This window comes from Streptomyces sp. NPDC001568, assembly GCF_042893755.1.
Classification (GTDB): domain Bacteria; phylum Actinomycetota; class Actinomycetes; order Streptomycetales; family Streptomycetaceae; genus Streptomyces.
The window spans coordinates 1-43,381 of record NZ_JBIAVF010000035.1; the positions used below are offsets into that span (position 1 = coordinate 1).

Here is a 43,381-nt window from a genome sequence, read left to right on the forward strand (position 1 = left end):
CCCTCGTCCTGCAACTGCTTGACGGTCTCGGCGACGGCATCGGCACTGCGCGCACCGATGAACACCCGGTGCCCCTGACCCGCAAGGAGCCGGGCGGATGCCAGGCCGATCCCGCTGGTGGCACCCGTGATGACGGCGACCCTCTTGTCCTGATCCGACATGTGTCTCTTCTCCAAAAGCAGGGGGAACGGGGGGAAATGGTGGCCGCCGCCTCGGAGTCGGCGGCGGCCACCACGGTGCATCGGGCCGGCCCGGCCCGGGGAGCGCCCTCACGGTGGTGCCGGCCGCCCCGAGGGCGGCCGTCCGCAGGCCGGAGGGGAGGGCGACACCACGACCTAGGCGTCTACGAGTGCCTTGAGGCTCTCGTTGATGGCGGCGACGAGCGCACGCGGCGTGTTGTTGTCGCTGAAGACGTCGTCGTCGAGCGTGATGCCGAACTCCCGCTCGATGCGGCCGCCGGTCTCCAGCAGGGCCAGCGACTCGTAGCCCAAGGAGTCGAAGTCCCGGTCGAGGACATCGCCGTCGAGGTCGACCTCCTCGTCCGCGCCGGCGCCTTCCAGGAGGATGCGCTTGAGGTCGTCGAAGGTGAATTCGTTCTTGGACACGGTGATCCCTTCATCGGTTTCCGCAGCCGGGAATTTCGGCTGCGGGGCATGGGGGTGTCCGCCGCCCGTGGGTGACGCTCGTGGGCGACGGCCGAGGGCCGTCAGTCGACGGCGCGCAGGACGACCGCGGAGTTGAATCCGCCGCGGCCGCGGGCGAGGACGAGGGCGGTACGGACCGACGCGGTCCGGGGGCGTGCGGCCACCAGGTCGAGGTCGTACGCGGGTGACAGCTCCACGTTCGTGGTCGGTGGGATCAGGCCCTCGCGCATGGCGAGCACCGCCGAGACGACGTCCACCGGCGCGGCGCCCGCGCCCAGCCGGCCGGTCATCGTCTTGGGCGCGGTGACCGGGACCCCGCGCGGGCCGAAGACGGCCGTGATGGCGTCCGCCTCCTCGCGGTCCAGCCGCTTGGTGCCCGCCGCGTCGGCGAACACGACGTCGACCTCGGCCGGGTGGCAGTCCGCGTCCGTGAGCGCGGCGTCGACGGCACGGCGCAGGCCGGGCTCGCGTCCGCTGCCGGGGCGGGGATCGAGCGTCGCTCCGTAGCCCGCGAACTCCGCGTAGACGGTGCGCGCGCCGCGGGCGCGCGCTCCCTGCTCGTCCTCCAGGACGAGCAGGGCACCGCCCTCTCCGGGCACTTGGCCGGCGGCGTCCTCGTCGAAGGGCAGGTAGGCGCGCTCCGGCAGGTCGGACTCGGACAGCAGGCCGTCGGCGAGCCGCGCGGCCCATCCCCAGGAGCAGATGGAGGCGTCGAAACCGCCGGTGGCCATCAGCCGGCTGCCCTTGCGGATCTGGCGCCGGGCCTGGGCGAGGGCGTCGAGGCCGCCCGCCTGATCGCTGACGAGGACTCCGGCGGGGCCGCGCAGTTCGTTGCGGATGGAGATCTGTCCGCTGTTGACCGCGTGGAACCAGGCGAAGGACTGGTAGGCGCTGACGTGTCGGGCGCCCCGGCTCCACAGGTTGCGGAGCTCGTTCTGCCCGAACTCGATTCCTCCGGAGGAGGAGGCGGTGACCACGCCCATGTCGTACGTGTCCATGTCGCCCGGTCGCAGGCCGGCATCGGCGAACGCGCAGTCGGCGGCGACGAGGGCGAGCTGCGTGACCCGGTCGGTCTGCGGCACGAGCCGCCCCGGCAGGTGCTCCTTGGCGTCGAAGCCCCGGATCTCGCCGGCCAGCCGCGACGGGTAGGAGGCGACGTCGAAGCGGGTGACGGGCCCGATGGCGTTCTTGCCCACGCGGGTCGCGGCCCAGAAGTCCTCCACCCCGAGCCCGTTGGGGGCTGCCACACCGATGCCGGTGACCAGGGTCCTGGCGCTCATGCGGTCCTCCTGTCGGGCCTGGCCAGCACCATCGCGCTCTGGAACCCGCCGAATCCGCTGCTGACCGTGAGGACGGTGTCGGTCCGGTGCTCGCGCGCGGTGAGCGGGACGTAGTCGAGGTCGCACTCCGGATCGGCGGTGTGCAGGTTCGCCGTGGGCGGCACGACGTGGTGCTCCATGGCCAGCACCGAGGCGGCGATCTCGATGGAGCCGACCGACCCCAGCGAGTGCCCGATCATCGATTTGACGGAGCTCACCGGGGTCGCGTAGGCGTGTCGGCCCAGGGCCAGCCGGTAGGCGGCCGTCTCGTGCCGGTCGTTCTGCTTGGTTCCGGAGCCGTGCGCGTTGACGTAGTCGACGTCCTCGGGGTTCAGCCGCGCCTCGTCCAGCGCCACCGTGATGGCTTCGGCCATCTCTCGGCCGTCGGGACGCAGGCCGGTCATGTGGAAGGCGCTGGACCGCGAGGCGTAGCCGGCGATCTCGGCGTACACGTGCGCACCGCGGCGGCGGGCGCTCTCCAGTTCCTCCAGGACGAAGACGGCGGAACCCTCGCCCAGGACGAAGCCCTTGCGGGAGACGTCGAAGGGCCGGGAAGCCGTCTCCGGTTCGTCGTTGAGCGAGGTCGTCGCCTTGATCGCGTCGAAGCAGGCGAGGGTGATCGGGGAGATCGGGGCGTCCGTCGCACCGGTGATCATGATGTCGGCGCTGCCCTCGCGGATCAGGTCGACCGCGTGGGCGACGGAGTCGATCCCGGAGGTACAGCCGGTGGAGACGACCGTGGCCGGTCCCTCCGCACCGACCGCCCAGGCCACTTCGGTCGCGAAGGAGCTCGGTACGAAGTGGTCGTACAGGGCTGCCGGCACGGCCGTGTGGTCGACCACGGCGAGCCGTCCGCCGTCACTGGCCGTGCGGTAGGCCCTGTCGAGGCTGCCCACGGCCCCGACGCCGGTGCCGATGCCGACACCCGTGCGGTACGGGTCGAATCCGGCGAGGTCGAGGCCGCTGTCGGCGAGCGCCTCGCGCGCCGAGACGACGGCGAACTGGGCGGCACGGTCCATGCGGCCGGCCTCGTCGGCGGTCAGCCCGTGGAGTCCGGGCTCGAAGTCGACCTCGGCCGCCACCTGGGAGCGGAACGAGGAGGGGTCGAAAAGGGTGATCCCGCGCGTCGCGGTACGCCCCGAGCTGAGCAGGTTCCAGAAGTTCCCCGTCCCGATGCCGCCCGGTGCCAGCACCCCGAGCCCTGTGATCACTACCCGTCGAGCCACCTGCACGGCCCTCCCCTCGTGTCCGCGTCGACGTACGTCATTCCGACGCCGTCCAGTCGTAGAAGCGGGTGGCCATGGCGTCGGCGGGGCTGCGCCAGGTCGCCGGGTCGTAGGGCTGGATGAACGGGAGCAGGTCGTGGCTGATCTTCATGAAGCGCGGGTCGGTGCGGGATTCCTGGATGCGCTCGCCGCCGTCGTCCTGGGCGAAGTCCTGGAGGTGGAAGTAGAGGCCCTTGTACATGAACAGTCGGCGCCGCAGGGTCCCCATGCGCTCCGGCATGTCGGTCTTGTCGAACTCGGTGAAGAGTTGCGCCACTTGGTCACTCGACATGTGGTCCATGCGGGCCACGATCAGATTGCTGTGCTGCATCGGGTGTCTCTCTTCCTCGAACGGGGCGTGGGATCAGGGCCGGTACAGGCGGATGAAGTCCGCCACACCGTCGGCGATGAGGGCGTCGGACTCGGCTTTCGCCAGGGGCAGCGCGCCGAGGAAGGAGCGCTGGACGACGCCGGAGGGGACCAGCAGGATGAAACGTTCCGCCGCCTGATCGGCGTCGGCGATGTCGAGCAGACCCCGGGCGGCGACCCGCCGCAGGCGCAGGGCCAGCTCCTGGCGGGCCTTGCGGGGCCCGGTGGCCTGCCACTTCTCGACGGCCTCGATCGGCAGCCGGGTGACCTCGGCGCTGACGTGTCGCACGATGGCGAAGTGCTCGCGGAACGCCTCCAGCGGCGCCAGCCACGCCCTGCCGAGTGCGGCGAGCCCCTGTTCCAGGTCGGTGATCTCTTCGAGGTGGCTCTCGGCGACGGCCGCGAGCGCGGTGGCGACGGAAGCGGAACTGTCCAGGAGGACGCTCAGCAGCAGTTCCTCCTGGTCGGGGAAGTGCCGTTCCACCGTGTCCGTCGGGAGTCCCGCCTCCTGGGCCGTCGCCTCACGGGTGCAACGTGTCCATCCTTCGGCGGCCAACACCGTCCGTGCGGCGCGGACGATGCCCCGGCGCTCTTCGGCCGACCCGGCCGGTGAGCGCTCCATCGTTGCCCGTGGCGTTGTCATGCGGGTGTTCCTCCTCGTGACGTGCTCGCACGGCGACGGCCGCGGGGGCGGCCTGCCGGTGATCGGGTCGGGCAGCGGATCAAGCGGCACCGAACCAACGTTCGAGTGCCATCGGCAGGTCGTGGTGGCTGCCCGGGGCCGCCCATGCCACGTAGCCGTCCGGCCGCACCAGGAGGGCGGCGGTGTCCGCGAGGTCCTCGGGTGCGGATCCCGGGGACGGTTCGACGGTGACGATGTCGACCCGGTCGGCCCAGGCCGCCGCACGTCGACGGACCTGCGGGTTGTCGTTCAGATCGAGCAGCACGCCGCGGGCGGGGTGCAGCAGTTCGGCACTGGAGGTCCGACCGCCCGCGCCGGTCGTCAGCTCCAGGCGCGGCAGGCGCCGACCGAGGAGCGGGTGGCTTCCCCTGCCCACGTCGTAGACGATCTCCAGCCCGCTCACCATGGCCGCGAGGTGGCGTGCCACGTCGTCGTACGCCATCAGCTCGCGCAGCGCGTCCCGCAGGGGTTGCACCTCGGCGCCGCTCAGGAAGAGCAGTCCCTGGGCCCGGGTGTTCATCAGCAGCCGCCTGCCGACCGCGTGCCGTTCGGCGTGGTAGGTGTCGAGCAGGCTCGACGGGGCCGTGCCCCGCACCACCGCGGCGAGCTTCCAGCCGAGGTTGACCGAGTCCTGGATGCCGGTGTTCATGCCCTGGCCCCCGGCGGGCAGGTGGATGTGGGCGGAGTCGCCGGCCAGGATCACCCGGCCGCGCCGGTACTCGGTGACCTGCCGGGTCGCGTCGCCGAAGGCGCTCACCCACACCGGCTCGGCGGCCGATATGTCCTCCCCGGTCAGCCGTTGCCAGGCGGCGGCGACCTCGTCGAAGGAGGGCGGGCTCTCGCGCCGGCGCGGCGGTGTGCCCCGCTCGCAGACCACGATGCGGGTGGTGCCGCCGGGGAGCGGACCCACCATCACCATGCCGCCCGGCAGGGTCTCGCCGATCATGCGGGGCTTGAGTTCGATGCCCTTGATGTCGGCGAGGTACATCTCCATGGTGGCCGCCGTGCCGGGGAAGTCGAAGCCGGCCGCCTTCCGGATGGTGCTGCGGCCGCCGTCGCAGCCCACCAGGTAGGCCGCGCGCAGGGTGTGCCGGCCGGCGGGACCGTCCACGACGACATCGACGCCGTCCCCGTCGTCGTGGACGGAGACGACCTCGTGGCCCCGACGGATGTCGGCGCCCAGGCCGGTGGCCCAGTCCTCCAGGTGGGTCTCGGTGACGGACTGCGGCACGCTCTTCGCCGCCTGACAGGCGCCGTCGAGCACCCCGAAGTCCAGAGGAAGGCCGCCGAAGTGCCCGAGCGTGCTCGTCTCGACGTCGCCGAAGCGCGCCAGGATGCCGCGCTGGTCGAAGGTCTCCAGCGTGCGCGCGGTGAAGCCGAGGCCGCGTGATTCGCCCGTACGCCGTTCCAGGCGTTCCAGGACGACGACGGCGACTCCCGCCAGCCGCAGTTCACCGGCGAGCATCATGCCCGCCGGGCCCGCGCCGACGACGATCACAGGGGCGTCCATCAGGTCTCCTCGAATTCGCCTCCGGGGACAGTGCACCGGATCTTGACTACAAGGTTCTTCGGAGACGAGAGGGCATTCAATGGCGGCGGATTCAGGACTCGGTCAGGTTCCACAAGCGGCGGTCCGCTGCGTCGGAGGGCGGCCAAGCGAAGGTCAAGCGCGCGTCAGACGACGCCGTCCGAACCCCGCACGATGCCGCGGCGGCGGTCGGGGCGGGGGCGGCGCGGGAGGCCGTTCGGGAGTGCGCGGTGGTCGGCGCGGAAGACCGTTCGGGAGTGCGCGCGACGGCGGCGAAGTCCGCGCGCGATGGTGGGTGGGAGGAGTCAGCGGCGTGCGGCCCGACGGCTGAAGCAGGCACGGACGTCGGTCTCGCTGTAGTACGTGCGCCCCGAGCGGTTGCGCCTGCGCCAGCCCTCCTCGCTCGCCAGCCGGTAGACGGTCCCCACGGGCGCGTGCCACAACCGCGCGATGTCCGCGGCGGCCAGCCAGCGTTCGGTGGGGACGGCCACCGGTGCGCCGGCGCCGGCCGCTGCCCCGTTCTCCATGGAGCGGCTCAGCTCGCTCCACCGTTCGCTCCCCCAGCGGTGGTCCGGTGCGGCGTCACACACGATCGACGGCCCCTCCGCCCGGCTCCCGTCGCGTACGGCGAGGGAGAGCCCGCCCGAGCAGCCGGCCTCGGGGCAGGTGCCGAGCCGGACGGTGCGCGTCGGGTCGGGGAAGGCCGCGCGGCGTCCCGCCCGGACCAGCCGGGCCATTTCCTCGCTGGCCTCGGCGGCGGCCGGATGGGCGGCGAGCCAGTCGGCGTTGCGGATGAGGAAGGCCGCGAGCGCCGCGACGGTGCGTGGTGGGGAGGCGAAGCCCCGCTCCTGCACGACGAGGCCGCTCCAGGAACCGAGTACGGACACCATCCGGGCGCGCACGTCGGCCGCGCCGGCGTTGAAGGGGAGTCCGGGGAAGTCACCGCCGGTGGTGCGTTCGCGCAGGCTGCCCGGGGCCGCGCCGCCGAGGATCCGCCCGCACTCCTCGTAGAGGTGCGCCAGTTCCGCGAGGCCCGCGCCGAAGTGCTCCCGACAGGCCCGGCACAGCCGGCTGCCCGGGGCCGTGCGCCGTCGGGCGCGCCCGTCGCCGCGGCAGCCCTCCCCGTGACACAGGGCCGTCACCGTCATGTCCGTCCCTCCCAGGGGCTCGCCTCGGTCGTTCGTCGCCTCCGCGGAGCGCGGGGTCATCGTGCTCGTGGTGACCGGCCCGTCCCGGTCGGCCGGGACCGGTGCCCGGCTCAGCCTTGGCCGAAGCGGAAGCCGACTCCGCGGATCGTGATGATCCAGCCGGCCCCGATCTTGTTGCGCAACGTGCTGACGTGCGTGTCGACGGTGCGGCGGGACCAGGAGTCACCCCAGACCTGCTGCATCAGCATCTTGCGGGGGATGACGGTTTCGGGATGGGAGGCCAGGAGGTAGAGCATGTCGAATTCCTTGCGGGTGGTCTCGACCGGCTCCCCGTTCAGGGTCACCTGCCGCGTCCCCGCGTCGATCCGCAGCGGCCCGCAGGTGATGGTGGCGGCGACGGGCCTGGCCGGCCGCGACCGGCGCATGACCGCCTCCATCCGGGCCATCAGTTCCCGGAATCCGTACGGCTTGGCCAGATAGTCGTCCGCGCCGGCCTGCAGGCCCAGGACCCGGTCCAGCTCGCTGCCCCTGGCGGTGACGGCGATCACGGGGATCTCGTGTGCGGAACGGATGCCCCGGCAGACCTCCAAACCGTCCAGGTCGGGCAGTTCGAGGTCGAGGAGCACCAGGTCGGCGTCGGCGTAGCTGCGCAGCGCCTCACTGCCGGTGGCGACGATGTCGACCTCGTGTCCGTGGCGGCGCAGACCGCGGGCCAATGTCTCGGCCTCGACGGCGTCGCTCTCGACGATGAGGATCCGCCACAGCGCCGACTGGACCTGAGTGCTCTGTGGCGCTCTCAAGCCCTCCGCAAGCGAGAACCCGCTGTTCACTCCCGCAGCGGCTGTGTGAGGTTCCAGCACAGCGTAGGAACGCTGGTTCATCTGCCCCCCTCCCTCAAGCTCGGTTGAGCCAACGTCAAGAAGATACAAACCGCTTCGTCGGTTTGTCAAAGGCCGTAAGCACCCGCCACCTGCCTGACATTCATTCCAAAACGGACCAATGACTGACCGAAATCCCTACTACCTCGACCGAATCGACCCTCCACCATGGTGTGTAATACCAACGGGGCGGTTTAATGTGGGTGGGAATCCGATACAGGAGCAATGCGTGATGAGACAAGAACGCGCTGTCCGAACCCGCCGGGCGCTGATCGAATCAGCGGCTACGGTGTTCGGGCAGCGCGGGTACGCGGACGCGACGCTGAGCATGATCAGTGCCGGAGCCGGAGTGAGCCCGGGTGCCCTGCATTTCCACTTCGAGAACAAGACGGCGGTGGGTGCGGCCGTCGAGACCGCGGCCGCCCGGATCCTGCGCACCACCGCTCACGAGGTGTACGCACAGCGGACCTCGGCCCTACAGGCTCTGGCCGACAGCACGCACGCCCTGGCCGGGGTGCTCCTGCGCGACGTGGTGGCGCGGACCGGCCTCCAGCTCGCCCGGGAACCCGCGTACGCCCCGGCCCTCACCCTGCTCGGCGATTGGCACGCGTACGTCCGCCGGTTGCTGGCCGAGGCCCAGGAGGAGGGCGAGCTGATCCCCGGCGTCTCGGACCTGAGCGCGGCGTCCACGGTGGTCGCCGCGACCTACGGATTCGCGGTGCTGGGCCGGGACGACCCGCGGTGGCTCGCCCACCGGACCGTGACCGGCTTCTGGCGGGTGGTCATGCCGTGCCTGGCGGCCCCCACCGACCTGACCGGCGCCCGTCCCGCCCGCGACGCCCCGGGCGCCGGCTGCCGGGCGTGCTGACGGACCCGTCCCGGTGACGCACGGGACCGGATCGGGAACGCGACGGCCCCGGCGGGAACACCGGGGCCGCGCGTACGTCAGACCGACCGCAGCGACCTGACCGATTCCCGGGCGTGCTGTTGGGCCGGGCCGAGCGTGGCCCTGCTCTCGGCGCCGAGCGCCTCGCGGACGTACCGGCGGGCCCGCGCGAGGTCCGCGTCCGGGCCGAGCACCCGCTCCACCGCCCGCTCGTCCAACAGGACGTCGTGCCGGGCGACCACGGTGACTCCGGTCGCGTCGGGCTCCACCGACCATTCGCCGGTGTGCGCGCTCAGCAGGGCGTGCGGGCGGAGCTGTTTGAAGAGGATCCGCCCGGCCGCCGGGAAGCACACCCGCACGGACTCGGTCGTGTAGGCGGCTCCGTCACCGGCCAGGTTGACCAGCGTGGTGCGCTGGACGCCGGGGCTGTCCTCGGTCACCTCGGCGCGTACGACGTGCGGCACCCGGCCGGGCCAGGAGGCCACCCCGTACAGGAACTCGTAGACCGGTTCCGCCGGTCCCTGGACGCGTACGGACTCCTCGAAGGAGAGGGCCGTCCCGTCCAGGCGCCGCCAGCCCTCCGCCGCGGTCCGCAGCCGGTTCAGGGCCGTACACCCGCCCGCCCGGGCGGACGCCAGCAGCCGCTCGGCGTCCGCCGGCCGCTCGGCGGTGACGATCACGTCCTGTTCCCATGTCAGCCGGGACCAGCCGGGGGCGAGTTCCTCCACGCTCCAGCTCCCGCCCGTCGTGGTGACGGGTCCCCCGGACCGCTCCTCGCGGAATTCGACGCGCCGCCTCCGCGCGTCCAGGGTGCGGCGCCACAGCGACGGCTGCGGGGTCCCGTCGACGAAGGCCCACTGGTAGTGGCGGTCCGTGGTCCCGTCGAAGTCGAGACGTTCCACGTGAATGCTGTCCGGTAGGAACAGCGGCCACTGGGTGGTGTCGGCCACCAGCGCGTACAGGACTGCGGCGGGCGCGGCCGCGTCGACCGCGTGTGACATCCGGTGTGCTCGCTCGACAGACATCAGACACCTCTCTCAACGCTTGACGCAGAGCATGTCCTCGTTCGCCGGATCCCGCGTCGAGCGCGGGTGGAGCCCCGCAGGAGCCGGGCGCAGCGCTCCTCGTGCCGCCGCGGGAGCGGGCCGACGCCGGTCAGACTCCCGCCCGGCTGCTCAGCACGGCGTTGACCAGGGCGAGGAACCGGCGAGGGGTGTCGGCCAGTTCGAGGAGTTCCCCGTCGAGGAGGACGTCGAAGCGCCGCTCCACCGAGCCGGTGGTCTGGAGGACACAGAGGCTGTCGTAGCCCAGCTCTTCCCAGTAGAGGTCCTGGACTTCCTCGTTCAGCTCGACGCACTCGTCCTCGCCTCCCCAAACCCGCAGGATGCGGGTCAGATCGGTGAGTTCCAGCCGGTCCATGGCTTGCCCTTCTCCTCGTCCGCCGGTGCGGGTGCGCATACCGGCGCGCCGCGAGCCTGGCGGGGCCCGGTGGAGGGTTCCTCAATCGCGGGCACAGCACCGCTGGAGCTTCGCGGCCCGCCCCCGCCCGTCCGGAACGACCGCTCAGGCCGCGTAGAGGTCGAAGGTCGAGCTGCGGCGCGGTCCGGCCGCCACGTCCAGCGCCGGGTCGACGCGCAGCATCGCCTGGTGCAGGCGCTGGAGTTGCTGCGAGGGCTCGACCCCGAGCTCGCCGATCAGCCGGGCCCGGAGCCGGCGGTACACGTCCAGCGCGGTGGCCTGGCGCCCCGAACGGTACAGGGCGACCATCGCCTGCGAGTGGAGGCCCTCGTGCTGCGGGTTGCGGGCCATCAACTCGGTCAGTTCGGCGAGGAGTTCGCTGTGCCGGCCGAGCCTGAGGTCGACGTCGATGCGCCGCTCGGTCGTGACGAGGCGACTCTCCGCGAGCCGCAACACCTCGATCTCCAGGATCGGCCCCACCCGTACGTCGACCAGGGCGGGACCCTGCCACAGGGCGAGCGCCTTGCGCAGCAGGTCCGCCGCGCGTTCGTCGTCACCGTCGTCGAAGGCCTGCTGGCCGCCGGCGACGAGGGTGTCGTACGCGTGGACGTCCACGGACTCCGGCGGGATCTGGAGCAGGTAGCCGCCGTGCCGGGTGGCGAGCACGTCCTTGGCCGTGCCCGGGGCGCCCGGCCCCATCGCGGTGCCCAGCCGGCGGCGGAGCTGGAGGATGTACGTCTGCAGGGTGGTGAGGGCGCTGTCGGGCAGCTTGGTCCCCCAGATCTCCTCCATGAGCGTCGGCACGGGCATCACCCGGCCCGGGTAGAGCGCGAGAAGCGCCAGGATCTGACGCGGCTTGCCCGCCGTGGGAACGATCGATGCCCCGTTGACCTCGGCACTCAACGGACCCAGAACCTGAATCTTCACGGTCTCCCGTCTCCCCTCCGTATTTCGTCGACGCACTCTCGGTTTTCAGCATTCGACCGGCATGACGGTATGTCGTCCCACCGCCGCATCATCGAAATCTCAAGCCGACATCGAGCAGGGCTCCGCAGCGGACGAACATCCGACGGATTTCGTGCACATGATTCCGGTTGACTCCACCCATCCCCACTGACGAGGCTGAACAACTGGTGGGACCGCTTCCGGAAAAAGTTGATAATTGCCCTGCCAAGCCTTTTCTCCGAGCCTTCCGGAGAGTTTCGAAAGGTATCTGCACAATCATGCGGGCCGCGCTCTTCTCCCGCTGATTCCCCTGGTGATTCTCCTGGTGAATCACCCCACCTGCGCCAGCCGCTTTCGGGCTGCCGCCGGGACCGCGGCCGGGTTTTCGGGACCGGTCATCAGGATCGACCGCTGGAGGCTTCGCAGGGCGGCGGACGGCTCGATGCCGAGCTCGCGCACGAGCGTGGCGCGCAGCCGCTGGTAGACGCTGAGGGCCTCGCCGCGACGGCCGGAGCGGTGCAGGGCGAGCATGAACTGACCGTGCAGGTTCTCGTGGATGCGGTAGCGGCTGGCCAGGACCGTCAACTCGGCGAGCAGTTCCCGGTGTCGGCCGAGCTTGAGGTCGGCCTCGATGCGCTGGTCGAGGGCGCACAGGCGGGTCTCCTCCAACCGGCGCGTCTCCATGTCGAGCTGCACGCCGCCGTGGACGTCGGCGAAGGCCGGCCCCGACCACAGGGAGAGGGCCTCGCGCAGCAACCGCGCCGCACCGGCCGCGTCGCCCGCGTCCATCGCCCGGTAGCCCAATCCGGCCAGCCGGTCGAATTCGCGGACATCGCTGGTGCCGCCGGCGCTGTTGAGCATGTAGCCGCCGGGCAGGGTGACGAGCACGTCCTTGGGGGTCCGGCTGCCGTCGGTGTCCTTGAGCGCCGTGGCGATGAGGGAGCGGAGCTGGAGGACGTACGTCTGCAGGGTGGTGCGGGCGCTGCGCGGCGGTTCGGCGCCCCACAGTTCCTCGATCAACGCCGAGACCGGCACGACCTGATCAGCATGGAGGGCCAGGAGGGCCAGCACCTGACGCGGCTTGGCGGCGGTCGGCGTGATGGAGGTCCCGTTCTCCCGCACGGCCAGTGCACCCAGTACATCGATGTCCACGTCGTACTCCCCTGCTTCGTCCATGGATGAGCCCTTGACTTTCGCTGGAATGAGCAAAAAACAGCTGAGCCGGTTTGTCAATACCAAACCGGCTATGCCGTTTCTCTCGCACAATCGACGGACACGACCCCCCACACTGCCTCTGACCTGCGAATTCCATGCTCGACAGGGGCCGCGAAGCGGTCTTCGAGGCCTCAGGAGCCACAGAAAAAAATCCCCTCGGAGGGTTCTCCGAGGGGATTCGGGCCGCCAGAACCAACCATCTGGTCCGGTCGATGGATCAACTTGATCTACGGGCCACGGGGCCACGGGGAGCGCCCGAACCACCCGGCTCCAGCTCGTCGAGCGAACCGGGTGCGGCGAGCCGCGGCAGCATCAGGGCCCAGTAGCGGGTGAGCGAGGAGGGACCGACGCGGGGGAACCCGCCGGCCCCGAGGACCCCGAAACCGACCATCGCCGCCACCACGGCGGCGGCCGCCGCCTGCGGGGACACCCCGTCCGCCAGCAGGCCCTCCCGGTCGGCGGCGCGGAACGTGGCCTCGACCCACCGCTGCCACTGGGTGCGCAAGTCCCACCCGGCCCCGCCGGCGCGGACGGCCGCAGGAGCCACCCCGCCGCCCGCGGACAGCCCGAACCCGGCGCTGACCACGGGATCCCGCTCCAGCAGCGCCATCAGATCATGGCTGGAATCGATCAGTACCTGGAGGACGTCGCCGCCGGAGCGTCGGGACACCGTGATGGCGCGCAGCTTCTCCGACGCCCGCTCGGCCACGGCTTCTGCCAGCGCGCCCTTGCTGCCGAAGTGGAAGTGCAGCCCGCCGGTACTGACGCCGGCGCGCTTGCTGATGGCCGAGATGGAGGCCGTGCCGAAGCCCTCCTCGGCGAACACCTCGGCGGCGGCACGGACCAGAGTGTCTCGCGTACGGGCTGCACGTTCCTGCTTGACCATGAGGGACTCCCACAAACCGCCCTAGCGGTTTGCCGGGGACCACGAATGTCCGCCCATGGTGTGTGGTGATCGTCGAAGGAAGTCTGAGCCGCGCTCGAGCGCGGCTCAGGTCCGGGCGGGCTCCGGCGCGGCGTCGGCCGCAGCCGCGTCGAGAACCCTGATCTCGGCCGCCACCTGCGACCCGCGGTCCGGCGACAGATCCAGCCGGGCGAGCACTGCGGGGACCGCGATGCTGGGGTAGAAGTGCTGATAGAAGACCGAGACCCGGTACTCGATGTCGGCGCGGTCGGTCATGGTCTGCGAGTAGATCTGCACCCCCGCCCAGCCGGCGGACAGGGCCCAGGCCGCTTCCGCGGTGTTCACGTGGGGAAGAAGCTCCCCTTGCGCCTTGGCCTGCAGGATCACTTCCTCGGTCACCTGGATCCAGCCGGGCACGGACCCTCCGCCGAAGATCTCACGCATGTCGGGCCCGAGGGAGAGCCTGGTACCGGCGCTGAGCATGGGGTTGTGGCGCACCCGGTAGGCCAGCACCATGCCCAGGTCGAAGAGCTCCTGGAGCTTGACCTCGCGCGGAGGAACGGTCCCCTCGGTGTACTGCTCGTCGAGGATGCCGCGGGCGAGCTCCTGCTTCGAGGCGAAATGAAAGTACAGCGCGCCCTTGGTGACCCCGGCCTTGGCGAGGATGTCAGCGATGGTGGCGGCCTCGTATCCCCGCTCGTCGAAGACGGCGGCTGCCGCTTCCAAGATCACACGACGCGTGCGCACTGCACGCTCCTGACGTGCCACGATGCCTCCGATACAAAGGGTGACTACGGACGGGCTCCTAGAGGCCCCCTCCCCCCATTGAAACCAACCAGAAGGTCCGTATTTTATCAACCCGCAAACCATAGCGCCTACGCGTGCGGGCCTTCATGCAAGTGCAGCCCGAACGGCACATGGCGGGCGCGTTTCCCACGGATGCGGGAAGCCCACATCAACCCCTCGGTAGATCATTACCCAGAGTGATCAAATGAAACAACCGCCCGGTCGGTTCTTTCTTGAGCGGGCTTGGCTCATTTCATCCCCCTCCTCCGGACCCCTCTGGTAGGCCTCCTACCCCGCAGTTGCGCCTGTGGCGCCTACAGTCGGGGCAGCGGTGCGCCTCGTCGAGCGACTCTTCCCGACGGTCCGGCGGGGGCGCGTTCGATAAGCGGAAGGCTCTCTTTCCTTGCAAATAAAACCGGAGAGTACGTATCTTACGTCTTCAGAGTGCTCGTTCAATCCGTCACCTCGACTCTGCGGAGAGGTCCATGACCCTGCTCACGTTCGAGAACAACATCGCCGCACCGTCCAACCCGCGTACGGGGGGCGGTCAGTGGACGACGCGCTGCAACGACATCCAGCCGCTCACGAGCACCGTCCCCCGGGAGTACGTCCACCGGAGCGCGATAGCCGAGGTGTTCCTGACGGGCTACGAACGCCTCGGGGACGAGGTCTTCCGCGTCACCGCCCAGTGGCCCCGCGCCCACAGCTTCTTCACGACCTCCGACGGTCTCAGCCATGACCCGGTGCAGGCGGCGGAGACCATCCGTCAGTCGGCACTCCTGCTGGCCCACGCGGAGTACGGCGTGCCGCTGACGCACAACGCCCTGGTCTGGAGCCTCGGGTTCAAGACCGAGCCGTCCGAGCTGCTCATCGGCGCCAACCCGAGCGACCTCGAGCTCATCGTGGTCTGCCGGGACTTCGCCTGGCAGGGCAACCGCTTCTCGGGGTTCATCGAGGTGACCGTCCGGCGCGGCAACCGTGTCGCCGCCACCGGTACGGGGCTCTTCAGCTGCGTCTCACCGGCGGTCTACCGAAGACTGCGGGGCACGTACGCGGCAGCCTCCTCGTCCTCGCTCTGGGACGTGCCGCGCCCGGCCCCGATTCCCGCCGCATCCGCCGGCCGGGTCTTCCCGACCGACGTGGTGCTCTCTCCCGGCGACCGGCCGGGGCGCTGGTTGCTCAACCCCCACTTCGGGCACCCGGTCCTCTTCGAGCACCCCAACGACCACCAGCCGGGCATGGTGCTGATCGAGGCGGCCCGTCAGGCGGCCTGCGGCGTCCTGGAGGGGGAACCGTTCCGACCCACCGGCATCGAGACCTTCTTCCACAACTACGCCGAGTTCGAGATCCCCTGCTGGATCGAGACCGAGATCGCCCATTCGTCGGACCCCGACGTCCGCGTGGTCCAGGTCACCGGGCGCCAAGGCGACGTGAAGACCTTCGAGGCCACCGTCACCGGTACCGTCGCGGACCACTGACGGAAGCCGCCTCCCGCACGGCTCACAGCCCCAACCGCTCCCGGTACCAGGAGGCGTACGCCCCGAACCCCTCCGTCAGTCGCGGACCCGGTTCGGCACCGACCAGCTTCCACAGCGCGCCGCTGTCGTACCAGTGGTCGGTGGTCAGCAGGGAAAGCCTGCGCCGGGTGGCCGGATCGCCGGCCGCCCCCGTTCGTTCCAGCGCCTCGTCGAAGGTGACGTCGCCTTCCGGCAGGGCGATTCCGAATGCCCGCCCCACGGTGGTGATCAGCTCGCGACAGGTGACCGGCTCCGGATGACTCGCGTGCAGCACCTGCCCGCGGGGCAGCTCGGGCAGCCGGGTCAGAGCCACGAGGGCCCCCGCGAGCGCATCCGCGGAGATCATCGAGATGCGCGCACGGCCGCCGTCCACCCAGTTCGGCAGCGCGTCCATCAGCTGCACCAGAGCGGGAACAAGCCAGATGTCGCCGCGCCCGTAGACCAGGTGCGGGCGCAGGACGGTTCCGCCCGCCGCGAGGACCAGCCGCTCGCCCTCCAGCCGCGTGACGCTGGTGGGGGAGGAAGGCCGTTCCTCCAACTGTCCCTCGGCCTCGCCCCGGTGCGGAACGTCCCGGTACACGGCGGCGGTGCCCAGTTGAACGAAGCGCCGTACCCCGGCCCGCGCGGCCTCCGCCAGCAGCGCGCGGGTCCCTTCCACGTTGACCGCCCGGCACTCCTCCTCGGTCCCCCCGATACGGGCCGCGAGGTGCAGGACGGTGGTGACGCCCTCGCAGATCCCGCGCAGGGAGGCGGGATCGGTGAGGTCGCCGGTCACGACCTCGGCGCCGGCCGCGCCGACGGGTGGGTTCCGGTGGTGGGTCAGGAGCCGGAGCGCGGGGCCGCCGTTCTCGGACAGCAGGGCCGTCACGTGCGAACCGACGAAGCCGGCGCTTCCCGTCACGAGGATCCGCTCCCGCGTCAACTGCTGCCTCCCGCCCGTTCCATGGTCGTCCGTGATCAGTTTATGCCCCGGTGAGCGGCCCGTACGCTTGGAACATGATCAGCTCATCACTGCGACTGGTGCCCGTCACGGAGGAGAACTTCGAGGCGGTGTGCGCGGTACGCGTCGCCCCGGCCCAGGAACACCTCGTCTCCCCCGTCGTGAAGTCGCTGGCGGAGGCGTACGTCCACGGACCGGTGGCCTGGCCGCGGGCCGTCGTCGACGGCGACGACATCGTCGGGTTCGTCATGGCCTTCGTCGACATCGTGTGGAATCCGGCGAAGGACCCGGACGAACGGCGTTCCGGCATCTGGCGGCTCAACATCGCCGCCGACCACCAGGGCAAGGGATACGGCCGCTTCGCGGTGGGCGCCGTCCTCAAGGAACTGCGCGAGCGCGGTGCGGCCGAGGCCCACGTCTGCTGGAGCCGCGCTCAGGGCAGCCCGGAGCCGTTCTACCTGGGCCTGGGCTTCCGACCTACGGGCGAGGTCAGCGGCGACCAGACGGTCGCCGTCCTCCCCCTCCCCTGAGGGCCCCGAAGGGCCCTACGGCAGCACGACGGTGCGTCCCACCCCCACCCCCGAGGAGGACGGCGCCGCCCCGGCCCGGTACTCCTGCGGGCTGACCCCCCGTACCCGCTTGAAGGCCGCCGACAGCGCGAACGGCGTGCCGTAGCCGACCCGGCGGGCCACCGTCGCGACCGTGGCGTCCGGCTCGCGCAGCAGGTCGGCGGCCAGCGCGATGCGCCAGCCCGTCAGATAGGCGACCGGCGGCTCACCGACGAGCCGCGTGAAGCGGCGGGCCATCGAGGCGCGCGACACCCCGGCCTTGCGGGCGAGTTCCTCGACCGTCCAGCCGTGCGCGGGGTTCTCGTGCAACAGCCGCAGCGCCGACCCCACCACGGGGTCGCCCTGCGCCCGGTACCAGGCGGGCGCCCCCGAGCCGGGCGCGGCGAGCCAGGCCCGCAGGACCCCGATCAGCAGCAGGTCGAGCAGCCGGTCGAGGACGATCTCCTGACCGGGCTCGTCCCGGGACACCTCCGCGGCCAGCAGCGTGATCAAGGTGGCGTCCGCGGTGCCCGCGGGGCGGACCAGCACCGTGGGCAGTGCTCCCAGCAGCCGCCGGCCGATCTCGCCGGGCGCCTGGTAGGTGCCGCTCAGCAGGACCACCGATCCGGCGTCGACGGGCCGCGCCCCCCAGGTGCGCACCCCCAACGCCATGGTGTCGGTGACGTCCTCGCCGTCCCCGGTGCTGCACCGCTGGTCCGGGCCCACGGTGACCTGCACCGGGGTGCCCGGGGCGTCCGCCACGGTGTACGGCACGGGGCCCCGTACGACGGCCACGTCACCGGGGCCGATGAGAACCGGCTCGCCCTCGTCGGGCACCAGCCAGGCCGTGCCGCGTACGGGTGTCATCACCGAGAGCGGCGCCCGGTCCTCGACCCGCAGCGACCAGGGCGGGTTGAAGACGGACTTCTGCAGGTAGGCACCGCGGGCCTTGGGCCCTTCGAGCAGTCCGGTCAGCGTGTCCATGACCCCATCCTCCTCGTACCGGGCGGCGCCCGGACCCCCTCAGACGTTCCAGACGCCGGTGGCGGCCGCCTCGCGGGCGTAGTCCGCGAAGTCCTTGGGCCGCCGACCGAGCACCTCCTCCACTCCGTGCACCAGGTGCGCGTTGCGTCCGTCCAGGATCAGCGCGAACAGGTCGGCGAAGTCCTCCGGCAGGCCCTGGTCGCGCAGCACCGCCCGGTAGTCCGCGTCCGACACCGGCACGTAGGCGATCTCCCGGCCGGTCACCTTCGACAGTTCGGCGGCGATGTCGGAGAAGGTGAGCAGGCGCGGCCCGGACAGTTCGTACGTCTTCCCGATGTGCCGGTCGTCGGTGAGCGCGGCCACCACCACGTCGGCGATGTCGTCTGCGTCGACGAAGGGTTCGACGGCGTCGGCGGTCGGCAGGGCGATCTCCCCGTGCCGCACGGGGTCGAGGAAGAAGCTCTCGTCGAAGTTCTGGTTGAACCAGCTGGCGCGGACGACGGTCCAGTCCCCGCCGGAGGCCTTCAGCAGGTGCTCGCTGTGCTCGGCGGCCTCCTCGCCCCGCCCGGACAGCAGCACCAGCCGGCCGGCTCCGGCCGCCACGGCCTGCTCGGCGAACGCGCCGATCTGCTCGGCGGCGCCGGGAAAGGCCAGGTCGGGGTAGTAGGTGACGTACACCCGGTCGACACCCTCCAGCGCCGGCCCCCAGGTGGCGGGCTCGTGCCAGTCGAAGGCGGGCTCAGCGGTGCGCGACCCGATCCGGACCGGCCGGCCCCGGTGCGCCAGTTTCTCCGCCACCCGCCGACCGGTCTTGCCGGTGCCGCCGATGACCAGGGTGAGCTTCTGCGTCGTCGCGTTCTCGTTCGCGTTCTCGTTCGCGTTCTCGTTCGCGTTCTCGTTCGCGTTCTTGTTCTCGTTCTTCGTCATGCCCTCAGTCAACCGCCGGGCCGTGCGACGCGACATCGTTGAAAAGCTCACCCGCATACGCGTGCGTCCATGCCCCCGTTCGACCCTCAACGTCAGCCGGAGGCAGGGAATGTGATCACATGACCGTATGAGGACCCTCTACCTGTTCTGTTCCGCCGCCCCGCCCGTCTTCGACGTGGCCCACGTGATCGAGGACGCCCAGTCGCGCGGCTGGGACGTGTGCCTCGGCCTGACCCCGACGGCGGCGCAGTGGGTGGCCGGCAGCCTCGACGGCCTCGCCGCGCTGACCGGCAACCCGGTCCGCTGGCAGTACAAGATGCCCGGTGAGCCGGACGTGTGGCCGGCCGCCGACGCGCTGCTGTTCGCGCCCGCGACCTTCAACTCGGTCAACGCCTGGGCACTCGGCCTCACCGACCGCTTCACCGTGGGAGTGGCCGCCGAAGCCCTCGGCAAGGGCGTTCCGGTGGTGGCCATGCCCTGCACGAACGCCGCTCTCGCCGCGCACCCGCAGTTCGAGCAGTCCCTGACGGTGCTGCGCGGTGCGGGCGCCGAAGTCCTGTACGGAGAGGGCGGGTTCGTGCCCGGTCCGGCCGGTCCCGACGCCACGCCGCACTTCCCGTGGCAGGTGGCTCTCGACGCCGTGGACCGGACGGGCGCCGCGCCGGCCTGACCGGCGTCGGGCCCGCCCCGTTCGTCGGGGGCTACTCGCCGGTGGTTCCGTCGATCGCCTCGCGCAGCAGGTCCGCGTGCCCGTTGTGCCGGGCGTACTCCTCGACCATGTGCGCCAGGACGTAGCGCAGGGAGTACCCCTCATCTCCGTACCGGCCCTGCACGTCGAGGGATTCGGCGCTCGCGACGATCGCCCGGGAGCGCTCGCAGGTGTCCTCCCAGATCCGGAAGGACTCCTGCGGATCCGCGTCCTCGACGTGGAACTCCGTCCGCTCCCCGGCCTCGTTCTTCGGGAAGTAGCCGCCCACGTCCTCGCCGCCCACCACGTTGCGGAACCAGCCGCGCTCGACCTCCGCGAGGTGGCGCACCAGCCCGAGCAGGCTGAGCCCGGACGGCGGCACGGCCCTGCGCCGCAGCTGCTCGGCGCTCAGTCCCGAGCACTTCATCATCAGGGTGTCGCGCTGCCACTGCAGGACGCTGGTGAGGGTCTCCCGCTCGTCACCGGTCAGTACGGGGCGGGTCCGCTGCTCGTCGTTCATCGGGTGATCATCACAGCCGTACGAGCCCACCCCCATCATATTTCACATGCCGGACGGCCTGCCGGCCGCGGCGAGCTCCCGGAAGAAACCGCGGACGTCACCGACCAGCAGCTCCGGCACCTCCATGGCGGGGAAGTGCCCGCCCCGGTCGTACGAGGTCCAGCGCACGAGGGAGTCGGTGCGCGCGGCCACGTGCCGCAGCGGGACGAAGTTGTCCCGCGGGAAGTCCGCGAGGGCGGTCGGGGTGGTCGACACCTCGGGCGGCAGCCCGAAGTAGTCCGCGTGCGCCCGCTCGTAGTAGATCCGGGCAGCCGAGCCGGCGGTCCCGGTGAGCCAGTACAGCATCACGTTGGTGAGCATCAGGTCCCGGTCCACGGGACACCGCGGGTCGCTCCATTCGGCGAACTTCTCGCCGATCCAGGCGAGCAGCCCCGTCGGGGAGTCGTTCAGCGCATAGGCGAGGGTCTGCGGCCGGGTCGCCTGGATGTCGGCGTAGCCCTGCCGCTCCTTCGCCCAGACGCGGTACCGCTCCCAGGAGGCCCGGGTGCGTTCCCGTTCGGCGGGGCTCAGCCCGGACAGTTCCGCTTCCGTGGGCTCGGCGGTGGCGCCGGCTCCTGGCAGCAGGTTCAGGTGCACGCCGATGACCCGCTCGGGCCGGAGGCGGCCGAGTTCGCGCGAGATCGCGGCTCCCCAGTCGCCGCCCTGGACCCCGTACGTCCCGTACCCGAGCCGTTCCATCAGCACCGCGAAGGCCCGTGCGACCCGCTTGAACTCCCAGCCCCGTTCGGTGGTCGGCCCGGACAGCGTGAAGCCGGGGATGCTGGGCAGCACCAGGTGGAAGGCGTCCGCCGGGTCACCGCCGTGCGCCCGCGGATCCGTCAGCGGGCCCGCGACCCGCTGGAACTCCACGAACGATCCGGGCCAGCCGTGGGTCATCAGCAGCGGCGTGGCGTCCGGTTCGGGGGAACGCAGGTGCGCGAAGTGCACCCGGGCCCCGTCGATGACGGTGGTGAACTGCGGCCATTCGTTCAGCCGCGCCTCGGCGGCCCGCCAGTCGTACTCCTCGCGCCAGTACCGTACGAGCTCGCGCGTCTCCCCCAGCGGGATGCCGTAGTCCCAGCCGGCCCCGTCGAGTTCGTCCGGCCACCGCACCCGGCGCAGTCGCGCCGCGAGGTCGTCGAGCTCCTCCTGCGGCACGTCGAGCCGGAACGGAACGGGGGCCTCACCAAGATCTTCCATGGCCCCACGATGCCACCCCGGGCCCCGGCACCGGTCGCCCCCCTGCGGCGGCCGGTGCCGGGGCCCGGTCAGGCCGCGTACAGGTCGAAGGTGGATCCGCGCTTCGGTCCCGCCGCCACGTCCAGCGCCGGATCGACCGCCAGGATCGCCTGGTGCAGCCGCTGCAACTGCGGTGACGGCTCGACTCCCAGGTCCCCGATGAGCCGCTGCCGCAGCCTGCGGAACACGTCGAGAGCAGCCGCCTGCCGGCCGGACCGGTACAGCGCGACCATCATCTGGGAGTGCATCCCCTCGTGCTGCGGGTGCCGCGCGGTCAGCTCGGTCAGCTCGGCGAGGAGTTCGGTGTGCCGCCCCAGCCGCAGGTCGACGTCGATGCGCCGTTCCATCGTGACCAGCCGGCTCTCCTCCAGCCGCAGCACCTCGATCTCCAGCACCGGTCCCACCCGTACGTCGACCAGCGCGGGCCCCTGCCACAGCGCGAGCGCCTCCCGCAGCAGCGCCGCCGAGCCCTCGTCGTCGCCGGCGTCGAACGCGGCCTGGCCGCGCACGACCAGCGTCTCGTACCCGTGCACGTCCACGGACTCGGGCGGTACCTGGAGCAGGTATCCGCCGTGCCGTGTCGTGAGCACTTCCTTCGCGGCCCCCGGCCGACCCGGCCCCATGGCCGTCCCGAGCCTGCGGCGCAGTTGGAGGACGTACGTCTGCAGGGTCGTCAGCGCGCTCTGCGGCAGGTTCTGCCCCCAGATCTCCTCCATGAGGGTCGGCACCGGCATGACCCGCCCGGGGTACAGCGACAGGAGCGCCAGGATCTGCCGCGGCTTGCCGGCCGTCGGCACGATCGAGTCTCCGTTGACCTCGGCACTCAACGGACCCAGAACCTGAATCTTCACGGTTTCCCCTCCCGTACTCCGTCGAGTCGCCTCGATCGCTTCCGACTACTTCGACCTGCGAAAACAATCACCCAATGGCCGCAGCCGCGCGTACGGCCGCAGTCATGCCTGCGCGCCGGACCCCTGGAACTCACGGCGTCGCTCCGCCCCCGGCGCACGGGTGTGCGCGCCGACGGCTCCCGTCCGGTACTCCCCGACGCCCCGTTCCCCCACCAGGCTCGGCAGCAACAGCCCCCACAGGGCGGCCACCTTGCGCTGGAGCTCCCCGTGGGAGAGCCCGGTTCCCGCCAGCACCTCGATCCCGCAGAGCGCGGCGGCCACCAGGGCTTCGGCGCTCTCCCAGCGGTCCATGGTCGGCATCGCGTCGTCGCCTCCGGCGGGCGGCTCGTCCACCGGCAGTTCCCCGACGTCCCGGGCCTTGCGCAGCAGTTCGCTCACCACGCTCAGCCAGGCATCGTGGAAGTCCACCGCGTTCACGTGCTGGCCCGCACATTCCTTGGTGATGCGGAAGCTCGCCGGGATCGCGGGATCCTCGTGCAGCATCCGCGCCAACCAGTGCGTCGTGTCGATCAGCGCCTGCAGGGGGGAGGCGCCGTTCTCCCGTAGTCCGCGCACCGCGTCGTGCAACAGCCCGCATCCGCGCCGCTGCACGGCGTCGGCCAGCTCGTCCTTGGAGGCGAAGTGGAAGTACAACGCCCCCTTCGTCACCCCGGCCGCGCCCGCGATCTCGCCGAGCGTCGCGTTGGCGTATCCGTTGCGGTGGAACATCTCGGCCCCGGCGCATACCAACCGCCTGCGGGTCCGCTCCGACCTCTCCTGCACCGCTCCGTCTCCTTCCGCCCCCCGCTGCGTCCACACCCCCCGTGCCGGCGGCGGTCGCCACCGGCATCGGATCAAGCCCGCACGAGCCGCTGCGCCTTCGTGCCCGTCCCGCCCGCCACGGCCACCGCCGGCGCCGTGGCCTCCGGTCCCGCCATCAGGATCGACCGCTGCAACCGGCGCAGCGCCGGGGACGGTTCCAGGCCCAGGTCCCGTACGAGCGTGGTGCGCAGCCGCTTGTACACGTCGAGCGCCTCGCCGCGTCGTCCCGAACGGTGCAGGGCGAGCATGAACTGGCCGTGCAGGTTCTCGTGCGTGCGGTAGCGGCTCACCAGGACGGTCAGTTCCGCGAGCAGTTCCCGGTGCCGACCCAGCTTCATGTCCGCCTCGATGCGCTGGTCGAGGGCGCACAGCCGGGTCTCCTCCAACCGGCGCGTCTCCATGTCGAGCTGCACGCCGCCGTGGACGTCGGCGAAGGCCGGCCCCGACCACAGGGAGAGGGCCTCGCGCAGCAACCGCGCCGCACCGGCCGCGTCGCCCGCGTCCATCGCCCGGTAGCCGAGCCCGGCCAGTCGGTCGAACTCCCGCACGTCGCTGGTCCCGCCGCCGCTGTTGAGCAGGTAGCCGCCGGGCAGGGTGACGAGCACGTCCTTCGCGGTCCGCGTGCCATCGGTGTTCTCCAGGGCGGTCGCGATGAGGGCGCGCAGCTGGAGCACGTACGTCTGCAGGGTGGTGCGGGCGCTGCGCGGCGGCTCGGCGCCCCACAGCTCCTCGATCAACGCCGAGACCGGCACGACCTGATCGGCATGGAGGGCCAGGAGTGCCAGGACCTGCCGGGGCTTGGGGGCGGTCGGCGTGATGGAGGTTTCGTTCTCCCGCACGGCCAGCGCGCCCAGTACATCGATGTCCACGTCGTACTCCCCTGTCCTTGGATGAGTCGCAAGAGTCAGTAGAAAACAGTCCCAGCGGTTTGTCAATACAAAACCGGTCGCGCTGTTTTTCGCACACAGGCATTCCGGATCCGCTAAAAATGGGCTCTGAACTGGGCTTTTACCGGAAGATAGCTGTTCCGCCAGCCCCTTCGGGAGCATGCGACCGACTCCGGGCACGCTCATCTAACACCCCAAAGGGCCCATAAATCAAACCGTACAGTCTGTTTAGGGCGCTTCTGGACGCTCGGCTGCGATGCTCGGCAGGACCACGGACCAGACGCGGGCGAGGGTGTCGGCCGCCAGCCACTCGGGGTCGACCGCGCCCAGCACCTGCAAACCGACGACCGAGGCCACCACCGCCGGCGTCGCGTCCCGCGGGGTGACTCCCTCGGCGAGCAGCCCTTCCCGTCCTGCGGCCTCGATCAGTCCGCGCGTCCACTCCTGCCACTGTCCGCGGAGGTCGAGCCGGCTCCGGCGGGTCACGTCGGCGGACAGCGCGAAGCCGGCCCGTACGACGACGTCCCCGGCGAGCAGCGCCATCAGGGTGTAGGTCGAATCGACCAGCAGGCTCAGCGGATCGCCGGCCCGCGCCTGCGACCCCCCTGCCGTGCGGGCGGCCGTCCGCAGCGCGGCGGCGGCCCGCCCCTCTACGGTCCGGGCCAGTTCGTCCTTGCCGCTGAAGTGGAAGTGCAGGGCGCCGGACGTCACTCCGGCCCTCCCGCTGATCCCCGCGATCGAGGTGGCTGCGAAGCCGCCCTCGATGAACGCCTCCGCGGCGGCGCGCACGAGGGACTCCCGCGTGCGTGCCGCACGCTCCTGCTTGACCATGGGGGGCTCCACACCGCATTCGCCGCATACGCGGCGTTCCCCCAGGACAGGGGTACAAGATCCTGGCGGCCACAGTCGGCGGCGGCGCCGGAGGCGGGCCGGACTCTCGCCTGAGCCCGTGCGCGTACAACGGGTCATCGGGTATGAAATACCTTCTGACCAGGGATCACTTCGATCAGTGGCGGCGTGTTACGTTCGCGTGATGAAGACGAAGGACAACACGGGAAGCTTGGCGGGCCGGTCCGCTCTCATCACCGGCGCGAGCGCCGGCATCGGGGCGGCAGCCGCTCGCGTGTTCTGCAGGGAGGGTGCGTCGGTCACCCTCATGGCCCGCCGGGAGAAGGAACTGGCCGCGCTCACGGACGAGCTGCGGGCCGACGGCCACCAGGCCCGCTACGTCGTCGGGGACGTCTCACGTTCCGAGGACGTCGCCAAGGCCGTCGAGACGGCCGTCGCCTCCTTCGGCCGACTGGACGCCGCCTTCAACAACGCGGGTACGTCCACGGTCCCCGCCCCCATGCACCTCCTCCCCGAGGAGGACTACGACACCATCATGGAAACCAACGTCCGCGGGGTCTGGCACTGCATGCGCCATGAGATCCGCGCCATGCTGGAGACCGGGGGCGGCGCCATCGTCAACAACAGCAGCACGGCGGGCCTGGTCGCGACCCCGGCCACCTCCCCTTACATCGCCTCGAAGCACGCCGTCCTCGGACTGACCAAGGCAGCGGCCTCCGAGTACGCGGCTCAGAACATCCGCATCAACGCGATCGCGCCGGGCACCACCCGCAGCGAACTGATCGACTTCTGGCTCCAGCAGAACCCGGACATGGAGCAGGTCCTCCTCAACGCGGCCGTCCTCCCCCGCATCGCGGAACCCTCGGAGATCGCCGAAGCCGCGGCCTGGCTCTGCAGCGACCGAGCCTCCTTCGTCGTCGGCACCACCCTCTCGGTGGACGGCGGCTGGACCACCCGCTGACCTCCGCCGTCGGCGGCGTGGACGCCGCCGACGGCCGCCTCCGCCAGGGCCCGTCGGCGTTAACGCCGTTAACCGGAATCTTCTCCCTCACTTAACGCCGTTAACACCCGCCCGCCCACCCGGCGGATTGTTCCACCAATCAGTAACACCCCAATACGCCACAGAACATGCGAAAGACCCTCGCCCGGCCGTCGAAAAAGTACTTGGCGACTGGTTTTCTTTGAACCACGGCCACTACATTGATCCCGAACCACCGAACGGAACCGACAACAGGAGACACCCACGTGGCGAGGGTCAGGCAAGAACGGGCCGAGATCACCCGACAGGCGATCCTCGACGGCGCGGCCATCGCCTTCGACCAGGGCGGGTTCGGGGGCACCAGCCTCAGCGACGTGGTGAAGTACGCCGGAGTCACCAAGGGCGCCCTGTACTTCCACTTCCAGTCCAAGGAAGCCCTGGCACGCACCCTGATGGACGAGCAGTTCCAGGTGTCCTCGGGCGTCCCCGCGATCGTGGATCCGGGTCTGCAAACGGCCATCGACCTGACGCACCGGATGGCGTTCGGGCTGCGCACCAACGTCCGCATCCGCGCCGGCATCCGCCTCGTCATCGAGTTCGGCTCGTTCACGCACCCTGACCCGTCGCCCTACAACGCCTGGATCGACACCTGTCACCAGTGCCTGACCCCGGCCCAGGAACGGGGCGACGTCCTGCCCGCGCTCAACACGTACGACCTCTCGACACTGATCGTCGGTTCGTTCACCGGCATCCAGGTCACCTCGTACGTCCGCACCTCCCGCGAGGACCTGCACACCCGGGTCGTCGACCTGTGGAAGCACCTCCTGCCGGGCATCGTGCCCGCGGACCGCATCTCCCTCTTCGACCCGTCGGGCTCGCCCACCTGCCGGCTCCAACTCGGGCTGCCGTCCCGGTACGCCCAGCACAGCGCCTCCCCGAACTCCGAAGCGGTCACGGCCGGCTGACGGTACGTCCAGGGCGGCTCCGCACACGCCGTGGTGATCCACGGGGGTGCTCGCCACGGCGGGTGCGGGGTCGCCCTGGCGTGTCTCCGCCCGCTTCGTTAGCAAAACTCAGGCGTGGCGCTCACCAAGACTCAAGAACGTTAGTAAAGTCCCTCTCATGACTTCGCCCTCGTCCCAGAGCGACCGAGAGAAGGTCGTCTCCAAGCTCCCCCCGTGGCTCCGCCAGGAACTGAAGATCCGCACCGCCCAACTGCGGATCGACATCCAGGACGCGGTCCACCAGGGCATCGCGCATTGGAGCGCCCTCGCCTCCGCCCCCTCCCCCGTCGACACGTCCGGCGCCGAGTCGTTCTCCACCTGGCTGCCCGCCGGCCAGTGGGAGTCGTTCCGCGCGGACTCCAAGGACCGTGGCATCTCCCTCACCCAGGGACTCGCGCAGGCGGTGCGCCTCTGGTTGGAGATGAACCCGGCGCCCACCGTGAAGCGGCCCGCGGTCGTGCGCCGCATCGTGGTGTGCAACCAGAAGGGCGGCGTCGGCAAGACGGCCGTCACCGCGGGCACCGCGGAGGCCCTCGCGGAGGACCCGGAATCCCTCCACCCGGTCCGCATCGCGCGCCAGCTGGCGCGCCTCGCCCCGGTGGAGGACCACGAGCACCCCGAGCAGGCGGCACCCACCACCACGTCGCCCCTGGACCTCGAAGACCTTCCGGGCCTGGGCATGCGCGTCCTGCTCGTCGACTTCGACCCGCAGGGCCACCTGACCAAGCAACTCGGCCGGCAACCCCTCCCCATCGGCGGCGACAGCCTCACCTGCCACATGGCCGGCGAGGCCAAGGGACCGCTCTCGGACCTCATCGTCACCATCCCCGACGAGCGCTTCGGCGACCGCCTCCACATCCTGCCCGCGTGCACGGACGCGTTCCTCCTGGACGTCCGACTGTCCACCGTCCGCGCCCGCGAGGCCGCCCTCGAACGCGCCCTCTCCCCCGTCGAGGCCGACTACGACGTCATCCTCATCGACTGCCCGCCCAGCCTCGGCCTCAGCATGGACGCCGCCATCTACTACGGCCGCCGCCGCGACACCGAACAGCCGGGCGCCTCCGGCGCGCTGATCGTCGTACAGGCCGAGGACTCCTCCGCCGACGCGTACGACCTGCTCACCTCCCAGATCAACGATCTGCGCGACGACCTCAGCCTCGACATCGACTACCTCGGCCTCGTCGTGAACCTCTACGACGGCCGCCGCGGCTACATCGCCACGTCCTCCCTGCAGGCCTGGATGGACATAAAGGATCCGCGGGTCGTGGCGATCGTCCCCGACCTCAAGGAACAGCGCGAGGCCGTACGTGTGAAGCAGCCGCTGTTCGTCTACGCACCCAGGGGCGAACAGGCCGTCGCCCTGCGCGCGCTCGCCAGGGAGATCTCATGAGCAAGGCCGACAAACTCGGAGTCTCGGCTTCCTTCGCCCGCGCCCAGCCGGTCGGCGTCAGTTCCCGCCGCGCGGCCATCGCCGAGGCGACGGGCGCTCCGACCTCCGGGGTCGTCCCCCCGTCCGAGGTGCCCATCGAGGCCCTCGCCCACAACCCCTTCAACCTCCGCGAGGACCTCACGGACCTCGACGAGCTGGCCCAGTCCCTCATGGTCCGCGGCCAGCTCCAACCCCTCGCGGTCGCCACCCGCATGGCGTTCATGGAAGCCCACCCGGGCCAGACCGACGGCCTGGGCCGGGCCCCGTACGTGGTCATCGACGGCAACCGGCGCCTGGCGGCCGCCCACCTCGCCGGCCTCAAGACGATGCACATCCACGTGAACGACTCCCTGTCCGCCTCCGCGGCGGACATCCTCGAATCGGCACTGATCGCCAACGTGCACCGGGTCGACGTGGCCCCCATGGACCAGGCCCGCGCCCTTCAGGAACTCGTCGAGGTCCACGGCTCACAGGCCCAGGTCGCCAAGCGGCTCGGCAAGACGGCCGCGTGGGTGTCCCAGCGCCTGACCCTGCTCAACCTGACCCCCACGCTCCAGGAGAAGGTGGAGACGGGCGAGCTCAAGGTCGAGCCGGCCCGCCGCATCGGCCGCCTCCCCCAGGAGGACCAGGCCGCCGCCGCGGACGAGAGCCTCAACACGGTGAACCCGCCGCGCCAGCGCACCCGACCGGCCGCCCGGACCGCCGCCGAACCTGCGGGCGTCCACACCGTTGCCACACCGGCCCCGGCCTCTGCCGCACCTACACCCGCACCCGCACCCGCACCCCGCATCACGATCTCCACGCACTCCCCGGAGACCATCGCGGACGCCCTGACCGCCCACCTCACCCCGGACGACCTGAAGGCCGTCACCGAACTCCTGATGAGCCGCATCTGATGCCGCACCCGCGCCGGGGGCGCCGGCGGCCCTGACCGTCCCGGGCGCTGACGCCCCGGACGGTCCCCGCGCGCCCGCGCGCTCGCTGCCGCCCGGGCGCCCCCGCAGGCGGTGCCACCGCGGCAGCGCGGTGGCCCGGCCCCCGGCGGACCGGTTGCCGTGCCTCAGCGGATCCGGCCGTCCTCCGCCACGCTGCGCCGGCGCACGAGCAGACGGCCGTCGTCCTCCCGGACGAGGTCGTCGTGGCACAGCAGTGAGCCCTTGACCTGCAAGGGTCCGCCCAGCGCCGTGGCCATCGCCAGGGCGTAGTAGCGGGTCCGCAGTACACCGTCCGGCTTCTGCTCGACGCCGACCATCCCGAACCAGTGCCGGAAGTCGAGCCCCTGCGCGGCGATGTGCGCGACGCCCGCCCCCACCGTGTCCCGCAGAGCCTCGCGCCCCTCCTGTGCCTCCGGCTCCCCCACCGACTCGAAGACGGCGTCCTCGGTGAAGGTATGTGCCCACGCGTCCGGATCCGCGCTCGCGCCCTCCAGTAGGTTCATCTGCCGCGCGTAGAACTGCTGCACCTCGGTGTAGACCTCCGCCGACACGTACGCACTCGTGCCGCTCGTGCCCGCTCCGCCGGTGCTGGTGCTGGTGCTCGTGGTCATCCCGGTTCCTCATCTCGCGCGCAGGCCGCTCGTCCGACCGAGGCTCCACCGCGGCTCTCGAGTCCGAGTTGAGCCGGACCCGCCATCGTGGCCGCGCAGCTACTTCCACCGAAGCGAGGTCGAACACCCATGCGCGTCCTGTTCAACGTCTCCCCCGGACTCGACCACATCTACCCGGCCCTCGGCCTCGCGTGGGCCCTCCGCACGGCCGGCCACGAGGTGGCCGTCGCCACCACCGGCGTCTCGATCGAGGCGGCGGTCGGCGCGGGGCTGACGGCCTACGACGTGGCCCCCGGAGTCGACTTCTCATCGATCTTCCCCAAGAAGGGCACGCCGGCGGAGCGGGCCACCGCGATGCGGGCCCGCGGCGAGGAGATCACCAAGTCCGAGGAGACGCCGGACTTCATCCTGGAGAAGTTCGGCCAGATCAACGATCTGATGGCCGACCGCACCCTGGAGTTCGCCCGCAACTGGAACCCGGACCTGATCGTCTACTCCCGGCTCCAGGGCACCGCACTGCTCACCGCCCGCGCGCTCGGCATTCCGGCGGTCGAGAACGGTTACAGCTTCCTGCGCGAGGGCAACCTCCCCGGCCGTCTCCTGCCGCACCTGGCGCCCACGTTCGAGCGGCTCGGCGTGCCGCTGGAGCTGCCCACGGTGCAGCCCGTCTACTTCGCCCCCGAGAAGCTCATGCGGGGCGAGGGCGAGGGCTGGCCGATGCGCTTCGTTCCGCACCACGGCGGCGGCGTACTGCCGGAGTGGCTGGCCGCTCCCAAGGAACGCGCCCGCATCGTCGTGACCCTGGGCACCATCGTTCCCGGCGTCGCGGGCGTCGGCAGCCTGCGCAGCGTGTTGGACGCCGCCGACGGCCTCGATGCCGAACTGGTCCTGGCACTCGGCGACAAGGTGGACCTCGAGCCGCTCGGCCCGCTGCCCTCCAACGTGCGCCCGGTCGGTTGGACCCCCCTCAGCACCCTGCTGCCCACCCTCGACGGCATCGTCCACCACGGCGGCGCGGGCACCACCCTGGCCTCCGCGCACGCAGGAGTGCCGCAGCTCGCCATGCCGTACGGCGCCGACAACTGGATCAACGCCGGCATCGTCGAGGCCGCGGGCATCGGCTTCAACCTCCAGCCCGAGGAGATCAACACGGGCGTGCTGCAGGCCCTCGTGAGCGACGGGACGGTGCGCAAGGCCGCTGCCGTCCTCGCCGAGGAGCTCGCCGCGCAGCCGGGTCCGGACGCGATGGTCCAGCGCCTCGTCGAGCTGGCCGGGAAGCGTTCGTAACGGGACGCCCGGCCGTCCGACACCGCACCACCACCCCACGTACCACCGAGAGGAAATCCTGCTCGTGAACATCCGTGCCTTCTCCCGCACCCTCCGAAGAACTGGACTGGTCCTCGGCACCACGGCTCTCGTGACGGTCACCGCGCTGCCCGCGCACGCGGCCGTCACCGTGACCGACCTCGGCACGCTGCCGGGCGGCACTTCCAGCCTGGCGTACGGGATCAACCAGTGGGGCGTCGCGGTGGGTTACTCCACCAATGCCGAGGGCGTCACCCGCCCGGTCCGCTGGGCGGCCAACGGCTCGATATCCGACCTGGGCACGCTGCCCGGAGACGTCGGCGGCACGGCCTTCGTCATCAACCCCGCGGGCATAGCCGTGGGCCGCTCCCTCGGAGCCGACAAGTCCGAGCACGCCGCGGTGTGGCGCCCGTGGAGCAGCGGCCCCACCCAGTTGGAGGCGCTGCCCGGCTCGGTGAAGAGCCGGGCCTACGGGATCAACTCCCTCGGCGACATCGTCGGGTTCTCCGCCACCCCGGAGAACGTCTACAAGGCCATGCGCTGGAAGCCCAGCGGCAAGGCGGTCCCCCTCGCCCCGCTGCCCGGCGGTACCGCCAGCTCCGCCGGACAGATCAACGACCAGGGCACGGCGGTCGGCTACTCCCTCCAGAACGGCTTCCAGAACGCGGTCCGCTGGAACGCCGACGGTACGCCCGTCGCGCTCGGCGGCATCCTCCCCGGCGACGACTCGAGCCAGTCGAGCTGGATCAACAACTCCGGCATCGCGGTCGGCAACTCGTTCAAGGCGGGCCAGGGCTACAACGGCCCCTACCGCGCCGTGCGCTGGAACCGCGCCGGCCAGGTCGTGCCGTTGACGCCCCTGCCCGGCCACACCGGATCCGCCGCCTACTTCATCAGCGGCAACGGGGTCGCGGCCGGCTTCTCGTACACGCCCGGCGGTGTCTTCCACGCCGTGACCTGGGACGAGAAGGGCAAGGTCACGGACCTCGGCGTGGCGTCCCCGGGCCCCAGCGAGGCGTACGGCGTCAACGACGCCGGTACGGCCGTCGGCTACCTGACCACCAGCGGGGGCGCCGCGCACGCGGCGCGCTGGCGCGGCTGACCGGCCGCCAAGGAAGAGGAGCACATGGAACAGACAGAAGTTCTGCTGTCCACGCACGAGGAGCGGGTACGGGCGTCCGCCGCCGACGTGCACCGGCTGCTGGCGGACGAGGACAACTGGCCGCGCGTCTTCGCGTCCTTCGTCCACCTGGAGAACCTCGGCCGTAACGGCGATTTCGACCGGATCGGCATGTGGGGGCACTACGACGACGGGATCGAGCACTGGGTGGCGCTGCGCCGCGTCGACCCGGAGGCCCTGCGCGTTGAATTCCGGCCGGAATCCCTTCCGCCGTTCCTGGAGGCGATGCGCCGCACCTGGGTGACCGAACCGGCGGACGACGGTGGTTGCGTGGTGCGCCTGGAGCACGAGTACCGGCTGAAGGGCGATGACCCGGAAGCGGCCGAAGCGGTGCGCGCCGATGTCGAGAGGATCGCCCTCGCCGAGGTCGCGGCGGTGCGCGGGGCCGCGGAACTCGCGACCCTGACGCCCGAGGCGCTCGTCACCGTGGAGGACTCCGTCGAGGTGGCGGCGCCGGCCGCGCTGGTGTTCTCGGCCCTGTACGAGGCCGGTCACTGGCCGTCCTTCATGGGGCACGTGGCGCGGGCCGACGTCCGGGGTGAGGACGCCGGGGCCGGTGCTCCGTACGGCGCCCACGTCTTGGAGATGGACACGATCGAACGGCACGGCGGGATCTTCACCACGCGGGCGGCCCGCGTCGGTCTTCCCGATACCAAGATCGCCTACAAGCAGTTGCTGCTGCCGCCCCTGGGCGCGTCCCACCACGTCCGGTGGCTGTTGGAGGAGCAGGGCGCCGCCACCGTCGTCCGTTCCGTGCAGACCGTCGTCCTCAAGGAGTCCGGTGTCGCCGCCGTCCTCGGTGAGGGTGCCGGGCTCGCGGCTGCCAGGGGCTTCGTACAGACCGAACTGAGCTCAAAGGTCCGGCTGATATTCGACGCGGTCAAGGACCGCCTCGAGCAGGATGCAAACCGAACCATCTGATTCACCTACTGAAAGGGCCCCCACGATGCGAGCTGCCGCTCTGTCCGAGTTCGGCGCACCCGAGGTGCTGCGGGAGACCACCGTCAAGGACGTCCAGGCCGGCGCGGGTGAGGTGCGCGTGCGTGTCCGTGCCGCCGGCGTGCTGCCCTTCGACGTCCGGGTGCGCGGCGGCTGGACACCGCCGTTCATCAAGCGGGAGTTCCCGATGGTCCTCGGCAACGAGTTCGCGGGCACGGTGGACCAGGTCGGCGAAGGGGTCACGGCCTTCGCCGAGGGCGACGAGGTGCTCGGCTACAGCGTCCTCGGCGCCTACGCCGAGCACCTGACCGTCCCCGCGGACCAGATCGTCCGCAAGCCGGCGGGCATGCCGTGGGAGGTCGCGGCAGGCTTCTCCGGCAACGGACAGGGCGCCCACCTGGCCCTGTCCACCGTCGGTGTGAACAGCGGCGACACGGTGCTCATCAACGCGGCTGCCGGCGGCTTCGGCACGTTCGCGGTGCAGCTCGCCCTCGCCTGGGGCGCGGGTCGGGTCATCGGCACCGCCTCCGAGCGCAACCACGACCACCTGCGGGCCCTGGGCGCCGAACCGGTCACGTACGGCGAGGGCCTCGCCGAGCGGCTCCGTGCCCTCGCCCCGGAGGGTGTGGACGCGGCCGTCGACGCGGCGGGACCCGAGGGCCTGAGGGCTGCCGTGGAGGTCGCCAAGGACCGTTCCCGCGTGACCACCATGATCGCCGACGAGGAGGCGAAGGAACTGGGTCTCCCGGCGGTCGCCGGCGCCCGGTCCGCCGAGCGCCTCGCCGAGCTCGTCGACCTGTACGTGCAGGGCAAGGTGAACATCCACATCCGCGAGGCGTACCCGCTCGCCCGCGCGGCCGAAGCCCACAGCGACGTGCAGAGCGGCCACGGCCGCGGCAAGGTCGTCCTGACGATCGACTGACGACCGACCGACGGGAACGGTCCGGGGCGCGTCGGCGCCCGGAACGCGAGGGGGCGGCCATTGCGGCCGCCCCCTTGCGCGTGTGCGCTTCGAGGATCACTCAACCGGTCGGCGAGAGGCTGTGATCCAGTCTCCCGAACTCTGTGCACGAGCCGACGACAACACGAGGTGAGTTTTTCCGTGAAGGGAATCATCCTGGCCGGCGGGAACGGCACGCGGCTGCACCCGATCACCCTCGGGATCTCGAAACAGCTCCTCCCGGTCTACGACAAACCCATGATCTACTACCCGCTGTCCGTACTGATGCTCGCCGGAATCCGGGACGTCCTCATCATCAGCTCGCCGGTGGACCTGCCGCAGTTCCGCCGCGTACTCGGTGACGGAAGCACCCTGGGCCTGAACCTGACGTACGCCCAGCAGCCCGAACCGCGCGGTCTCGCCGAGGCGTTCGTCATCGGCGCCGACCACATCGGCGACGACTCCGTCGCCCTCGTCCTCGGTGACAACGTCTTCCACGGCCCGGACTTCGCCGGGCTGCTGCGCCGGCATCTCCCGCACACGGACGGGGCGCTCCTGTTCGGCTATCCCGTACGCGATCCCGAGCGGTACGGAGTCGGCGAGACCGACGCCCACGGCAGGCTCGTCTCCATCGAGGAGAAGCCGGTCACACCGAAGTCGAACCGGGCGATCACCGGCCTGTACTTCTACGACAACGACGTGGTGGACATCTCCCGAGGTCTGCGCCCGTCGCCGCGCGGCGAGCTGGAGATCACGGACGTCAACCTCGAGTACCTCGCCCGGGGCAAGGCCTCGCTCGTCGACCTCGGCCGGGGCTTCGCGTGGCTGGACACCGGCACCCACGACTCCCTGTTGGACGCGTCGCAGTACATCCAGACCCTCGAGCGGCGGCAGGGCCTGCGCGTGGCGTGCGTCGAGGAGATCGCCCTGCAAATGGGTTTCATCGACGCCGACCAGTGCCACCGGCTCGGCTGGCAGCTGCGCAAGTCCGGCTACGGCGAGTACCTGATGTCGATCGCGGAGTCGGAGCGGGGCCGGAAGCCGGCTCCGGCGGTGCCGGTCGGCGCGGGGACCGCCGCGTAGGGGGGATCGATCGTGCCGGTCCGCGGGCGGGAGCTCCCGTGCCCGGCCGTACTTGCGGACGGCCGGGCACGGGAGGCCGCGTTCATCGCCTGCCGGTGTCCGACTCCGCCGGCACCGCCCCGTCGGCGGCCTCCGGTCCGTCGGCGGACTCTTCCCCGTCACGGGGCCGCTTCGGCATGAACAGGGCGGGCAGGGCCATCGCCGCCGCCATGCCGAGGACCCACCAGAACGTGTTGGCGTACGCGGTCGGGTCCCCGCCTCCGGCGCTCGGACCGGAGGACGTGCCGAGGTTCACGGCCAGCAGCAGGGCGACCATCGCCGTCCCGAAGGACGCCCCGACCCGCTGGACCACCGCGATCATGACGGTGCCGCGGGGGATGCGGTCGGCCGGGATGTCGAGGTACGCGGTGACGAGGATGGACACGCCGACCACTCCGAGCCCCAGTCCCCGTAGGAACAGCGAGGAGCCGAGGACCAGGTCGTCGGGGTCCGACGCGAGCTGGGTGAAGCCGACCGTGCCCACCACGGCCAGTACGGTCGCGCCGAGGATCAGCACCCGGGGGTCGTAACGGTCACCGAGCCATCCGGCGATCGAGAGGCCGACCAGCATGCCGAGGCCCTGGGGGGCGAGCAGCCAGCCGATGGTCGAGCTGTCGTAGCCCAGGTAGCGGGCGTAGAAGAGCGGCAGGACGAAGAGCGGTCCGTACACGGCCACCCCGTTGAGGAAGACCAGCAGCGAGGACGAGGAGAAGGCGCGCGAGCGGAAGAGTCCGACGTCGACGAGCGGGTCGCGCGACCGCGCGGAGTGCACGCAGAAGGCAGCGATCAGTGCCACACCCCCGAGGAGGACCGCGAGGGTCAGCGGCTCCTTCAGCGCCGACAGGTCACGTACCCGCGAGAAGCCGTAGACCAGCGCGACCATGCCCGGCGGGAGCAGCATGATGCCGAGCCGGTCCACCTTGACGTCGCTGCCGCCCTTGACCGAGGGGGGCAGCACCCTCTGCGCCAGCACCAGCGCGACGATGATCACCGGGACGTTCACGAAGAAGATCCAGCGCCAGCCGGCCGCGTCGATGATGAGACCACCGACGACCGGCCCCAGGATCGGGGCGAGCTGCCCGGGAACGCCCACCAGGCTCATCACCCGGCCGAACCGCTTGGGGCCGGCGGCCTGGGCGAGGATCGTCTGCACCATCGGCAGCACCATGCCGCCGCCGATGCCCTTCACGACGCGGAAGGCGATCAGGCTCTCGACGGACCAGGCAAGTCCGCACAGCACGGAGCCGGCCAGGAACACGGCCAGGGCGCACATCCACATGCGTTTGTTGCCGAAGCGATCGACCGCCCATCCGACCAGGGGCGTCACCAGGGCCAGGGTGAGGAGGTAGGACGTGCTCACCCAGGACAGCGCGGACTCGGACGCCGCGAGATCCGCCGATATGTCGTTCAGGGCGACGCTGACGATCGTGGAGTCCAACAGGGAGGCTATGGCCCCGATGAGGAGTGTCCCCGCAAGGATGATCAGCTTGCGGTCCAGGCGTTCCGGGGATGGAGTCTGCATGCGAGGACCTTACGAAGCGTCGCCCCACTCCCCCTCGAATCCGGTTCGAGTGGTTCCGTTATCGGCCTGTGGCCTGGTGTGGACGGCCCGCCCCCGGATCGGGCCGGCCGCCCACGCATCGCGGTTCTAGGACCTGTCGCTGTGGGTCCCCACGAAGAACCCCGGCCGACCGAGCTCCGTTTCGATGTACTCCACCGTCAGGCCGCTGCCGCGGAAGGCGTTCTCGTACTCCTCGCGCGAGAACAGCGTCAGGTGGTCGACCTCGCTGCGGTGCTGGACACCGGCGTCGGCGTCGGCGACCACGTAGTGGATCTCCATGCGCGTGACGTTGCCCTCCTGCGTGGAGTGGGAGACCCTGGAGATCCCCTGGTCACCGTCCTTGAGCGCGTGCGTGGAGACGAAGCCCGGGAGGAACGTGTCGGGGAAGTACCACGGCTCGATGGCGAGGACGCCGTCATCGGCGAGGTGCCGGGTCATGGCCCGCACCGCGGAATCGAGGTCCTCGGTGGTGCGCAGGTAGCCGATCGAGCTGAACATGCAGACCACGGAGTCGAAGGTCCGGCCGAGGTCGAACGTCCGCATGTCCCCCTGGTGGACGGGGACTCCTGCCAGCCGCTCCGAAGCGAGGTCCGCCATCCACGCGGAGAGGTCGACCCCGGCCACCTCGTCGAAGCACTTGGCGAACGCCGCGAGGTGGAGCCCGGTGCCGCAGGCCACGTCCAACAGCGTCACCGCGTCCTGCTTGTGCTCCCGGATGAGGTCGGCCACGCGGACCGCCTCGCCCTCGTAGTCCTTGCGGTCCTGGTACAGCCGGTCGTAGAGCTCCGCTTCGGCCTTGTTCTCGTACATGGTGTCCCTCCGTTGGGTTCTTGGTGAACCGTCACCCTCGAACCGCATGAAGGTGCCCCGGCGCCCTTGCGTCCACCTGGACCGACCCTGGAACGCGACGGCGCAACGCCCGGGAGGGTCGAGCGGTTCTCCGGTCGTCGTCCCGAGCGCGGCCCCGCGTCCGCGCCCTCGGTCGTCCGTGCCCGGGTCGGGGCGGGTCCCGGCCGGGGCTCGACGCTTCCCGCGGGCCTTCGGACCGCCGTGGGGCCCCGACCGGCACCGTCGTCCTCGTACCTCGGTTCACCACCGGGCTTCGACCCGTGATCGAGCGGCCGGTCCTAGGCTCGGCCGCGACATCCGGACGGGAGAGGCGGCTATGATCAATCTCTTTCAGCCCCAGGTGGGTGCTGAGGAACTCCAGGCGGTTGCCGAGGTGTTCGACGACCACTGGCTCGGACATGGACCGCGCACCAAAGCCTTCGAAGCGGCGTTCGCCGATCACCTGGGTGTCGCCCCGGAACACGTGGTGTTCATCAACTCGGGCACCTCGGGCCTCTTCCTCGCCACGGAACTGCTGGACCTCGAGGAAGGCGACGAGATCGTCCTGCCCTCGCTCAGCTTCCTCGCGGCCGCGAACGCGATCGTGACCAGCGGTGGCCGGCCCGTCTTCTGCGACGTGGACCCGCGCACCCTGAACCCCACGCTCGAGGACGTCGAGCGTGCCTTCACCGACCGGACCAAGGCGGTGGTGATCCTCCACTACGGCGGCTACCCGGGTGACATCGTCCGCATCGCCGAGCGCTGCCGCGAGCTCGGCATCACGCTGATCGAGGACTCCGCCTGCTCCGTCGCCTCCCGTGTCGACGGCAAGGCGGTGGGCACCTTCGGCGATCTCGCCATGTGGAGCTTCGACGCCATGAAGGTCCTCGTCACCGGCGACGGCGGCATGATCTACGTCAAGGATCCCGAGCAGGCGGCCAGGGTCCGGCGGCTCGCCTACCACGGACTCGCCCAGGCCAGCGGCTTCGGCTACGCCAAGGTGTCCGCCCGCTGGTGGGAGCTGGACATCCCCGAGCCCGGCCGTCGCGTCATCGGCAACGACCTGACCGCCGCCATCGGCTCCGTACAGCTGCGCAGGCTCCCCGAAATGGTGACCCGGCGCAAGGAGATCGTCGCCCTGTACGACCAGGAGCTCGCCGGGCTCGAAGGCGTGCTGACTCCTCCGGAGCTCCCCGAGGGCCACGAGTCCACCCACTACTTCTACTGGGTGCAGATGGATCCCCGGATCAGGGACCAGGTGGCCGGCGACCTGCTGGCCGACGACATCTACACGACGTTCCGGTACGCGCCCCTGCACAAGGTCCCGGCGTACGGCACGTCGCCCACCGAGCTCCCGGCCTCCGATTGGGTCTCCGACCGGACCCTGTGTCTGCCCCTCCACCCGGGTCTCAGCGACGCCGACGTACTCACCGTCGCCGCCTCCCTGCGCAAGGCCGTGGCCGGCCGCACCGCGGAAGTGACCGACGCCCCGCACTGACGTCGCGCACACGGAAGGGGCGGAAGGAGTTCACCACTCCTTCCGCCCCTTCCGTCCGTCCCGGCCGGGGTCAAGCGTTCACGGCCCCGGCCCGGCGGCCGGCCATCACGCCACGACGTCGATGCGCCCCATCTGCCCGCCGGAGGAGTGGCCGAGCTGGTGGCAGTGGTACAGGTACTGGCCCGTGTACGGTCCCCAGGTCATGGCGATCTTCACGGTCTCGCCGGGGCCGAGCGTGACGGTGTCCTTCAGCCCCACGTCACGGGCGTCGGCCGGCTGGCCGTTGCGCTCCAGCACCCGGAAGAACGTCAGGTGCGTGTGGAAGCTGTGCCACAGGTGGAAGTCCGGCTTGCCGGCCGGCAGCGGCGCCTCGACGTTGCGGACCGTCCAGACCTCGGTCGTGCCCAGCCGGGTCTGGATGTCGACCCGGTTCGGGTCGTAGGACAAGCCGTTGATCGTCATCGCCGGGAAGGTGCGGATCTCGAAGTCCCGCTCCACCGTGGCCGCCGGCTGCGGCGCGTACGTCGTCAGGCGGTGCGGCACGAAGCTGTAGTCGGCTGCCCGGCGCACGATGTCGAAACGCATCACCTCCGGGCGCTCGGTCGTCTGCGCACCGGGGTTCTCCAGGACCACGGACTGACCGACCCGGTACCGGGAGAAGTCCACGACGATGTCGACGCGCTCACCGCCGAGCATCAGCAACTCGGTCTTGCGCACCGGCTTCTCCAGCAGGCCGCCGTCGGCGCCGATCTGGGTGAACTCGATGCCGTCGGCGAAGCGCAGCTTGAAGTACCGGTTGGCACAGGCGTTGTAGACGCGGAAGCGGTACTTGCGCGCCGCGACCTGGAAGTACGGCCGCTCCTTCCCGTTGACCAGCATGTTCGGGCAGTCCGACGGACGGGTGTACAGCAGGGTCCCGTCCGTCTCCACGCGCGCGTCACGGATGACGAGCGGCACGTCGTAGGTACCGGTCGGCAGGGGCAGGGAGCGCTCGTTGTGGTCGCTGATCAGGTAGAGGCCGTGGAGCCCCATGTAGACGTTCTCCGCCTCCAGGTGGTGCGCGTGGTCGTGGTACCACAGCGACGCCGCCGCCTGCTTGTTCGGGTAGTGGTAGGTGCGTTCGCCGCCGGCGACGATCGTGTCCATCGGCAGGCCGTCGTGCTCCGAGAGCACGTGCGCACCGTGCAGGTGGACCGCGGTGTTCACCTCGAGCTCGTTGATCTGACGGACCACCACCTCACGGTTCTGAACGGCCTTGATGGTCGGCCCGGGGAAGGTCCCGTTGTAGGTACGGACCTTCGACGTCAGGCCTTTGACGATCTCGACCTGGGCCTCCCGCATCCGTATCTCGTACAGGTCCGAGGTGAGCGTGCGGCTCGTCGGCGCGAGCGTCTGGGGCAGCGGCATGGCGTGGGCGAAGGGCACGATGGGTGCCGCTTCCGCGGTCGCGGCGGAACTGGCCACGGCCTCGGAGCCGGCCCCGGTCAACCGGTCCCACGGGAACAGAGCGGCCGCGCCACCGGCGGCCGCCACCTTGAGCGCGTTACGACGATTCAGCATGAGCAGATCCGGATTCTCTTGGAAGGGAAGGAGCCTCGGCCCCGAAAGCCCGCTGCGCCCAGGGCACACCGGCGACGAAGACGACGAGCAGGGCGAGCAGGGCGCACAACCGCAGGGCCGTGACGGCATCCGCGGAAACCGCCGACCACAGGGGGGCGCCACCCTCGGGACCGAACGCCCGGGCCAGGGCCACGGCCGGAACGGTCACGATGGCACCGGCCACCGTGGCCGCGACCGCGAAGCCGAGTTGGGTCGGCAGCGACCGACCGTCGGAACCCGCAGGGGCCCCGGCCCGGCGGCGCAGCGCCTGGGCCGCCAGGACCAGCAGCGGGAGCAACAGGTAGAAGGAGACCGTCGTCAGGGCCAGGAAGAGCCCGGGCTCGAAGGCCGGCGTCTCCACCGGACCCGAGCTGTGCCACCAGGCGTGGTCGCCGGGTTGCGGCGGCGGCGCCTCAGTACGGCCGTACACGATCCATGCGATGGCGAATGACTGCGCAAAGGCAAGAAGGCCGATGGGCAGCAAACGCAGCCCGGAAAAGGGGCGAAGAGCAACCGGCTTCGACCCACGCCTGGTTGCATCTGCGAAGTGGAGCGAGGGTACGGCCACCACACCGCTCCCCCGCCTTCGGCCGGCCTGGGAGACCAGCTCCTGAGCGACCACGCTCACGGCGCCGCCTCCTCGACGTAGTCCGTGGTACGGGCCAGGGCGTCCCATTCCTCCCAGGTGGCCAACCGGTCCCGCAGCACGCTCGGCGCCAGGTCCGCGGCCCCGTTGCCGAGCAGGACACGAAGCGGCGGCGCCTCGGCGTCGACCAGCTTGAGCAAGGCCTCACCGGCCTTGCGCGGATCGCCCGGCTGCAGATGCGCGTACGCCCCCGACAGACCGTGCCGACGCTTGGCCAGGACGCCGTCGTACGCGGCCTTGGGAACGGCGCGCACCATGCTGCCCGCGCTCCAGTCGGTACGGAACTCCCCCGCCTCGACCAGTGTGACCTTGACGCCGAAACCCTCGGCCTCCTGCGCCAGGGTCTCGCTGACCGCTTCCAGGGCCCACTTGCTCGCGCAGTACATGCCGAGGTTGGGGTAGGTGGTGACGCCCGCGATGCTGGACATCTGCAACAGGTGCCCGCCGCCCTGGCGGCGCATCACCGGCAGCACCGCCTGCGTCACCCACAGCGCGCCGAAGAAGTTCACGTCGAACTGGTCCCGGACCTGCTGCTCGGCGACCTCCTCGACGGCGCCGGCCAGCCCGTAACCCGCATTGTTGAGGACCACGTCGATCCGGCCGGTCCGCTCGGCCGCCTCGGCCACGACGGCGAAGACCTCCGCGCGGTCGGTGACGTCGAGGGCCAGTGGGACGACCCGGTCGCCGTATCGATCCACGAGGGCGTCCAAGGAGGAACTGTCGCGGGCCGTGGCCACGACGGTGTCGCCGGCATCGAGGACGACTTCGGCGATCGCCTGCCCGAGTCCGCGTGAGGCTCCGGTGATCAGCCAGACCCTGGTCCGCTGTCCGCTCATCGCCCTGCCCCGCTCTCGGCGTGGTTCTTGGCGTGGCCGAGGGTGGCTCGGCTGTTGGTGCTCAGCGCCGTGTGGACGTACTGCTTGGCGTCCTCGACGGTCGCCTGCGGGCCGAGGACCTTGGTGATGTTCTCGGTGTTGATGGTGACGGTGTGCTGCGAGGACGCGGCCACGCCCCCGTCGTTCTCGACGAACGTCCAGTAGCCGGTGTGCAGGGTCATCAACCCGGGCAGCGTGGTCTGCTTGTAGGCGATCCGCTCGTGCGGGAACGTGACCCGGTACGACTTGGTGGTGTGGACCGAACCGTCCTTGGCGCGGGTGTCCATCTCCAGTTCCTGCAGGCCCGGGGTGTCCTCGGTCAACCGGACGGTCGCCACGTGCGGCAGCCGCTCGTGCCACTTGTCGGCCTCGTTGACGAAGTCGTACACGTCCTTGGCGGAGCCGTTGATCTGGACGGTGTCCTCGAAGGAGAACGTCAGGTCCTCGGCGGCGTGGGCCGTCTCGACGTTGGTCTTCAACGCGGTCAGCTCGGAGCGCGAGTTGCGGTCCACGGCCTCGTCGATCCAGGCCAGGCTCGCCGGGTCGTCGTCGATGGCCCGGTAGTCGTGGAGCAGTCGGACCCGGGACTCGTCGGTGGAGAGCGCCTCGATGATCCAGGTGCCGCCCATCGCGGCGACGGGGGGTGCCGGGATCTCCTGGCGGAAGGTGATCCGCAGGCCTTCGGGATCCAGGGTGCGGCGGGAGGTCCAGTTCTTGGCCTCGCCGTTGGCGGTGGCCCAGATCCGGATGCGTTCCTCGTTGTCGCCCTCGGGAATGTGGTCGACGTAGATGGTCGGCGGGAAGATCCGGGGCCAGTTGCGGACCTCGGCGATCAACCGGTAGACGGCGTCGGCCGGAGCGGAGATCGTGATCTCGTGCTCCACCTCGCGCAGGCTCGGCTGCGACATGCTCATGACTCCTTGAAACTCGGGACGAAGGGGTCGGCGGATCGCGGGATGATCAGAAGTTGCCGAGGCCGCCGCAGACGTTGAGGGCCTGCGAGGTGATCGAGGCCGCGGTGTCGGAGGCCAGGTAACCGACGAGACCGGCGAC

The 43,381-nt window shown here is 70.8% G+C and carries 45 protein-coding genes and 1 pseudogene; 14 read left to right on the forward strand and 32 right to left on the reverse strand.

Translation table 11 applies throughout. The annotated features are described in order from the left end of the window. From ACFY0I_RS38830 to ACFY0I_RS38870, 9 genes are all read right to left on the reverse strand, one after another. Positions 1-161, reverse strand: a 161-nt coding sequence (locus ACFY0I_RS38830) for an SDR family NAD(P)-dependent oxidoreductase (protein ID WP_388904519.1), incomplete at its 3' end; no start/stop codon positions are given. A gap of 174 nt (positions 162-335) precedes the next feature. Continuing rightward, complete coding sequence (locus ACFY0I_RS38835) at positions 336-605, reverse strand: acyl carrier protein (protein ID WP_388904452.1); 270 nt, start codon at positions 603-605, stop codon at positions 336-338. A 101-nt stretch (positions 606-706) separates the two neighbouring features. Beyond that, complete coding sequence (locus ACFY0I_RS38840) at positions 707-1,924, reverse strand: ketosynthase chain-length factor (RefSeq protein WP_388904453.1); 1,218 nt, start codon at positions 1,922-1,924, stop codon at positions 707-709. After that, positions 1,921-3,189, reverse strand: coding sequence for a beta-ketoacyl-[acyl-carrier-protein] synthase family protein (locus tag ACFY0I_RS38845; protein WP_388904454.1), 1,269 nt, complete (start codon positions 3,187-3,189; stop codon positions 1,921-1,923). Before ACFY0I_RS38845 ends, ACFY0I_RS38840 begins: the two co-directional genes overlap by 4 nt. Positions 3,190-3,226: 37 nt before the next feature. Continuing rightward, the gene (locus ACFY0I_RS38850; protein WP_388904455.1) at positions 3,227-3,559 is read right to left on the reverse strand and encodes a TcmI family type II polyketide cyclase; all 333 of its coding nucleotides are present in this window, start codon (positions 3,557-3,559) and stop codon (positions 3,227-3,229) included. A 33-nt stretch (positions 3,560-3,592) separates the two neighbouring features. Beyond that, positions 3,593-4,240, reverse strand: coding sequence for a TetR/AcrR family transcriptional regulator C-terminal domain-containing protein (locus ACFY0I_RS38855; protein WP_388904456.1), 648 nt, complete (start codon positions 4,238-4,240; stop codon positions 3,593-3,595). A 79-nt stretch (positions 4,241-4,319) separates the two neighbouring features. Beyond that, entirely contained in the window at positions 4,320-5,789 is a 1,470-nt protein-coding gene (locus ACFY0I_RS38860) for an FAD-dependent monooxygenase (protein WP_388904457.1), read from the reverse strand. 323 nt (positions 5,790-6,112) lie between these two features. Beyond that, the gene (locus ACFY0I_RS38865; protein WP_388904458.1) at positions 6,113-6,955 is read right to left on the reverse strand and encodes a hypothetical protein; all 843 of its coding nucleotides are present in this window, start codon (positions 6,953-6,955) and stop codon (positions 6,113-6,115) included. A gap of 110 nt (positions 6,956-7,065) precedes the next feature. Continuing rightward, entirely contained in the window at positions 7,066-7,836 is a 771-nt protein-coding gene (locus tag ACFY0I_RS38870) for a response regulator transcription factor (RefSeq protein WP_388904459.1), read from the reverse strand. A gap of 229 nt (positions 7,837-8,065) precedes the next feature. Here ACFY0I_RS38870 and ACFY0I_RS38875 point away from each other — a divergent pair, with 229 nt between their 5' ends. Beyond that, the gene (locus tag ACFY0I_RS38875; protein WP_388904460.1) at positions 8,066-8,701 is read left to right on the forward strand and encodes a ScbR family autoregulator-binding transcription factor; all 636 of its coding nucleotides are present in this window, start codon (positions 8,066-8,068) and stop codon (positions 8,699-8,701) included. A gap of 77 nt (positions 8,702-8,778) precedes the next feature. Here the strand turns inward: ACFY0I_RS38875 and ACFY0I_RS38880 are convergent, their stop codons facing one another. The 6 genes from ACFY0I_RS38880 to ACFY0I_RS38905 all read right to left on the reverse strand — a co-directional run bounded on the left by ACFY0I_RS38880 (position 8,779) and on the right by ACFY0I_RS38905 (position 13,988). Continuing rightward, positions 8,779-9,744, reverse strand: coding sequence for an SRPBCC family protein (locus tag ACFY0I_RS38880; RefSeq protein ID WP_388904462.1), 966 nt, complete (start codon positions 9,742-9,744; stop codon positions 8,779-8,781). 130 nt (positions 9,745-9,874) lie between these two features. After that, a complete protein-coding gene (locus tag ACFY0I_RS38885; protein ID WP_388904464.1) occupies positions 9,875-10,138 on the reverse strand; it encodes an actinorhodin polyketide synthase in 264 nt (87 codons plus the stop codon). Between the two features lie 144 nt (positions 10,139-10,282). Further along, on the reverse strand, positions 10,283-11,104 hold the full coding sequence (locus ACFY0I_RS38890) for a BTAD domain-containing putative transcriptional regulator (RefSeq protein WP_388904466.1): 822 nt from the start codon (positions 11,102-11,104) through the stop codon (positions 10,283-10,285). 348 nt (positions 11,105-11,452) lie between these two features. Further along, positions 11,453-12,274, reverse strand: coding sequence for a BTAD domain-containing putative transcriptional regulator (locus tag ACFY0I_RS38895; protein WP_388904521.1), 822 nt, complete (start codon positions 12,272-12,274; stop codon positions 11,453-11,455). Positions 12,275-12,554: 280 nt separating this feature from the next. After that, entirely contained in the window at positions 12,555-13,223 is a 669-nt protein-coding gene (locus tag ACFY0I_RS38900; RefSeq protein ID WP_388904467.1) for a ScbR family autoregulator-binding transcription factor, read from the reverse strand. A gap of 105 nt (positions 13,224-13,328) precedes the next feature. Beyond that, positions 13,329-13,988: a ScbR family autoregulator-binding transcription factor gene (locus ACFY0I_RS38905; protein ID WP_388904469.1), complete on the reverse strand. Its 660-nt coding sequence runs from the start codon at positions 13,986-13,988 to the stop codon at positions 13,329-13,331. A gap of 524 nt (positions 13,989-14,512) precedes the next feature. On the opposite strand from ACFY0I_RS38905, the gene ACFY0I_RS38910 reads away from it, so the two are divergent. Next, entirely contained in the window at positions 14,513-15,505 is a 993-nt protein-coding gene (locus ACFY0I_RS38910; protein ID WP_388904470.1) for a ScbA/BarX family gamma-butyrolactone biosynthesis protein, read from the forward strand. 22 nt (positions 15,506-15,527) lie between these two features. On the opposite strand, the gene ACFY0I_RS38915 is transcribed toward ACFY0I_RS38910, so the two are convergent. Further along, positions 15,528-16,445, reverse strand: a complete 918-nt coding sequence (locus tag ACFY0I_RS38915) for an NAD-dependent epimerase/dehydratase family protein (protein WP_388904472.1) — start codon at positions 16,443-16,445, stop codon at positions 15,528-15,530. A 95-nt stretch (positions 16,446-16,540) separates the two neighbouring features. Here ACFY0I_RS38915 and ACFY0I_RS38920 point away from each other — a divergent pair, with 95 nt between their 5' ends. After that, positions 16,541-17,014, forward strand: a complete 474-nt coding sequence (locus ACFY0I_RS38920; RefSeq protein WP_388904474.1) for a GNAT family N-acetyltransferase — start codon at positions 16,541-16,543, stop codon at positions 17,012-17,014. Positions 17,015-17,029: 15 nt separating this feature from the next. Here the strand turns inward: ACFY0I_RS38920 and ACFY0I_RS38925 are convergent, their stop codons facing one another. Together ACFY0I_RS38925 and ACFY0I_RS38930 are read right to left on the reverse strand one after the other, a co-directional pair. Further along, entirely contained in the window at positions 17,030-18,016 is a 987-nt protein-coding gene (locus ACFY0I_RS38925) for an AraC family transcriptional regulator (protein ID WP_388904476.1), read from the reverse strand. A gap of 39 nt (positions 18,017-18,055) precedes the next feature. Beyond that, positions 18,056-18,943 carry an NAD(P)H-binding protein gene (locus ACFY0I_RS38930; protein ID WP_388904478.1) on the reverse strand — a complete coding sequence of 296 codons (888 nt, stop codon included), beginning with the start codon at positions 18,941-18,943 and terminating at the stop codon, positions 18,056-18,058. Between the two features lie 127 nt (positions 18,944-19,070). On the opposite strand from ACFY0I_RS38930, the gene ACFY0I_RS38935 reads away from it, so the two are divergent. After that, a complete protein-coding gene (locus tag ACFY0I_RS38935) occupies positions 19,071-19,613 on the forward strand; it encodes a flavoprotein (protein ID WP_388904479.1) in 543 nt (180 codons plus the stop codon). A gap of 31 nt (positions 19,614-19,644) precedes the next feature. Here the strand turns inward: ACFY0I_RS38935 and ACFY0I_RS38940 are convergent, their stop codons facing one another. The 6 genes from ACFY0I_RS38940 to ACFY0I_RS38965 form a co-directional block, all read right to left on the reverse strand. Next, complete coding sequence (locus ACFY0I_RS38940; protein WP_388904481.1) at positions 19,645-20,151, reverse strand: DinB family protein; 507 nt, start codon at positions 20,149-20,151, stop codon at positions 19,645-19,647. Positions 20,152-20,193: 42 nt separating this feature from the next. Further along, positions 20,194-21,390 carry an epoxide hydrolase family protein gene (locus ACFY0I_RS38945; protein ID WP_388904482.1) on the reverse strand — a complete coding sequence of 399 codons (1,197 nt, stop codon included), beginning with the start codon at positions 21,388-21,390 and terminating at the stop codon, positions 20,194-20,196. 68 nt (positions 21,391-21,458) lie between these two features. Continuing rightward, entirely contained in the window at positions 21,459-22,280 is an 822-nt protein-coding gene (locus ACFY0I_RS38950) for a BTAD domain-containing putative transcriptional regulator (RefSeq protein WP_388904484.1), read from the reverse strand. Positions 22,281-22,382: 102 nt separating this feature from the next. Next, positions 22,383-23,102: a ScbR family autoregulator-binding transcription factor gene (locus ACFY0I_RS38955; RefSeq protein ID WP_388904486.1), complete on the reverse strand. Its 720-nt coding sequence runs from the start codon at positions 23,100-23,102 to the stop codon at positions 22,383-22,385. A 71-nt stretch (positions 23,103-23,173) separates the two neighbouring features. Next, a complete protein-coding gene (locus ACFY0I_RS38960; RefSeq protein WP_388904488.1) occupies positions 23,174-24,010 on the reverse strand; it encodes a BTAD domain-containing putative transcriptional regulator in 837 nt (278 codons plus the stop codon). A gap of 246 nt (positions 24,011-24,256) precedes the next feature. Next, positions 24,257-24,859, reverse strand: coding sequence for a ScbR family autoregulator-binding transcription factor (locus tag ACFY0I_RS38965; protein WP_388904489.1), 603 nt, complete (start codon positions 24,857-24,859; stop codon positions 24,257-24,259). Between the two features lie 202 nt (positions 24,860-25,061). Here ACFY0I_RS38965 and ACFY0I_RS38970 point away from each other — a divergent pair, with 202 nt between their 5' ends. From ACFY0I_RS38970 to ACFY0I_RS38985, 4 genes are all read left to right on the forward strand, one after another. Next, positions 25,062-25,838 carry an SDR family NAD(P)-dependent oxidoreductase gene (locus ACFY0I_RS38970; protein ID WP_388904490.1) on the forward strand — a complete coding sequence of 259 codons (777 nt, stop codon included), beginning with the start codon at positions 25,062-25,064 and terminating at the stop codon, positions 25,836-25,838. Between the two features lie 284 nt (positions 25,839-26,122). Beyond that, positions 26,123-26,821 carry a ScbR family autoregulator-binding transcription factor gene (locus ACFY0I_RS38975; RefSeq protein ID WP_388904491.1) on the forward strand — a complete coding sequence of 233 codons (699 nt, stop codon included), beginning with the start codon at positions 26,123-26,125 and terminating at the stop codon, positions 26,819-26,821. 157 nt (positions 26,822-26,978) lie between these two features. After that, on the forward strand, positions 26,979-28,250 hold the full coding sequence (locus ACFY0I_RS38980) for a ParA family protein (protein ID WP_388904493.1): 1,272 nt from the start codon (positions 26,979-26,981) through the stop codon (positions 28,248-28,250). Then, entirely contained in the window at positions 28,247-29,185 is a 939-nt protein-coding gene (locus ACFY0I_RS38985; RefSeq protein WP_388904494.1) for a ParB/RepB/Spo0J family partition protein, read from the forward strand. Before ACFY0I_RS38980 ends, ACFY0I_RS38985 begins: the two co-directional genes overlap by 4 nt. Before the next feature lie 164 nt (positions 29,186-29,349). On the opposite strand, the gene ACFY0I_RS38990 is transcribed toward ACFY0I_RS38985, so the two are convergent. Further along, positions 29,350-29,835, reverse strand: coding sequence for a nuclear transport factor 2 family protein (locus ACFY0I_RS38990; protein ID WP_388904495.1), 486 nt, complete (start codon positions 29,833-29,835; stop codon positions 29,350-29,352). A gap of 129 nt (positions 29,836-29,964) precedes the next feature. Between ACFY0I_RS38990 and ACFY0I_RS38995 the strand changes: the two genes are divergently transcribed. The 5 genes from ACFY0I_RS38995 (at position 29,965) to rfbA (ending at position 35,282) form a co-directional block, all read left to right on the forward strand. Then, entirely contained in the window at positions 29,965-31,122 is a 1,158-nt protein-coding gene (locus ACFY0I_RS38995) for a nucleotide disphospho-sugar-binding domain-containing protein (RefSeq protein WP_388904497.1), read from the forward strand. Between the two features lie 64 nt (positions 31,123-31,186). Next, on the forward strand, positions 31,187-32,242 hold the full coding sequence (locus ACFY0I_RS39000) for a hypothetical protein (protein ID WP_388904499.1): 1,056 nt from the start codon (positions 31,187-31,189) through the stop codon (positions 32,240-32,242). Positions 32,243-32,266: 24 nt separating this feature from the next. Then, positions 32,267-33,241 carry an SRPBCC family protein gene (locus ACFY0I_RS39005; protein WP_388904501.1) on the forward strand — a complete coding sequence of 325 codons (975 nt, stop codon included), beginning with the start codon at positions 32,267-32,269 and terminating at the stop codon, positions 33,239-33,241. Between the two features lie 25 nt (positions 33,242-33,266). Further along, on the forward strand, positions 33,267-34,181 hold the full coding sequence (locus tag ACFY0I_RS39010) for an NADP-dependent oxidoreductase (protein ID WP_388904503.1): 915 nt from the start codon (positions 33,267-33,269) through the stop codon (positions 34,179-34,181). 180 nt (positions 34,182-34,361) lie between these two features. Continuing rightward, entirely contained in the window at positions 34,362-35,282 is a 921-nt protein-coding gene (rfbA, locus tag ACFY0I_RS39015) for a glucose-1-phosphate thymidylyltransferase RfbA (RefSeq protein ID WP_388904505.1), read from the forward strand. An 82-nt stretch (positions 35,283-35,364) separates the two neighbouring features. Here the strand turns inward: rfbA and ACFY0I_RS39020 are convergent, their stop codons facing one another. After that, positions 35,365-36,843, reverse strand: coding sequence for a DHA2 family efflux MFS transporter permease subunit (locus ACFY0I_RS39020; RefSeq protein WP_388904507.1), 1,479 nt, complete (start codon positions 36,841-36,843; stop codon positions 35,365-35,367). A 126-nt stretch (positions 36,844-36,969) separates the two neighbouring features. Next, a complete protein-coding gene (locus ACFY0I_RS39025) occupies positions 36,970-37,692 on the reverse strand; it encodes a class I SAM-dependent DNA methyltransferase (RefSeq protein ID WP_388904509.1) in 723 nt (240 codons plus the stop codon). A 355-nt stretch (positions 37,693-38,047) separates the two neighbouring features. Between ACFY0I_RS39025 and ACFY0I_RS39030 the strand changes: the two genes are divergently transcribed. After that, positions 38,048-39,208, forward strand: coding sequence for a DegT/DnrJ/EryC1/StrS family aminotransferase (locus tag ACFY0I_RS39030; RefSeq protein ID WP_388904512.1), 1,161 nt, complete (start codon positions 38,048-38,050; stop codon positions 39,206-39,208). A gap of 105 nt (positions 39,209-39,313) precedes the next feature. On the opposite strand, the gene ACFY0I_RS39035 is transcribed toward ACFY0I_RS39030, so the two are convergent. The 5 genes and pseudogenes from ACFY0I_RS39035 to ACFY0I_RS39055 all read right to left on the reverse strand — a co-directional run. Then, complete coding sequence (locus ACFY0I_RS39035) at positions 39,314-40,768, reverse strand: multicopper oxidase family protein (RefSeq protein WP_388904513.1); 1,455 nt, start codon at positions 40,766-40,768, stop codon at positions 39,314-39,316. Beyond that, a complete protein-coding gene (locus tag ACFY0I_RS39040) occupies positions 40,752-41,237 on the reverse strand; it encodes a hypothetical protein (protein ID WP_388904514.1) in 486 nt (161 codons plus the stop codon). The genes ACFY0I_RS39035 and ACFY0I_RS39040 overlap by 17 nt, the downstream gene beginning before the upstream one ends. A gap of 194 nt (positions 41,238-41,431) precedes the next feature. Beyond that, positions 41,432-42,289 (reverse strand): oxidoreductase, encoded by an 858-nt coding sequence (locus ACFY0I_RS39045; RefSeq protein WP_388904515.1) that lies wholly within the window; start codon positions 42,287-42,289, stop codon positions 41,432-41,434. Further along, a complete protein-coding gene (locus ACFY0I_RS39050) occupies positions 42,286-43,236 on the reverse strand; it encodes an aromatase/cyclase (RefSeq protein WP_388904517.1) in 951 nt (316 codons plus the stop codon). Before ACFY0I_RS39050 ends, ACFY0I_RS39045 begins: the two co-directional genes overlap by 4 nt. A gap of 52 nt (positions 43,237-43,288) precedes the next feature. After that, positions 43,289-43,381, reverse strand: a pseudogene (locus tag ACFY0I_RS39055) (ketoacyl reductase); the annotation flags it as partial.

Coding starts and splice junctions, on each gene's coding strand:
- ACFY0I_RS38840 (WP_388904453.1), bottom strand. CDS start 1,924: ATGAGCGCCAGGACCCTGGTCACCGGCATCGGTGTGGCAGCCCCCAAC.
- ACFY0I_RS38850 (WP_388904455.1), bottom strand. CDS start 3,559: ATGCAGCACAGCAATCTGATCGTGGCCCGCATGGACCACATGTCGAGT.
- ACFY0I_RS38855 (WP_388904456.1), bottom strand. CDS start 4,240: ATGACAACGCCACGGGCAACGATGGAGCGCTCACCGGCCGGGTCGGCC.
- ACFY0I_RS38860 (WP_388904457.1), bottom strand. CDS start 5,789: ATGGACGCCCCTGTGATCGTCGTCGGCGCGGGCCCGGCGGGCATGATG.
- ACFY0I_RS38865 (WP_388904458.1), bottom strand. CDS start 6,955: ATGACGGTGACGGCCCTGTGTCACGGGGAGGGCTGCCGCGGCGACGGG.
- ACFY0I_RS38870 (WP_388904459.1), bottom strand. CDS start 7,836: ATGAACCAGCGTTCCTACGCTGTGCTGGAACCTCACACAGCCGCTGCG.
- ACFY0I_RS38875 (WP_388904460.1), top strand. CDS start 8,066: ATGAGACAAGAACGCGCTGTCCGAACCCGCCGGGCGCTGATCGAATCA.
- ACFY0I_RS38880 (WP_388904462.1), bottom strand. CDS start 9,744: ATGTCTGTCGAGCGAGCACACCGGATGTCACACGCGGTCGACGCGGCC.
- ACFY0I_RS38885 (WP_388904464.1), bottom strand. CDS start 10,138: ATGGACCGGCTGGAACTCACCGATCTGACCCGCATCCTGCGGGTTTGG.
- ACFY0I_RS38900 (WP_388904467.1), bottom strand. CDS start 13,223: ATGGTCAAGCAGGAACGTGCAGCCCGTACGCGAGACACTCTGGTCCGT.
- ACFY0I_RS38910 (WP_388904470.1), top strand. CDS start 14,513: ATGACCCTGCTCACGTTCGAGAACAACATCGCCGCACCGTCCAACCCG.
- ACFY0I_RS38920 (WP_388904474.1), top strand. CDS start 16,541: ATGATCAGCTCATCACTGCGACTGGTGCCCGTCACGGAGGAGAACTTC.
- ACFY0I_RS38925 (WP_388904476.1), bottom strand. CDS start 18,016: ATGGACACGCTGACCGGACTGCTCGAAGGGCCCAAGGCCCGCGGTGCC.
- ACFY0I_RS38930 (WP_388904478.1), bottom strand. CDS start 18,943: ATGACGAAGAACGAGAACAAGAACGCGAACGAGAACGCGAACGAGAAC.
- ACFY0I_RS38935 (WP_388904479.1), top strand. CDS start 19,071: ATGAGGACCCTCTACCTGTTCTGTTCCGCCGCCCCGCCCGTCTTCGAC.
- ACFY0I_RS38940 (WP_388904481.1), bottom strand. CDS start 20,151: ATGAACGACGAGCAGCGGACCCGCCCCGTACTGACCGGTGACGAGCGG.
- ACFY0I_RS38945 (WP_388904482.1), bottom strand. CDS start 21,390: ATGGAAGATCTTGGTGAGGCCCCCGTTCCGTTCCGGCTCGACGTGCCG.
- ACFY0I_RS38965 (WP_388904489.1), bottom strand. CDS start 24,859: ATGGTCAAGCAGGAGCGTGCGGCACGCACGCGGGAGTCCCTCGTGCGC.
- ACFY0I_RS38970 (WP_388904490.1), top strand. CDS start 25,062: ATGAAGACGAAGGACAACACGGGAAGCTTGGCGGGCCGGTCCGCTCTC.
- ACFY0I_RS38980 (WP_388904493.1), top strand. CDS start 26,979: ATGACTTCGCCCTCGTCCCAGAGCGACCGAGAGAAGGTCGTCTCCAAG.
- ACFY0I_RS38985 (WP_388904494.1), top strand. CDS start 28,247: ATGAGCAAGGCCGACAAACTCGGAGTCTCGGCTTCCTTCGCCCGCGCC.
- ACFY0I_RS38990 (WP_388904495.1), bottom strand. CDS start 29,835: ATGACCACGAGCACCAGCACCAGCACCGGCGGAGCGGGCACGAGCGGC.
- ACFY0I_RS38995 (WP_388904497.1), top strand. CDS start 29,965: ATGCGCGTCCTGTTCAACGTCTCCCCCGGACTCGACCACATCTACCCG.
- ACFY0I_RS39005 (WP_388904501.1), top strand. CDS start 32,267: ATGGAACAGACAGAAGTTCTGCTGTCCACGCACGAGGAGCGGGTACGG.
- ACFY0I_RS39010 (WP_388904503.1), top strand. CDS start 33,267: ATGCGAGCTGCCGCTCTGTCCGAGTTCGGCGCACCCGAGGTGCTGCGG.
- ACFY0I_RS39020 (WP_388904507.1), bottom strand. CDS start 36,843: ATGCAGACTCCATCCCCGGAACGCCTGGACCGCAAGCTGATCATCCTT.
- ACFY0I_RS39025 (WP_388904509.1), bottom strand. CDS start 37,692: ATGTACGAGAACAAGGCCGAAGCGGAGCTCTACGACCGGCTGTACCAG.
- ACFY0I_RS39030 (WP_388904512.1), top strand. CDS start 38,048: ATGATCAATCTCTTTCAGCCCCAGGTGGGTGCTGAGGAACTCCAGGCG.
- ACFY0I_RS39035 (WP_388904513.1), bottom strand. CDS start 40,768: ATGCTGAATCGTCGTAACGCGCTCAAGGTGGCGGCCGCCGGTGGCGCG.
- ACFY0I_RS39045 (WP_388904515.1), bottom strand. CDS start 42,289: ATGAGCGGACAGCGGACCAGGGTCTGGCTGATCACCGGAGCCTCACGC.
- ACFY0I_RS39050 (WP_388904517.1), bottom strand. CDS start 43,236: ATGTCGCAGCCGAGCCTGCGCGAGGTGGAGCACGAGATCACGATCTCC.